Source organism: Actinoplanes sp. NPDC049668 (genome assembly GCF_044465445.1).
Classification (GTDB): domain Bacteria; phylum Actinomycetota; class Actinomycetes; order Mycobacteriales; family Micromonosporaceae; genus Actinoplanes.
Window position 1 is genome coordinate 110,841 of sequence record NZ_JBITLR010000001.1, and the last position, 51,959, is coordinate 162,799.

54 protein-coding genes (1 of these 54 only partly in view) are annotated in these 51,959 nt (G+C 72.5%); 23 read left to right on the plus strand and 31 right to left on the minus strand.

All coding sequences use genetic code 11. The features are described 5' to 3' along the window. Both ACIBSW_RS00550 and ACIBSW_RS00555 read right to left on the minus strand, forming a co-directional pair. Positions 1-203 carry the 5' portion of a DUF397 domain-containing protein gene (locus ACIBSW_RS00550; protein WP_354722204.1) on the minus strand. It extends 10 nt beyond the left edge of the window, so 203 of the gene's 213 nt are visible here — the first part of the coding sequence; it begins with the start codon at positions 201-203; its stop codon lies off the left edge, out of view. 62 nt (positions 204-265) lie between these two features. Next, positions 266-541, minus strand: coding sequence for an isoamylase early set domain-containing protein (locus ACIBSW_RS00555; RefSeq protein ID WP_354722205.1), 276 nt, complete (start codon positions 539-541; stop codon positions 266-268). Between the two features lie 76 nt (positions 542-617). Here ACIBSW_RS00555 and ACIBSW_RS00560 point away from each other — a divergent pair, with 76 nt between their 5' ends. Further along, positions 618-1,088, plus strand: a complete 471-nt coding sequence (locus ACIBSW_RS00560; protein WP_354722206.1) for a GNAT family N-acetyltransferase — start codon at positions 618-620, stop codon at positions 1,086-1,088. Here ACIBSW_RS00560 and ACIBSW_RS00565 read toward each other — a convergent pair. From ACIBSW_RS00565 to hemE, 7 genes are all read right to left on the minus strand, one after another. Continuing rightward, positions 1,058-1,717, minus strand: coding sequence for a response regulator transcription factor (locus ACIBSW_RS00565; RefSeq protein WP_354722207.1), 660 nt, complete (start codon positions 1,715-1,717; stop codon positions 1,058-1,060). The genes ACIBSW_RS00560 and ACIBSW_RS00565 overlap by 31 nt on opposite strands. Next, positions 1,714-2,814: a histidine kinase gene (locus ACIBSW_RS00570; protein WP_354722208.1), complete on the minus strand. Its 1,101-nt coding sequence runs from the start codon at positions 2,812-2,814 to the stop codon at positions 1,714-1,716. Before ACIBSW_RS00570 ends, ACIBSW_RS00565 begins: the two co-directional genes overlap by 4 nt. A 20-nt stretch (positions 2,815-2,834) precedes the next feature. Beyond that, positions 2,835-3,029: a DUF5957 family protein gene (locus ACIBSW_RS00575; RefSeq protein WP_354722209.1), complete on the minus strand. Its 195-nt coding sequence runs from the start codon at positions 3,027-3,029 to the stop codon at positions 2,835-2,837. Beyond that, on the minus strand, positions 3,026-3,421 hold the full coding sequence (locus ACIBSW_RS00580) for a hypothetical protein (RefSeq protein WP_354722210.1): 396 nt from the start codon (positions 3,419-3,421) through the stop codon (positions 3,026-3,028). The genes ACIBSW_RS00575 and ACIBSW_RS00580 overlap by 4 nt, the downstream gene beginning before the upstream one ends. A 93-nt stretch (positions 3,422-3,514) precedes the next feature. Further along, positions 3,515-4,219 (minus strand): hydrogen peroxide-dependent heme synthase, encoded by a 705-nt coding sequence (gene hemQ / locus ACIBSW_RS00585; protein ID WP_354722211.1) that lies wholly within the window; start codon positions 4,217-4,219, stop codon positions 3,515-3,517. Then, on the minus strand, positions 4,216-5,613 hold the full coding sequence (locus ACIBSW_RS00590; protein WP_354722212.1) for an FAD-dependent oxidoreductase: 1,398 nt from the start codon (positions 5,611-5,613) through the stop codon (positions 4,216-4,218). Before ACIBSW_RS00590 ends, hemQ begins: the two co-directional genes overlap by 4 nt. Before the next feature lie 62 nt (positions 5,614-5,675). Next, complete coding sequence (gene hemE / locus ACIBSW_RS00595) at positions 5,676-6,707, minus strand: uroporphyrinogen decarboxylase (RefSeq protein WP_354722213.1); 1,032 nt, start codon at positions 6,705-6,707, stop codon at positions 5,676-5,678. 85 nt (positions 6,708-6,792) lie between these two features. On the opposite strand from hemE, the gene ACIBSW_RS00600 reads away from it, so the two are divergent. Continuing rightward, the gene (locus tag ACIBSW_RS00600) at positions 6,793-7,365 is read left to right on the plus strand and encodes a DUF3000 domain-containing protein (protein WP_354722214.1); all 573 of its coding nucleotides are present in this window, start codon (positions 6,793-6,795) and stop codon (positions 7,363-7,365) included. Here the strand turns inward: ACIBSW_RS00600 and ACIBSW_RS00605 are convergent. After that, complete coding sequence (locus tag ACIBSW_RS00605) at positions 7,362-8,309, minus strand: S1C family serine protease (protein ID WP_354722215.1); 948 nt, start codon at positions 8,307-8,309, stop codon at positions 7,362-7,364. The two genes, ACIBSW_RS00600 and ACIBSW_RS00605, sit on opposite strands and share 4 nt — an antisense overlap. A 216-nt stretch (positions 8,310-8,525) precedes the next feature. On the opposite strand from ACIBSW_RS00605, the gene ACIBSW_RS00610 reads away from it, so the two are divergent. The 6 genes from ACIBSW_RS00610 to ACIBSW_RS00635 all read left to right on the plus strand — a co-directional run bounded on the left by ACIBSW_RS00610 (position 8,526) and on the right by ACIBSW_RS00635 (position 16,707). Continuing rightward, positions 8,526-9,845 (plus strand): ribonuclease D, encoded by a 1,320-nt coding sequence (locus tag ACIBSW_RS00610; protein WP_354722216.1) that lies wholly within the window; start codon positions 8,526-8,528, stop codon positions 9,843-9,845. 148 nt (positions 9,846-9,993) lie between these two features. Continuing rightward, positions 9,994-11,190 carry a thiolase family protein gene (locus tag ACIBSW_RS00615; protein ID WP_354722217.1) on the plus strand — a complete coding sequence of 399 codons (1,197 nt, stop codon included), beginning with the start codon at positions 9,994-9,996 and terminating at the stop codon, positions 11,188-11,190. Positions 11,191-11,195: 5 nt separating this feature from the next. Then, a complete protein-coding gene (locus tag ACIBSW_RS00620; protein ID WP_354722241.1) occupies positions 11,196-13,256 on the plus strand; it encodes a 3-hydroxyacyl-CoA dehydrogenase NAD-binding domain-containing protein in 2,061 nt (686 codons plus the stop codon). A gap of 152 nt (positions 13,257-13,408) precedes the next feature. Beyond that, positions 13,409-14,257 (plus strand): hypothetical protein, encoded by an 849-nt coding sequence (locus tag ACIBSW_RS00625; RefSeq protein ID WP_354722218.1) that lies wholly within the window; start codon positions 13,409-13,411, stop codon positions 14,255-14,257. 268 nt (positions 14,258-14,525) lie between these two features. Beyond that, on the plus strand, positions 14,526-15,674 hold the full coding sequence (locus ACIBSW_RS00630; protein WP_404799182.1) for a hypothetical protein: 1,149 nt from the start codon (positions 14,526-14,528) through the stop codon (positions 15,672-15,674). A gap of 166 nt (positions 15,675-15,840) precedes the next feature. After that, on the plus strand, positions 15,841-16,707 hold the full coding sequence (locus ACIBSW_RS00635) for a DUF2637 domain-containing protein (RefSeq protein ID WP_354722220.1): 867 nt from the start codon (positions 15,841-15,843) through the stop codon (positions 16,705-16,707). Between the two features lie 62 nt (positions 16,708-16,769). Here ACIBSW_RS00635 and ACIBSW_RS00640 read toward each other — a convergent pair whose 3' ends face one another. The 6 genes from ACIBSW_RS00640 to dxs form a co-directional block, all read right to left on the minus strand. After that, entirely contained in the window at positions 16,770-17,999 is a 1,230-nt protein-coding gene (locus tag ACIBSW_RS00640; protein ID WP_354722221.1) for a HAMP domain-containing sensor histidine kinase, read from the minus strand. After that, positions 17,996-18,688 (minus strand): response regulator transcription factor, encoded by a 693-nt coding sequence (locus tag ACIBSW_RS00645; protein WP_184990404.1) that lies wholly within the window; start codon positions 18,686-18,688, stop codon positions 17,996-17,998. The genes ACIBSW_RS00640 and ACIBSW_RS00645 overlap by 4 nt, the downstream gene beginning before the upstream one ends. Before the next feature lie 182 nt (positions 18,689-18,870). Further along, positions 18,871-20,184, minus strand: coding sequence for a hypothetical protein (locus tag ACIBSW_RS00650; protein ID WP_354722222.1), 1,314 nt, complete (start codon positions 20,182-20,184; stop codon positions 18,871-18,873). Positions 20,185-20,221: 37 nt separating this feature from the next. Continuing rightward, a complete protein-coding gene (locus ACIBSW_RS00655; RefSeq protein WP_354722223.1) occupies positions 20,222-21,556 on the minus strand; it encodes a PQQ-binding-like beta-propeller repeat protein in 1,335 nt (444 codons plus the stop codon). Continuing rightward, positions 21,553-22,872, minus strand: a complete 1,320-nt coding sequence (locus ACIBSW_RS00660) for a PQQ-binding-like beta-propeller repeat protein (protein WP_354722224.1) — start codon at positions 22,870-22,872, stop codon at positions 21,553-21,555. The genes ACIBSW_RS00655 and ACIBSW_RS00660 overlap by 4 nt, the downstream gene beginning before the upstream one ends. Positions 22,873-22,915: 43 nt before the next feature. Continuing rightward, positions 22,916-24,841, minus strand: a complete 1,926-nt coding sequence (dxs, locus tag ACIBSW_RS00665) for a 1-deoxy-D-xylulose-5-phosphate synthase (protein WP_354722225.1) — start codon at positions 24,839-24,841, stop codon at positions 22,916-22,918. A 127-nt stretch (positions 24,842-24,968) separates the two neighbouring features. Here dxs and ACIBSW_RS00670 point away from each other — a divergent pair, with 127 nt between their 5' ends. Continuing rightward, positions 24,969-26,336, plus strand: a complete 1,368-nt coding sequence (locus ACIBSW_RS00670) for a cation:dicarboxylate symporter family transporter (RefSeq protein ID WP_354722226.1) — start codon at positions 24,969-24,971, stop codon at positions 26,334-26,336. Here ACIBSW_RS00670 and ACIBSW_RS00675 read toward each other — a convergent pair whose 3' ends face one another. Both ACIBSW_RS00675 and ACIBSW_RS00680 read right to left on the minus strand, forming a co-directional pair. After that, a complete protein-coding gene (locus ACIBSW_RS00675) occupies positions 26,337-27,617 on the minus strand; it encodes a TRAM domain-containing protein (RefSeq protein ID WP_354722227.1) in 1,281 nt (426 codons plus the stop codon). After that, positions 27,614-29,683: an APC family permease gene (locus ACIBSW_RS00680; protein WP_354722228.1), complete on the minus strand. Its 2,070-nt coding sequence runs from the start codon at positions 29,681-29,683 to the stop codon at positions 27,614-27,616. The genes ACIBSW_RS00675 and ACIBSW_RS00680 overlap by 4 nt, the downstream gene beginning before the upstream one ends. A 113-nt stretch (positions 29,684-29,796) precedes the next feature. Between ACIBSW_RS00680 and ACIBSW_RS00685 the strand changes: the two genes are divergently transcribed. Continuing rightward, positions 29,797-30,462, plus strand: a complete 666-nt coding sequence (locus tag ACIBSW_RS00685; protein ID WP_354722229.1) for a TrkA family potassium uptake protein — start codon at positions 29,797-29,799, stop codon at positions 30,460-30,462. Further along, positions 30,459-31,136 carry a TrkA family potassium uptake protein gene (locus ACIBSW_RS00690; RefSeq protein WP_354722242.1) on the plus strand — a complete coding sequence of 226 codons (678 nt, stop codon included), beginning with the start codon at positions 30,459-30,461 and terminating at the stop codon, positions 31,134-31,136. The genes ACIBSW_RS00685 and ACIBSW_RS00690 overlap by 4 nt, the downstream gene beginning before the upstream one ends. Here the strand turns inward: ACIBSW_RS00690 and ACIBSW_RS00695 are convergent. From ACIBSW_RS00695 to dut, 4 genes are all read right to left on the minus strand, one after another. Further along, on the minus strand, positions 31,133-31,900 hold the full coding sequence (locus ACIBSW_RS00695; protein WP_354722230.1) for a DUF3159 domain-containing protein: 768 nt from the start codon (positions 31,898-31,900) through the stop codon (positions 31,133-31,135). The genes ACIBSW_RS00690 and ACIBSW_RS00695 overlap by 4 nt on opposite strands. Beyond that, the gene (locus ACIBSW_RS00700; protein ID WP_354722231.1) at positions 31,897-32,277 is read right to left on the minus strand and encodes an OB-fold nucleic acid binding domain-containing protein; all 381 of its coding nucleotides are present in this window, start codon (positions 32,275-32,277) and stop codon (positions 31,897-31,899) included. Before ACIBSW_RS00700 ends, ACIBSW_RS00695 begins: the two co-directional genes overlap by 4 nt. A 142-nt stretch (positions 32,278-32,419) precedes the next feature. Continuing rightward, entirely contained in the window at positions 32,420-33,193 is a 774-nt protein-coding gene (locus tag ACIBSW_RS00705) for a DUF3710 domain-containing protein (protein WP_354722243.1), read from the minus strand. 21 nt (positions 33,194-33,214) lie between these two features. Next, positions 33,215-33,691: a dUTP diphosphatase gene (dut, locus tag ACIBSW_RS00710; RefSeq protein WP_354722232.1), complete on the minus strand. Its 477-nt coding sequence runs from the start codon at positions 33,689-33,691 to the stop codon at positions 33,215-33,217. A 92-nt stretch (positions 33,692-33,783) separates the two neighbouring features. On the opposite strand from dut, the gene ACIBSW_RS00715 reads away from it, so the two are divergent. Next, positions 33,784-34,269: a DUF3093 domain-containing protein gene (locus ACIBSW_RS00715; protein ID WP_354722233.1), complete on the plus strand. Its 486-nt coding sequence runs from the start codon at positions 33,784-33,786 to the stop codon at positions 34,267-34,269. Here the strand turns inward: ACIBSW_RS00715 and ACIBSW_RS00720 are convergent. Both ACIBSW_RS00720 and ACIBSW_RS00725 read right to left on the minus strand, forming a co-directional pair. Next, a complete protein-coding gene (locus ACIBSW_RS00720) occupies positions 34,259-35,107 on the minus strand; it encodes a hypothetical protein (protein WP_354722234.1) in 849 nt (282 codons plus the stop codon). The genes ACIBSW_RS00715 and ACIBSW_RS00720 overlap by 11 nt on opposite strands. Positions 35,108-35,266: 159 nt before the next feature. Continuing rightward, positions 35,267-35,563: a DUF4193 domain-containing protein gene (locus tag ACIBSW_RS00725; RefSeq protein WP_023561654.1), complete on the minus strand. Its 297-nt coding sequence runs from the start codon at positions 35,561-35,563 to the stop codon at positions 35,267-35,269. Positions 35,564-35,950: 387 nt separating this feature from the next. Between ACIBSW_RS00725 and ACIBSW_RS00730 the strand changes: the two genes are divergently transcribed. Further along, positions 35,951-36,487 (plus strand): LytR C-terminal domain-containing protein, encoded by a 537-nt coding sequence (locus ACIBSW_RS00730; RefSeq protein ID WP_354722235.1) that lies wholly within the window; start codon positions 35,951-35,953, stop codon positions 36,485-36,487. Positions 36,488-36,491: 4 nt separating this feature from the next. Here ACIBSW_RS00730 and ACIBSW_RS00735 read toward each other — a convergent pair whose 3' ends face one another. Then, on the minus strand, positions 36,492-37,310 hold the full coding sequence (locus ACIBSW_RS00735) for an inositol monophosphatase family protein (protein ID WP_354722236.1): 819 nt from the start codon (positions 37,308-37,310) through the stop codon (positions 36,492-36,494). 272 nt (positions 37,311-37,582) lie between these two features. On the opposite strand from ACIBSW_RS00735, the gene ACIBSW_RS00740 reads away from it, so the two are divergent. Next, complete coding sequence (locus ACIBSW_RS00740; RefSeq protein ID WP_404799183.1) at positions 37,583-39,157, plus strand: RNA polymerase sigma factor; 1,575 nt, start codon at positions 37,583-37,585, stop codon at positions 39,155-39,157. Positions 39,158-39,449: 292 nt separating this feature from the next. Beyond that, positions 39,450-39,689 (plus strand): hypothetical protein, encoded by a 240-nt coding sequence (locus ACIBSW_RS00745; protein WP_184998659.1) that lies wholly within the window; start codon positions 39,450-39,452, stop codon positions 39,687-39,689. A gap of 63 nt (positions 39,690-39,752) precedes the next feature. Here ACIBSW_RS00745 and ACIBSW_RS00750 read toward each other — a convergent pair whose 3' ends face one another. The 3 genes from ACIBSW_RS00750 to ACIBSW_RS00760 all read right to left on the minus strand — a co-directional run bounded on the left by ACIBSW_RS00750 (position 39,753) and on the right by ACIBSW_RS00760 (position 42,420). Beyond that, entirely contained in the window at positions 39,753-41,474 is a 1,722-nt protein-coding gene (locus tag ACIBSW_RS00750; protein ID WP_354729991.1) for a DEAD/DEAH box helicase, read from the minus strand. Between the two features lie 96 nt (positions 41,475-41,570). Continuing rightward, complete coding sequence (locus tag ACIBSW_RS00755) at positions 41,571-42,185, minus strand: trimeric intracellular cation channel family protein (RefSeq protein ID WP_354729989.1); 615 nt, start codon at positions 42,183-42,185, stop codon at positions 41,571-41,573. A gap of 16 nt (positions 42,186-42,201) precedes the next feature. After that, positions 42,202-42,420: a DUF3039 domain-containing protein gene (locus tag ACIBSW_RS00760; protein ID WP_184955574.1), complete on the minus strand. Its 219-nt coding sequence runs from the start codon at positions 42,418-42,420 to the stop codon at positions 42,202-42,204. A 165-nt stretch (positions 42,421-42,585) separates the two neighbouring features. Here ACIBSW_RS00760 and ACIBSW_RS00765 point away from each other — a divergent pair, with 165 nt between their 5' ends. Together ACIBSW_RS00765 and ACIBSW_RS00770 are read left to right on the plus strand one after the other, a co-directional pair. Beyond that, a complete protein-coding gene (locus ACIBSW_RS00765) occupies positions 42,586-43,533 on the plus strand; it encodes a pseudouridine-5'-phosphate glycosidase (protein ID WP_354729996.1) in 948 nt (315 codons plus the stop codon). Then, positions 43,530-44,417 carry a PfkB family carbohydrate kinase gene (locus tag ACIBSW_RS00770; protein WP_354729987.1) on the plus strand — a complete coding sequence of 296 codons (888 nt, stop codon included), beginning with the start codon at positions 43,530-43,532 and terminating at the stop codon, positions 44,415-44,417. Before ACIBSW_RS00765 ends, ACIBSW_RS00770 begins: the two co-directional genes overlap by 4 nt. Here the strand turns inward: ACIBSW_RS00770 and ACIBSW_RS00775 are convergent. Continuing rightward, positions 44,414-44,764 (minus strand): DUF3099 domain-containing protein, encoded by a 351-nt coding sequence (locus ACIBSW_RS00775; protein WP_354729985.1) that lies wholly within the window; start codon positions 44,762-44,764, stop codon positions 44,414-44,416. The genes ACIBSW_RS00770 and ACIBSW_RS00775 overlap by 4 nt on opposite strands. A 105-nt stretch (positions 44,765-44,869) precedes the next feature. Here ACIBSW_RS00775 and ACIBSW_RS00780 point away from each other — a divergent pair, with 105 nt between their 5' ends. Next, the gene (locus tag ACIBSW_RS00780) at positions 44,870-47,233 is read left to right on the plus strand and encodes a bifunctional diguanylate cyclase/phosphodiesterase (protein WP_354729983.1); all 2,364 of its coding nucleotides are present in this window, start codon (positions 44,870-44,872) and stop codon (positions 47,231-47,233) included. Positions 47,234-47,243: 10 nt separating this feature from the next. On the opposite strand, the gene ACIBSW_RS00785 is transcribed toward ACIBSW_RS00780, so the two are convergent. Continuing rightward, positions 47,244-47,819, minus strand: a complete 576-nt coding sequence (locus tag ACIBSW_RS00785) for an HhH-GPD-type base excision DNA repair protein (RefSeq protein WP_354729981.1) — start codon at positions 47,817-47,819, stop codon at positions 47,244-47,246. 81 nt (positions 47,820-47,900) lie between these two features. On the opposite strand from ACIBSW_RS00785, the gene ACIBSW_RS00790 reads away from it, so the two are divergent. The 4 genes from ACIBSW_RS00790 to dtd are packed head-to-tail and all read left to right on the plus strand — an operon-like array spanning position 47,901 to position 49,425. Then, on the plus strand, positions 47,901-48,215 hold the full coding sequence (locus tag ACIBSW_RS00790; RefSeq protein ID WP_354729979.1) for an antitoxin VbhA family protein: 315 nt from the start codon (positions 47,901-47,903) through the stop codon (positions 48,213-48,215). 14 nt (positions 48,216-48,229) lie between these two features. Beyond that, on the plus strand, positions 48,230-48,790 hold the full coding sequence (locus ACIBSW_RS00795) for a Fic family protein (RefSeq protein ID WP_354729977.1): 561 nt from the start codon (positions 48,230-48,232) through the stop codon (positions 48,788-48,790). A gap of 27 nt (positions 48,791-48,817) precedes the next feature. Further along, entirely contained in the window at positions 48,818-49,015 is a 198-nt protein-coding gene (locus ACIBSW_RS00800) for a hypothetical protein (RefSeq protein ID WP_354729975.1), read from the plus strand. Next, entirely contained in the window at positions 49,003-49,425 is a 423-nt protein-coding gene (gene dtd, locus ACIBSW_RS00805) for a D-aminoacyl-tRNA deacylase (protein WP_354729973.1), read from the plus strand. The genes ACIBSW_RS00800 and dtd overlap by 13 nt, the downstream gene beginning before the upstream one ends. Positions 49,426-49,472: 47 nt before the next feature. On the opposite strand, the gene ACIBSW_RS00810 is transcribed toward dtd, so the two are convergent. Further along, positions 49,473-50,258 carry a sporulation protein gene (locus ACIBSW_RS00810; protein ID WP_354729971.1) on the minus strand — a complete coding sequence of 262 codons (786 nt, stop codon included), beginning with the start codon at positions 50,256-50,258 and terminating at the stop codon, positions 49,473-49,475. Positions 50,259-50,571: 313 nt separating this feature from the next. Between ACIBSW_RS00810 and sigB the strand changes: the two genes are divergently transcribed. After that, positions 50,572-51,528 (plus strand): RNA polymerase sigma factor SigB, encoded by a 957-nt coding sequence (gene sigB, locus ACIBSW_RS00815; protein ID WP_404799242.1) that lies wholly within the window; start codon positions 50,572-50,574, stop codon positions 51,526-51,528. Positions 51,529-51,959 lie beyond the last annotated feature (431 nt).

The following is a 51,959-nucleotide window of genomic DNA, read 5'->3' on the forward strand; positions in this document are numbered from 1 at the left end:
AACTCGCCGTCCTTGGCGCCGCCGACGAACGCGTCCCATTCGGCCGGGGTGAAGAACAGCACGTCCCCGTCGGGATTGCGGGCGTCGCGCACGGCGACGCCGGCCTCGAGCAGGGCGACCTCGACGGCGGCGGCACCGGCCGCCCCGGACCCGGCGCTGCGGCGCCACACGGCGTTGGACAGGTCAGCCTCGAACTTCTGCACGCGCACAGTCTGCCAACCGGCGGCACCGGACGGAAGGGCCGTAACCGGTACGGGTACCGAGGTCAGAGAACCAGTTCGCTGCCGTTGGGCCCGACGGCGTCGGCGTGCTCGTCGTCCATCCAGATGCCGTCGCTGGCCAGGTAGCGGAAGCTGTAGCGGCCCGGGTCCAGCCGGACCGTGACCGTGCGGGTGCCGTCCCGGCGCACCTTGAGCTCGTGCAGCCCCGGCTCCCAGTCGTTGAACGTGCCGACCACGCTCACCGCGCCGGAGGGCGCGTCCTTGGGCAGGCAGAACGTCACCCGGGTCTTGTTGCCGAAGAGCTTGCTCCGCTTGATCATTTAACCCTCCCGACTCCGCGTCACCTCCTGTCCCAACCGACCGGAGGCGCGATGGGTGACGCATAAAATCCGATTCATGTACCCGGAGCCCCGCGAAGAGATCCGGGTGGCGTCGTTCCCCGATCTCGACACCACCACCCTGTACGCGATCCTCAAGCTGCGCGTCGACGTCTTCGTCGTGGAGCAGAAGTGCCCGTACCCGGAGCTGGACGGGCGCGACGCCGAGCCCGGCACCCGGCACGTGTGGCTGACCCTCGGCGACCGGATCCTCGCCTACCTGCGGATCCTCCACGACGGCGACACCGAGCGGATCGGCCGGGTGGTGACGGCGCCGGACGCCCGCCAGGGCGGCTACGCGAGCCGGCTCATCGAGCACGCGCTCACCGTGATCGGCGCCCGGCCCAGCACGCTGCACGCGCAGGCGCACCTGGCCGGCTTCTACGCCCGCTTCGGCTTCGTCGAGGCGGGCCCGGGCTTCCTGGAGGACGGCATCCCCCACGTACCGATGCGGCGCGGTCAGCCGGGGCGGACCAGTCCGGTGCGGTAGGCGACCACCACCAGCTGCGCGCGGTCGCGGGCGTCCGTCTTGGTCAGCAGGTGACTCACGTACGTGCGCACGGTCGCCGGGCTCAGGTGCAGCGCGGCGGCGATCTCGTCGTTGGAGCGGCCGCGCGCGACCTCGACCAGCACCTCGCGTTCGCGCTCGGTGAGGCCGGCCAGCGGGGCGCTCTGCGCGCCGCTCGGGCCGGCGCCGACCGCGGCGTCCATCACCCGCCGGGTCACCGCGGGCGACAGCAGGGCGTCGCCGGCCGCCACCAGCTTGACCGCCCGGCGCAGTTCGGCCGGGCCGCAGTCCTTGAGCAGGAAGCCCGCCGCGCCCGCCCGAATGGCGGAGAAGACGTGCTCGTCCGTGCCGTACGTGGTCAGCGCGACGACCCGCACCGCGGCGAGCGCCGGATCGGCCACGATCCGGCGGGTCGCCTCAAGGCCGTCGGTGCCCGGCATCCGCAGGTCCATCAGCACGACATCCGGCCGCTCGGCCGTCACCGTGGCGACCGCGCCGGCGCCGTCCGCGGCCTCGCCGACGACGGCCAGCTCGGGGTCGCGCTCCAGCAGCGCGCGCAGCCCGGCCCGGACGAGTTCCTGATCGTCGGCGATCACCACCCGGACGGTCACGCCACCGCCTCCGCGGGCAGGGTCGCGGTGACCTCGAAGGTGCCGTCCGGCGCCGGGCCGGCGCGCAGCGAGCCGCCGAGCAGGCCGACCCGTTCGCGCATGCCGCGCAGGCCGTAACCGTGCGGGCCGGCCGGGGCCGCCACGGTGTCGTTGACTATGCGCAGGCCGACCTCCGCCGGGCGGTAGGAGACGGTCAGCCGGACGGCGCGGCCGGGAGCGTGCCGGCGCGCGTTGGTCAGGGCCTCCTGCACCACCCGGTACGCGGTCGCGTCCACCACCATCGGCAGCGGCCGCTCCCGGCCCTCGACGGTCAGGTCGACCGGCGCGCCGTCGGTGAGGTCGCCGAGCCGGGCCAGCACCCCGAGCGGCGGTGACACGCCGTCGGCCTCGCTGCGCAGCGCCGCGAGCGTGCCACGCAGCTCCTGGGCCGCTCCCCCGCTCGCCTGCCGCACCCGGCCGATCGCCGTACGGGCCGCGGCCGGGTCGCCGTGGTCGAGCGCCTCCGCGGCCACGTCCGCGTGCAGCGTGACCGCCGAGACGGTGTGCGCGAGCACGTCGTGCAGGTCGCGGGCGAGCGCCAGCCGCTCGTGCTGGACCCGCCGCTCGGCCTCCTGCGCCAGCCGCGCACCCACCTCGGCCCGCCAGAGCCGCCGGGTGTGCACCCCGTCGCCGAGCACGATCACGGCGGCGATCACCGCAACGGTCGTGGGCAGTTCGTACGCGTACAGGTAGGCCGGATCCTCCCCGCCGAGGGTGCGCGCCACCGAGGAGATCACCACCAGGGCCGCCGCGGTGCCCACCGCCCAGCGCAGCCGGCCGGCCTCGGCGGCCGAGTAGAGCGCGGCCCCGACCGGCAACGCCAGCCCGATCGGGGGCAGCCCGAGCGCGTAGTAGCCGAGCAGCCCGATGCCGGACGCCACCAGCGCCAGCACCGGCTGCGACCGGCGGACCAACATCAGCGCGCCGAATCCGACCGCGAACAGATAGGCGACCGCCGGTGTCCCGTCGCCGCGCACGTTCGCGGTGACCGCGGCGCCGACCACGGCGACCGTGGCGACGCCGAGCCCGACGTCCGTCCAGCGCGCATGCGGACTCATGCTGGCAGGGTAGGTCGCGCTCACCGGCGGCGCCGGTCGATCAGCAAGCCGGCCACCGCGCCGAGCGCCGCGAGGAGCAGCGGCCCGAGGCCGACCACGAGCGCCGTGGCGGGCGGGACGTCCGGGCCGGCCAGCCGGACGACCGGCTCGGTAAGCACCACGCCGAGCAGCAGCCCGGCGAACATGCCGACGACGGCCACGCCGACCGTTCTCACTCCGGGACGGTCTCGGCCCGGCGGCGGCTCGTCGCCCGCAGGATCGCCCAGGCGACGGCGCCGAGCACGGCGCCCTGCAGCGCGTTGAAGATCAGCATCGCCGGGTAGCCCGGCAGCGGAATCGACTCGGCCGACTCCAGGAAGGGCTGCAGCGACAGGTTCAGCAGCATGGCGAACAGCGCGTAGGCCACCCCGGCGGCGGCCAGCGTGTGAATCGGCTTGGGCTCCCGGCGCACCACCACGACGGCGATCCAGACGATCGAGATGACGGCGGTGAGCAGCAGCGGCCCGAACGGCTTGCCGAGAAACCCGGAGTCATAGGCCCCCACGATGCTGAGCACCGGGCGGGCCAGGCCGATCAGTCCGAGCAGGGCAGCGAGTCGAAGATTCATACCGGAAACGGTAGGGACGCGAGCCGCCCGGCGAACCCGCTCGATGTTGACGATCGGAGTCAACATCGAGCGACCGCCGGCGGCGTTCGACCCCTACGGGAGCGAGGCGGTGATCTCGGTGATCGAGCGGCGGCGGCCGGTGTAGAACGGCACCTCCTCGCGGACGTGCCGGCGCGCCGTCGAGGCACGCAGGTCGCGCATCAGGTCGACGATGCGGTGCAGCTCGTCGGCCTCGAACGCCAGCATCCACTCGTAGTCGCCGAGCGCGAACGACGCGACGGTGTTGGCCCGCACGTCCGGGTAGCCGCGCGCCATCTTGCCGTGCTCGGCCAGCATGGCGCGCCGCTCCTCGTCCGGCAGCAGGTACCACTCGTAGGACCGGACGAACGGATAGACGCAGACGTACGGGCGCGCCTCCTCCCCGGCCAGGAAGGCGGGCAGGTGGCTCTTGTTGAACTCGGCGGGCCGGTGCAGCGCCATCTGCGACCAGACCGGCTCGAGGTGCCGGCCGAGCACGGTGCGGCGCAGCAGCCCGTACGCCTCCTGCAGCGCGTCCGGCGACTCCGAGTGCCACCAGACCAGCAGGTCGGCGTCGGCGCGCAGGCCGGACACGTCGTACGTGCCGCGCACCACGACGTCCTTGCCGAGCAGCTGCTCGAACAGCGCGTCGACCTCGCGCGCCAGGTCCTCGCGCAGCGCGGGAAGCGGCGACGCGGCCCGGAAGACGGACCACATCGTGTAGCGGATCGTCGCGTTCAACTCCTTGACCCGCGCCGCGTTGCTCTGCTGATCGGTCATCGCTCCTCCAGGTGTCTCGATACGTCATCTGCGGCGCTCTCGCCGCTGGCCACGCAGGCCGCGATGCCGACGCCGTCGTAGGCGGCGCCGGCCAGGGCCAGGCCGGGACGGTCGGCGAGCGCGGCCCGGGCCCGGGCGATCCGGTCCAGGTGGCCGGGCGCGTACTGCGGCAGCCCGCCGCCCCAGCGCTGCACCCAGGAGGCCACCGGCGCCGGCAGCCGGCCGCCGATCAGCGCGCCCAGCTCGGCGTGCGCGGTCGCGGTCAGCGCCGCGTCGTCGTGCTGCAGCCGGGCCTCCTCACCGGAGCGCCCGAGCGACGCCCGGACGATCACCGGGCCGCCCTCGCGGCGCAGGTGCGACCACTTGTGCGTGACGAACGTCGCCGCCTTGACCAGCGTGCCCTCGGTCGGCGGGACCAGGAACCCGGACAGGTCGGGCAGCGGCGTGCCGGGCGGCAGCGCGAACGCGACCAGGGCGACGCTCGCGTAGTCGAGCGCCTCGACGCCGGCGGCCGCGGCGAGATCGACGCCGGTGAGCAGCCGGGCGGCCGGGCGGGCGGGCACGGCCAGCACGACGGCGTCGACCTCCTCGATCCGCGGCGCCGGAGTCGGGCCGAGCAGCAGCCGCCAGCCGCGCGAGGTGCGGGTCAGCTCGCGTACCGGCAGGCCGAGGCAGATCCGGGCGCCCGCGGCGTCGGCCGCGGCGGCGACCAGGCGGCTCATGCCGCCGTCCACCGCGGCGAAGATCGGCCGGCCGGGCACGCGTACCGCGGCGTCCTGCGCGGCCCGGACCGCGCCGGCCAGGGTGTGCTCGGTGCGGGCCGCGTGTGCCAGCGCGGGCATGGTGGCGGCGAGTGAGAGCCGGTCGGCGCGGCCCGCGTAGACCCCGCCGAGCATCGGGTCGACGAGTCGGTCGGCGACCTCGTCGCCGTAGCGGGATCGGACCAGCGCGCCGACGGCGACGTCGGCGCCGGGCGCGAGCAGCGGGCCGCCCCGGTCCAGGTCGGCGCCGACCGCCGGCCGCGCGACCGGGCCGAGCGCGTGCACGTCACCGGGTACGCCGACGAGCGTCCCCTTGGGCAGCGGCTCGAGCCGGCCGCCGAGGGCCAGCGCCGCGGGAACGGCGGCCGGATGCACGAGGGCGTCGCCGAGGCCGACGGAGCGCGCGAGGCGAACCGCCGCGGACTCGCCGCCGTCCGCCCCGCCGACCAGGAACGCCTCGGCGCCCCGCTCGACGCGGGTGCCGGCGAGCTCACCGGTGCGCAGCTTGCCGCCGAGGGCGCCCGACTGCTCGTACACGATGATCTCGGTGTCGGCCGGCGCCCGCTCCCGGAGCCGCACGGCGGCGGCCAGCCCGGCGATACCCCCGCCGATCACAGCAACCCGCTTACGCACGGGCCGAGCCTAATCGCCCCGCCGCATGCGGCGGATCCACGGCCCGGAGGCAGTTGTCGATGTCACCCTTGGCCGTGGACGAGTTCAACTAGGCGGGTGAGGACCTCGGGGTCGGTCTCCGGCATCACGCCGTGCCCGAGGTTGAAGACGTGGCCCGGCGCCGCGCGGCCCTCGGCGACCACCCGCCGGGCCTCCCGCTCGACGACCTCCCAGGGCGCGAACAGGATCGCCGGGTCCAGGTTGCCCTGCACCGCCCGGTCGGGCCCGATGATCTTCGTGGCCCGGTCCAGCGGGGTGCGCCAGTCCACCCCGACCACGTCCGCGCCGGCCTCGCCCATCGCGCCGAGCAGGACCGCGGTGCCGACGCCGAAGTGGATCCGCGGAACGCCCGCGTCCTGCAGGCCGCTCAGCACCCGTGCCGAGTGCGGCAGGACGAACCGGCGGTAGTCGGCCTCGGACAGCGCGCCCGCCCACGAGTCGAAGAGCTGGATCGCGCTGACCCCGGCGTTCACCTGGACCCGCAGGAACGCCAGCGTGATGTCGGCCAGCCGCGAGCACAGCGTGTTCCACAGCTCCGGGTCGCCGTACATCATCGCCTTGGTCTTCAGGTAGGTCCGCGACGGCCCGCCCTCGATCAGGTAGCTGGCCAGCGTGAACGGCGCGCCGGCGAAGCCGATCAGCGGCACCGGGCCGAGCTCGGGCAGCAGCATCCGGACGGCCTCGTCGACGTAACCGACGGCGCCGGGCTCCAGGTCGCGGAGGCCGGCGACGTCCGCGGCCGTACGGATCGGCGGGGCGACCACCGGGCCGGTGCCGGCCACGATGTCCAGGTCGACGCCCGCGGCGGCCAGCGGGACCACGATGTCGCTGAACAGGATCGCGGCGTCGACGCCGTGCCGGCGTACCGGTTGCAGGGTGATCTCGGTGACCAGGTCGGGGCGGCGGCAGGATTCCAGCATCCCGACGCCCTCGCGGATCTTGCGGTACTCGGGCAGTGAACGGCCCGCCTGCCGCATGAACCAGACGGGCGGGTGCGGCACCGGCAGGCCGCGGCAGGCCCGGACGAACGCCGAATCGTGGAGAGACTTGGTCACTCGCCACATCGTGCCACGTGAGTGAACGGCGCCGTGCGGCGCGCCGCGTAACACCGGATCGGCGTGATCGGCATAGGCTTCCTCCATGGGGCCCACCTCCGCCGCACCCGAGGCGTTCACCCGCGCCGTCGCCGGGTTACGGGCCGCCGCGCCGCGCGAGGAGATCCTGCTCGAGGAGATCGCCGCGCCGCAGCGGCTGGCGCCGTACGGCTTCGCGCTGAGCGCGACCGTGCTGCGCGAGGGCGACGAGGTGGCGAGCGGCCGGCTGATCCTGCTGCACGACCCGGCCGGGCACGACGCCTGGCAGGGCAACCTGCGGCTGGTCACGCTGATCACGGCCGAGCTGGAGTCCGACATGGCCGGTGACCCGCTGCTGCCCGCGGTGGCCTGGACCTGGCTGACCGACGGGCTGGACCAGCACTCGGCGGTGTACACGGCGATCGGCGGGACCATCACCCAGACCACGTCGACCCGGTTCGGCGAGCTGGCCGGCCCGGCGCCGACCGCCGACCTGGAGATCCGCGCGTCGTGGACGCCGACCTCCGACGACCTGGGCGCGCACCTGCAGGGCTGGTGCGCGATGCTCGCCTCGACGGCGGGCCTGCCGCCCCCGGGCGTGACGGCCCTCAACAACCGCCAGCGCGCCGGGGCGAACTAACAGACCTTGAAGGCGTCGCAGGCCGTCTTGATCGGTACGGCGATGCCGATGCCCTCGGCGTCCCGGGCCTTGGCCGTGGCCAGCCCGATCACCTCGTCCTTGCTGTTGACCACCGGCCCGCCCGAGTTGCCGGGATTGATGGGCGCGTCGAACTGGATCGTCGGCCCGTCCGCGTCTCCGGGCCGGTACGCGCTGACCACGCCCGTGGTCACGGTGTCCTCGAGCCCGAGCGGCGCGCCGACGACCACCACCTGCTGGCCGGGCTTGACCGTCGCCGGCGCGGTGTCCAGTCCGGCGATCTTGCGGTTGGCCCGCAGCAGCGCCAGGTCGGCGCCCTTGTCGACCTTGATGATGGTCGCCGAGAGCTCGTCCTTGCCGCGCTCGAGGAAGACCTTGCGCCCGCCGGACTCCCACACCGACTCGACTACGTGGAAGTTCGTCAGCAGGTTCGCCTGCCCGTCCTTGGCCTTGTCGCCGACCGAGAACGCCGTACCGGTGAAGTTGCCGGCCCGGACCCGGAAGACGCTCGGCAGCACCGTCTGGGAGATGGCCTCGGGGTCGAAGACCCCGGCGAGCTGCTTCTCCAGCTGGTCGGCACGCTGGTTCTGCCGGTCGAGCGCGGTGGCGAGCTGTGCGGAACTGGCCGCCAGCCGGTTGTCGACCCGCTCGAGGCGCCACGTTTGCCAGCCGGCGACCAGCAGCAGGACGACGACCAGCAGAAACGTGGCCAGCCGGCCGCGGCCACGGCCGCCCCGCGCGGCCGGCTCAGAGGCAGGCTCGGCGACCACCGGGTAGGGCGCGGCGCCGACCAGGTGCGGCCCGACCCGCGCTGGGCGCGGGTGGCCGATCCGGGGCTCGGCGCGCGAGGCGGTGGCCCACTCACCCGAGGGGTGGTCGGGCAGGCTCAACAGCGGATCCCGCGGCGCGCGGCGCGGACGAGGCACCCCAAAAGGGTCGTATGCGGTCGTCATGCGGCGCGGGCCTCCCCAGATATCGACGCTCCGGCCGGTAGTACGGACGAAAAGGGGTCAGCGGACGGGCGCCGAACGGCTTTCTTGAAACAACCGGGTGGATTTCTGGAAACGGCCGAGTGGATCGAGCGCCGACGCGCCGGGACCCGGCTGCGCGCCAGGGGGGCGGTACCCCCGTACGGTTACGGAGTGACCGACGAAGCACCCCTGCGCCGTCGGGACGCGCCGGACCATGCAGGGGACGGACCGCACTCCGTGCCGACCGACCTGACGTCTGGCGGTCCCGAGCCCGAGCCTGCCCGCACATCCATCCCCCTCACGGCGCCCCGGGAGGGCACACCGCGGCCGGTGGAGACCGCCGCCGAACTCGCCGAGATCGTCGCCCGCATGGCGGCGGGATCGGGCCCGGTCGCCGTGGACGCCGAGCGCGCCTCCGGCTACCGGTACACCCAGCGGGCCTACCTGGTGCAGCTGCGCCGGGCCGGCAGCGGCACGGTCCTGATCGACCCGATGCCCCTGGACGACCTGCACACCCTGGACGAGGCGCTGGCCGACACCGAGTGGGTGCTGCACGCGGCGAGCCAGGACCTGGCCTGCCTCGCCGAGATCGGCATGAAGCCGAGGAAGCTCTTCGACACCGAACTTGCGGCGCGGCTCGCGGGCTTCGAACGGGTCGGCCTCGCGGCGCTCACCGAGCAGCTGCTGGGCTACTCGCTGGAGAAGCACCACTCGGCGGCGGACTGGTCGACCCGGCCCCTGCCGGAGTCCTGGCTGACCTACGCGGCGCTGGACGTCGAGCTGCTGACCGACCTGCGCGACCTGCTCGCGGCGGAGCTGGACCGGCAGGGCAAGTCGGCCTGGGCGGCCGAGGAGTTCGCGGCCCTGGTGGCGAGCGCGGACCGCCCGCCCCGCGCCCGCACCGACCCGTGGCGCCGCACCTCGGGCATCCACCGGGTCCGCGGCGCCCGCGCACAGTCGCGGGTCCGCGCGCTCTGGCACGCCCGCGACACGGTGGCGGCCCGCCGCGACTCGGCACCGGGCCGCGTCCTGCCGGACTCCGCCATCATCGCGGCGGCCGAGCTGGACCCGAAGGAGGAGCGCACCCTGCTCGGCCTGCCGGGCTTCGGCGGCCGCTCGGTGCGCCGCCTGGCCCGGGTCTGGCTGGACGCCCTGGACGGCGCGCGCGCCCTGTCCGACGACGAGCTGCCGGTGAACGTCCCGGTGGACGGCCCGCCGCCGCCGCACCGCTGGGCGGAGCGCGACCCGATCGCGGCGGCCCGGCTGCAGCGCTGCCGGCAGGTGGTGATCGGTACGGCGGAGGCGCACAACCTGCCGCCGGAGAACCTGATCAGCCCGGACTTCATCCGCCGGCTGGCCTGGTCACCGCCGCAGGAGGCGAACACCAAGACGGTGTCGGAGACGCTGAAGGAGTTCGGCGCCCGCGACTGGCAGGTGGGCCTGATCGCCGAGAAGATCGCCGAGGCGCTCCCGGAGCCCTCCGCCGACTGACGGCCCTCATCCACGGGACGACACCGCTCGGGTGCCGTCCCGTGGAAAAGTGTGAGCACAAGGACTCCGTACCCGACTGGGCAACCAAGTTACCGGCGAGTAGCATCAGAGTTCTCACTCCCTGGGTTCGCCTGCAAGGAGGCTTGTTGTGCCCCGAGTAAGCCGCGAGGTCGTCTTCGTTGACGGCGTACGCACCCCGTTCGGCAAGGCGGGCGGCATGTATGCCGAGACCCGCGCCGACGACCTGGTGATCCGCTGCATCCGAGAGCTGATGCGCCGCAATCCGCAGCTGCCGCCCGAGCGCGTGGACGAGGTCGCCATCGCGGCCACCACGCAGACCGGCGACCAGGGCCTGACCATCGGCCGGACCGCCGCGCTGCTGTCCGGCCTGCCCAAGACCGTGCCCGGCTACGCCATCGACCGGATGTGCGCCGGCGCCATGACCGCGGTGACCAACGTCGCCGGCGGCATCGCCATGGGCGCATACGACGTCGCCATCGCCGGCGGCGTCGAGCACATGGGCCGGCACCCGATGGGCGAGGGCGTCGACCCCAACCCGCGGATCCTGGCCGAGAAGCTGGTCGACCCGTCCGCGCTCGTGATGGGCTCCACCGCCGAGAACCTGCACGACCGCCTGCCGAACATCACCAAGGCGCGCGTCGACGCGTTCGGTCTCGCCTCGCAGGAGAAGACCGCGAAGGCGTACGCGAACGGCAAGCTGCAGCCCGACATGGTGCCCGTCGCCGTCCGCAACGCGGAGGAGGGCTGGGGCCTGGCCACCGTCGACGAGGCGCCGCGCGCCACGTCGCTGGAGAAGCTCGCCACCCTCAAGACGCCGTTCCGTCCGCACGGCCGGGTCACCGCGGGCAACGCGGCCGGCCTCAACGACGGCGCGACCGCCGCCATCCTCGCCGACGAGGACACCGCCCGCGAGCTGGGCCTGCCGGTCGCCATGCGGCTGGTCTCCTACGGCTTCGTCGGCGTCGAGCCGGAGATCATGGGCTACGGCCCGATCCCGTCGACCGAGAAGGCGCTGCGCCTCGCCGGCCTGACCATCGACGACATCGGCCTGTTCGAGCTGAACGAGGCCTTCGCCGTCCAGGTGCTCGCGTTCCTCGACCACTACGGCATCGCCGACGACGACCCGCGGGTCAACCCGTGGGGCGGCGCGATCGCCATCGGGCACCCGCTGGCCAGCTCCGGCGTCCGGCTCATGACCCAGCTGGCCCGGCACTTCGAGGAGCACCCCGAGGTCCGGTACGGCATCAACGCCATGTGCATCGGCATCGGCATGGGCGGCACGGTCATCTGGGAGAACCCCCACTGGGAAGGTGCGGACAAGTGACGGCTCTGCCTGACTACCCCAACGAGGTCGTGACCAAGGCGCTCGTACGCCTGGTCCGGGTGCCTGGGCTGGACAAGCCCGCCGCGATCATCACCCTCGACAACGGCCTGGACTACAAGAAGCCGAACAGCTTCGGCCCGGGCGGACTCCGCTCGCTCGACGAGGCCATCACCAAGGCCACCGAGGCCGACCCGGCGTTCATCGCGCTGACCGGCAAGCCGTACATCTTCTGCGTCGGCGCCGACATCACCGGCATGCCGTTCATCACCGAGCGGGAGCAGGCCGTCGCGCTCGGGGAGCTGGGCCACACGGTCTTCGCCCGCCTGAAGAACTCCGCCATCCCGACGTTCGCGTTCATCAACGGCGCGGCGCTCGGCGGCGGCCTCGAGTCCGCCCTGCACTGCCACTACCGCACCGTCTCCAGCGGCGCGGCGGCCCTCGGCCTGCCCGAGGTCGCGATCGGCCTGGTGCCCGGCTGGGGCGGCAGCCAGCTGCTGCCCAACCTCATCGGCCTGCCGGGCGCGGCGCAGGTCATCCTGCAGAACCCGCTCACCCAGAAGGTGCTCCGGCCGAAGCAGGCCGCCGAGCTGGGCCTCGCCGACGCGCTCTTCGAGGCGGCCGACTTCCTCGAGCACTCGCTCGAGTGGGCCGCCGGCGTCGTCAAGGGCGAGATCACGGTCACCCGCCCCGAGGTCGACAAGGACATGTGGGAGGGCGTGCTCTTCTTCGTCAAGCAGCAGCTCGACGAGAAGCTGCACGGCGCGGTCCCGTCGGCCAACAAGGCCCTCGAGCTGCTCGCCCTGGCCAAGGACGCGTCCTTCGAGGACGGCACGGCCGCCGAGACCGAGGCGCTCGCCGACCTGATCATGGGCGACGAGTCCCGCGCCAGCCTGTACGCGTTCGACCTGGTCCAGCGCCGCGCGAAGCGCCCGGTCGGCGTGCCGGACAAGTCGCTGGCCCGCAAGGTCACCAAGGTCGGCATCATCGGCGCCGGCCTGATGGCCTCCCAGCTCGCCCTCCTCTTCGCCCGCCGCCTGCAGGTGCCGGTCGTGCTGACCGACCTGGACCAGACCCGGGTCGACAAGGGCGTCGGCTACGTGCACGGCCAGATCGACAAGCTGGTCGGCAAGGGCCGGATGGACGAGGGCACCGCGGCCAAGCTGCGCGGCCTGGTCACCGGCTCGGTCGACAAGTCCGTCTTCGCCGACGCCGACTTCGTGATCGAGGCCGTCTTCGAGAACCTCGACCTCAAGAAGCAGATCTGGGCCGAGCTGGAGAAGATCGTCACTCCCGAGGCGATCCTGGCGACCAACACCTCGTCGCTGTCGGTGACCGAGATGGCCGCCGACCTCGAGCACCCCGAGCGGGTCGTCGGCTTCCACTTCTTCAACCCGGTCGCCGTGCTGCCGCTGCTCGAGATCATCAAGGGCGAGCGGACCGACGACGCGGCGCTGGCCACGGCGTTCGCGGTCGGCAAGGAGCTGCGCAAGTCCTCGGTGCTGGTCAAGGACGCCCCGGCGTTCGTGGTCAACCGGCTGCTGACCCGCTTCACCAGCGAGGTCTTCAACGCCATCGACGCCGGCACGCCGCTGTCGGTCGTCGACTCGGCGCTGGACCCGCTCGGCCTGCCGATGCGGCCGATCGCGCTGCTCCAGCTGGTCGGCCCCGCGGTGGCGTACCACGTGGGCGGCACGCTGCACGGCGCGTTCCCGGACCGCTTCGGCGACAGCCCCAACCTCAAGAAGATCGTCGACGCCGGCCTGCCCCTCATGGTCGACGACGAGATCAACCCCGAGGTGGTCAAGCTGGTCGAGGGCGGTTCCGCCCCGCTGACCGCCGAAGAGGTACGCACCAAGGCGCTCGAGGCGCTGGCGCAGGAGATCCGGCTGATGCTGGACGAGGGCGTCGTCGCCGAGGCGCAGGACATCGACCTGTGCATGATCCTCGGCGCCGGCTGGCCGTTCCACCTGGGCGGCGTCACGCCGTACCTGGACCGCAGCGGCACCTCGGAGCGGGTCACCGGCAAGCGGTTCCTGCCGCGAGGCGTGGCCGGCCTACCCGCCTGACGCTTTATCCCCACATCGTCCCCGCGTTGGTCCCGGCGCGGGGACGATGTTGTTTACGGCACTCATTTCGAAGAGTGACAGGTTAGCGACGCCATGAGTTGACCGGGGTCGGTAGGCTCCCGGCGGCCGACGTCCTTAGTTCTGGAGTTCCCATGTCACAGCCGCCGTACCAGCCGCCCGCCCCCGGTGAGCCGGGGCCCGAAGGGGGCTACCCGCCGCCGGCGGCGCCCGGCTACCCGCCGCCGCCCGCGCAGCCGTCGTACCCGCCGCCCGGCCAGGGTTCCTACCCGCCGCCGCCCGGCCAGGGTTCCTACCCGCCGCCTGGCCAGGGTTCCTACCCGCCGCCGCCCGACCAGGGCGCGTACCCGCCGCCCGGCGGCGGAGCTCCGGTCTACGGCACGCCCGTGGCCCCGGCCAAGAAGAAGTCGTCGGCGCTGAAGATCGTGCTCATCTCGATCGGCGTCGTCCTGCTGCTCTGCATCGGCGGCAGCGTCGCCATCTTCTTCGCCACCAAGGACAAGATCACAGAGGTCGTCGACGCCTCCAAGATCACCGTGGTCGAGCCGGAGACGCTCGGCGGCCGCGCCAAGACCACCGACCCCAGCCTGCAGAGCAGCGTCGAGGGCCTGGACGGCCAGATGGCCAAGATCCCTGGCGCCACCGGCTCGGTCGGCGCGGTCTACGGCGACCCGACGGAGCAGGACCTCGTCATGATCGTCGCGGCGTCCTCGCTCAACGGCTCCGCGCAGAGCCGCTTCGACGAGTTCACCTCCGGCCTCGGCCTGGGCGGCATCAACGTCAGCACCATGACCGACACCGACCCGGGCCCGCTCGGCGGCATCGCGAAGTGCGGCGACAGCGACACCGCCGGCGTACCGATGGCCGTCTGCGTCTGGTCCGACAACGGCAGCGTCGGCATGATCACGATGATGTTCAAGAAGAAGGCCGACCTCGAGAAGGAATTCGTCGCGATGCGCGGCGAGATCGAGCAGAAGAAGTGAACCGGGCCGCGAGCCCGCCGCCGTGAAACTCGGCCGCGGGCTCGCGGCACCTGGGATCCGCCTCACCTCGGACCCGCCTCACCTCGGCTCCGTCCGATGCAGACGCTAGGGTCGGTGCTACCGATCGAGTCGTCGTCGGAGACGGGCCAAGGGTTCGTCACACGCGTGACGAGATCGGATAACGGTGTCATGTCCGGCATCTCCGCACCGCCAAGGCGCGGGCCGGGCCCGGCGCAGTCCCTGCCGTTGCCCGATCGATGGAGCGTTGATGTCGCAGCCGCCGAACCAGCCGCACCCGGGCCCGCCCGAGCCCGAACAGCCCGGCGCCGCGGCCCGGCCGGACAATCCGCCGACCCAGCCCTATCCGAGCCAGACCGGCCTCCCCTATCAGGGCCGGCCGAACCCGGACGTGCCGTCCTCGGTCCCGCCGCAGCCCGGCTTCCCGCCTCAGCAACCGGACGCGCAGCCCACGGTGGCCCAGCCCGGCTACAGCCAGCCAGGCCATGCACAGCCGGGTTACCCACATCCCGAGGCGACACAGCTCGGGCAGCCGTATCCGGGCTATCCACAGCCTGAGCAGACACAGCCGGGCTATGCACAACCCGGCTACACACAGCCTGAGCAGACACAACCGGGCTATGCACAACCCGGCTACACACAGCCCGGCTTTGCGCAGCCCGGCCTTGCGCAGCCCGGCTTTGCGCAGCCTGGAAACACACAGGCCGGATACACGCAGCCCGGCTTCGCGCAGCCTGGGCAGGGGCAGCCCGGCTATCCGCCGGCGGCCTACCCTCCCCCGCCGAGGGCGAAGTCGAGGATGGTGCCGATCATCCTGATGTCGATCGCCGTCGTTCTGGTGCTCTGCGTCGGCGGCACCACGGTCCTCTACCTCATCGGCCGCAACGCCGCCAAGGACCCCGATGGCGCGCTGGCCACGCCGACGCCCACGGCGACCGCGACCACGGACCCACCCGCGATCACCGTGGTGGAGCCGAAGACGCTGGGCGGCCGCCCCAAGCTGACCGACCCGAAGTTCCTGGCCGCCGGCGAGCAGCTGCGCCAGGGCCCGGCCAACATCGAGGGCGCCACGCAGCGGGTCGGCGCCGTCTACGGCACCGTGGCCAAGCGGGACATCGTCGTCGTCGCGGCCGCCGCGGCCCCGCTCGAGGACCCGCAGCGGGAGTTCGACACCTCGTTCGACGAGCTGAAGCTGACCGGAGTCACCCTCGCCGACCCAGGCCGGCTCAGCGGCGTGGCCAGGTGCGGCAAGGGCGAGGCCGCCGGCCTCCGCATCGTCATGTGCGGCTGGGCCGACGAGGGCAGCATCGGCTGGGTGATCTGGTATTTCACGTCGCTGAGCAAGGCAAAGGGCGAATTCGCCGAAATCAGGGCAGAGGTCGAGAAGAAGTCAAACTGACACGCCGGAAGGCCGCGTTACACGTTCGCATCGCTCCCGACACGAACGCGACGCGGTCCGTGACGATCGCCTCAACGATGCCGTAACGAAACATCGAGCCGACAGGATGGTTCGCCGGATCCCCTCCGGGTTTCGATTCTCGGTTCGACTGGCAAAGGAGCGTCCGGTGCTACTCCCGCAACTTCGCCGTGTCCGCTGGGCCGTGCGAGCGACCCTCGTCCTGGGCGTCGCGGCCTCCGTGGTCGCGAACATCCTGCACGCACAGGACAACCCGATCAGCCAGGCCATCGCCGCCTGGCCGCCGCTCGCCCTGCTGCTCACGGTCGAGCTGATCTCGAGGGTCCCGGTACACCGCCGCTCACTGGCCTTCGCCCGGCTGCTCGCGACCGCGACGATCGCGGGCATCGCGGCCTGGGTCTCCTACTGGCACATGGCCGGCGTCGCCGCCCGCTACGGCGAGACGGGAGCATCGCCCTACCTGCTGCCGCTGTCGGTCGACGGGCTGATCGTGGTCGCGAGCATCTGCCTGGTCGAGCTGGGCGGCCGCATCTCGTCGCTGGAGAACGCCACGACGAAGGCGGCACCGGCCCTGACCCCGGTGCCGGCGATCGCCGCGACCGGCGGACCCGCGGGCGCCGGCGTCCGGCGCGACCGCGCCACGGCCGCCGCGCTGGCCGAGGTCGCCGCCGCCCTCCCCCGCACCGGCCTGCCCAAGACCCGGGGCGCCGAGGTGTCCGCCTTCGCGCCGACGCTCACCCGTCAGGCCGCCCGCGCCGCCGCTCCCGCGCCGGCGGTGAAGGCGGCAACGGCGGGCGCCAAGGGCCGGGCACCGGCGAAGGGCACCGCCAAGCCCGCCGCCCCGAGGACCCGCCGGACCCCCGCCGACACCGTCAAGACCGCGGTGGAGATCAAGTCCCGCCGCCCGGACATCACCGACGCGGAGCTGGCGGCGGAGCTGGGCATCAGCGTCTCGCGCTGGCGCACGATCCGCCGCGAGGCGGGCCACGGCGACGACCTCCGCCTGGCAGCCTAGCCTCAGGCGGCCTCGCCTCAGGCGGCCTCGCCTCAGGCGGCCTCGCCTCAGGCGGCCTCGCCTCAGCTCGGGGCGATGCCAAGTCCCTTGGCGCGGGGCACGGTAGCGGTGGCCGCCACCACCGGTGTCTTGTCCGCCGCCGGCAGGCTGACCGTGACCTCCAGGCCGCCGCCCTCCTGCGCCACGGCAGACACCGTGCCGCCGTGCGCGTCGCAGACCGCCCGCACGATCGACAGCCCGAGCCCCGACCCGCGCGATCCGGTCCGCTCCCAGCCGCCGCGGCGGAACGGCTCGAACAGCCCCGGCACGTCGCCCGGATCGACCTCGTAGCCGGTGTTGCCCACCACCAGCCGGGCCTGACCGTCCACGTTCTCCGTGCGCAGCCAGAGCCGGCCCATCAGGTGGTTGTAGCGGATCGCGTTCTCGATCAGGTTGCCGGCCAGCCGGTCCAGCAGGCTCGGGTCGCCGACCACCGGCGCCGCCCGCAGGTCCGTGGTCACCTCGAGCTTCATCCGCTCGGCCTCGGCCTTGACCGCCGACAGCGCGTTGTAGACGCTGGTCGCCAGGTCGGCCGGCACCTTGCGGACCAGCCGCCGGCCGGACTGCGCCTCGCTGCGCGCCAGCACCAGCAGCGCGTCGACCAGGCCGTTCGCGCGTTCGGAGGCGTTGCGCACGACCTTGGCCATGCGGCGGTACTCGGCCACGTCGGCCTCGTCGTCGGTCAACGTCACGTCGATCTCGGTGCGCATCACCGCCAGCGGCGTGCGCAGCTCGTGCGACGCGTTCGCCACGAAGCGCTTCTGCGACTCGAACGCACCGGCCAGCCGGTCCAGCATCGCGTCGAACGTGCCGGCCAGCTCCGCGACCTCGTCGTCCGCGCCGGAGTAGCGGATGCGCTGGTCCAGCGTCTCCTCGCCGAGGCGCTGCGCGGTCGCCGTGACGAAGTGCAGCGGGCGCAGCGCCCGGCCGGCCACCGCGTACGCGCCGGCGATGCCGATCAGGCCGATGGCGAAGAGCGCGATCAGGCCCTTGACCAGCAGCTCCTGCGAGGCGCGGTCGACCAGCTGGCTCTGCCAGGTGAGCGCGTCGAGCCGGGTGCCGTCGGTGAGCACCACCTGGGTGCCCGCCTGCAGCTCGTCGGCCGGGTGCAGGGCGTCGCCGACCAGGAGCCAGGCCAGCAGCACCAGGATCGCGCCCGCGCCGACCAGCAGGATGCCGTTGAGCAGGGTGAGCCGCAGCCGCAGCGTCGGCCGCAGCCGCAGCCGCTCGCGCCGGCTCGCGTAGACGGTCACGCCCCGCCGCCGGCGGGCATCACGACGACCGGTTCGGGCACGCGGTAGCCGGCGCCGACCACCGTCTCGATCAGCGGCGGGTCGCCCATCTTCTTGCGCAGCGTCATCACCGTCACCCGGACCGTCGTCGTGAACGGGTCGGTGTTGGCGTCCCAGACCCGCTCGAGCAGCTCCTCGCTGGACACCACGCCGCCGCGGGCCTTGAGCAGCTCCTCGAGGACGCCGAACTCCTTGTTGGTCAGGTCGATCGGCGCGCCGCCGCGGGTCACCACCCGGCGGGCCTGGTCCAGGATCAGGTCGCCGACCGTGAGCACCGGCGGCGCCGCCGGGGTGGCCCGCCGGCCGAGGGCCTGCACCCGGGCCACCAGCTCCTCGAACGCGAACGGCTTCGGCAGGTAGTCGTCGGCGCCGAGCTGCAGTCCCTCGACGCGCTCGGCGACGGTGACGCTGGCCGTCAGCATCAGCACCCGGGTCAGCGCGCCGGAGGCGACCAGCGCCGCGCAGATCTCGTCGCCGTGCATGCCCGGCAGGTCCCGGTCCAGCACGACCACGTCGTAGCGCGTCACGTACGCCATCTCGTGGCCGGTCAGGCCGTCGTACGCGACGTCGACCGCCATCCCCTTGCGGCGCAGCCCCCGCGCGATCGCGTCGCAGAGGTTCCGCTCGTCTTCCACCACCAGCACGCGCACCCGCGGTCCTCCGAAGTCAAAGTCAGTTCGCCGCCAAGCCTCCCCGCCAGTGTGTGAAGAGGCCGTAAGTGCAGGCTACCGGTCGGTCACGACTGAGCCTTTTTCAACGTGGCCCGGGCGGCAACTCCCGGCGGCGGCCACCGGCACGGTTACCTCTGGCCCAAGGCCAGGTTGAAAATTGCTCATTCGGTAAGGGGCCAGACCGCGACGGAGGCGTCGATGCGCCGGCAGACGAGCACGTCGGCGGTGGGCTGGCAGTCGCCGGAGACGAAGGTGGCCGAGCCCAGCACCCGGACGGCCAGCGTCGCCGGGTTCAGCAGCGCGTAGAAGACCACGTCGTCGCCGAGCCGCTGGCGCAGGCCGACGACGGTGCCGTCGGCCCGGACCGCCCCGGCCGAGCGCCACTCGCCGAAGTCGCCGTGCAGCAGGCCGGTGTCCGGCTTGACGACCGCGAGCGGGTACCGCCCCTCCAGCCCACCGTCGCCGTTGACCAGCAGGTATCCGCCGGCCGGCTCGGCCGAGGTCCAGTGGTCCGCCGCCCAGCGCACCCGGCCGGTGACCGGGTCGAGCACCTGCACCCCGCCGCGGTACCCGAACACGCAGACCGCGACGCAGTCCTGCACCCAGCGGCCGGACAGCTCGATGCCGTTGTGCCAGCGCGGGCTCAGGTCGGCCAGCGCGTACGCGGTGATCCCGCCCAGGCCGCCGACCAGCACGAGGTCGCCGGCGGGCCAGACGCTGACGCCGCGCCGCGCCCACCGGGCCGGCGCGGGCACGTCGACCGCGGAGACCAGTGCGCCGGTGACCGTGTCGCGCACCTCGAGGTGCCCGGCCGCGGTGGCGGTGATGAGCCGGTGCGGGAAGCCGGCGAGGTACCCGGCCTCGGTCGTGTAGCCCTGCGCCGGCTGCTCGAACGTCCATCGCGGGCGCCCGGTGACCAGGTCGACGCCGTACCAGTTGAGGTCGCCGGGGTGCGGGCGGTTCTGCCGCAGCAGGGCCAGACCGTTCCGCGGGGAGACGCTGAGCAGCCGGGCCGGCGCCCGCCAGAGCGCCCGGTCGGTCCCGGCCGCCAGCGCGACGGTGGCCTCCGCGCCGACGGTGTCGGCCTGGTACGAGACCAGGACTGTGTCCCCCGTCGACGTGACCTGCACGACGGCGCCGGTGACGGCGACGGTGGTGCGGGAGAGCAACCGGCCGGCGGGCAGCGCGTAGCTGCTGACGATCTTGTGTTGCACGGCGGCGTCGCGAGGGCCGGTGCCGGAGCTGACCACGTACAGGCGGTCCGGCTCGACGAACATGTTGTCGCCGAGCCGGGCGGGCACGATCACCGGCCGGGCGGGTGCCGAGTGCGAGACCGCCCCGGTGAGAGTGATCAACAGCGCGGCGGTGAGTGCGACGAGGAGTGCCCGGTGGCGGTGCGCCGGGCGGCGGCCGGGCTCGGCGACGTCCGGCAGCCGCCCGTGCTGCTCACCCAGGTCGATCAGGACGTCACCCACGCCGTCATTGTGCGCCGGGACACCGTTGATCGGCGGATCAGCCGCGGTACGCCCACACCTCGACGTGATCCAGCGTCGGACAGGCGACCACGCCCGGCACGGACGTGCAGTTCAGGACCGGACCGGGTATCCGGCCGAGCGGCTGTACCGCGGCCCGTCCCGGCCGCAGCAGACCGAAGACGCTGCTCCGGCCCTTGTCGGGGTGCCTCAGCAGATAGCCGCCGCCGCCTCTCACCTCGGAGAACTCGCGCCAGCCGGCCAGCTCGACCTGGGTCCGTCCGGTGTCGAGGCTGACGGCACGCAGCGGGATCATCGAGCCGGCCTCCGCCTGGAGCACCGAGCCGGTACCGAAGGCGAAGACGTCGGCGCCCGCCACCCGCCAGCGGGACGTCCCGGTGCGGGGGTCGAGCACGGTGAGGTCGTCGTGGCCCACCACACACGTCAGCCCGGGGCAGGACGCGGAGTTGCCGGCCGGGTCGGAGCGGTTCTGCCGCCAGCGCTCGTCCAAGGTGTTCAGCTCGTACGCGATGACCGGGCCGCCCTCGCCGAAGGCGCCATAGTGGACCAGGACCATGTCCTCGACCACCTCGCCCATGACCGGATCCCGACCGTCGACCCGTGGCACCGCCCGCTCGCGCAGGACGGCGCCGGTAGCGGGCGAGAGCAGGGTCAGTTTCCGCGCCGAGAGGAGCACCAGGCCGGAAACCGGCGGATCCGGCCACGCGGTGAACACCGAGCCGGGAACGGTGACGGACCAGATCTGCCGGCCGCCGGCGAGCTCGACGCCGCGCAGCTCGGTGCTGAGCGCCGGCTCGGTGTGCAGCGCGCCGCCGTTGGTGCCGTAGAGCCGGCCGGGATCGCCGGACTCCGGGTCATACTCGGTGCCGGGCCGGAAGCGCTGCTGCTGTATCACGCCGATACGGTCGTCGAGCGGCTGTACCGGGGCGGGTGAGACCCACCGGACCGCCCCGGTGCGGGAATCGCGCACGGAGACGCCGTCCACCTCCGCCACCATGACGAGACCGCCGGGTAGTTCCCCGACGTCGAGCCGGTCATCCATCCCGGTGGTCTTGATGCTCCAGAGCCGGCGGACCGGATCGGTCTGCCAGGCCGTGACCACGCGGGGGTCCGCCTCGAGATCCACGGTGTATATCCGGTCGGCGGTCACCCCGAAGTCGCCGCCGGCCGGCAGCGGGACCTCGCCGAGGCGCCACCAGAGCGCCGACGAGGCCGGCGCGGCCCCGCCCAGCACGAGCACGAGCAGTGCGGCGAGCGCGAGACCGAGGCGGCGATAACGGTACGGGGGCGGCGGGGCGGCTGCTGCGAGCGGAACCGGCGTCTCCGGGCTCAGCTCGATCAGCGCCACGCTCATCCCTTCTGTCGATACGACCAGACGATCAGATCGCCGGAGGTGGAGCGGCAGGCCAGCCGGGCGGGGGCGGCCTGACAGTCGCCGGTGCCCGCCGGCAGGTCGGCCAGCAGTTCGGGTCGGGCGTCGCCGGGGCCGACGACCGCGACCATGGTACGGGCACCAGCGTCGACCATCCTGGTCACCAGCAGCCGGTCGCCGCCGCCGGGCGCCGGCACGGGCCGCCAGCCGTGCAGGTCGGCCAGCACCGCGCCGTTCGCCGGGTCGATCACGCCGACCGGATCGCCCTCACCGGCCGGCGTCCCGTACGCGACGATCAGCCCGTTGCGCTGGTCGACGCTGCGCCACCCGGACCGGAACCAGCGCTGCGCCCCGGTGGACGGGTCGATCGCGCGGACGCCGTCGGGACCGGTGAGGCAGGCCAGGTCGCCGCACGGCGTCACGCCGAACGCGAAGCCCGCCGGCCGGGTCCAGCGGTGCGCGAGGGTCACCGGGTCGAAGGCGCTGACCATCCGGCCGCTGGTGGTCGGGTGGCGCAGCAGCAGGGAGCCGCCGGCCATCACCGGGTTGTCCGGGCCGTAGTCGGCGGGCGGCAGCGCGGCGCGGGCGAGCAGGGCGCCGGTGCCGACGTCGTGCACGGCGGCGGTCCGGTCGTCGTGCACGAGCAGCATCCGGGACCGCTGCCCGACCGGGCCCGGCACGCCGAGCAGCACCGCGGTCGAGGGAACGTCCACCTGCCAGCGGGTGGTGCCGCCGGCGGGGTCGACGGCGTCGACGGGCCCCTGCACCCGGCGGCCCGAGCCGGAGATGCTGCGGACGCCGGAGACCGCGAGCAGGGCGGTCGAGCCGGCGATCGTGACGACGTTGCCCGAGCGCCGCCACTGCGCGGCGCCGCTGCGCAGGGACAGCGCCGTGGTGCCGGGGTCGGCGCGGTCGGCGCTCCACGGGCGCAGCAGCACGAGCCCGGCTCCGGTGCGCAGGCGGTAGGTCGGCGACGCCGACCCGGCCTCCCACCTCAGCCGGCCGTCGCTCAGCGAGTACGCGCTGAGCCGCCCGTAGGTCTGCGCGAGCAGGTCGCCGTCGGCGGTCAGCACGTACGGGTCGCCCGGACCGACGCGCAGCGTGAGCACGGGCGACAGCGCCGGTGGTGGCGGTGCGGCCGACGCGGCCGACGACAGCAGCACGACCAGGGCGAGGATCAGCGGGGCGAACCAGTCCGGCACGGTGGAGCGCTGGGGCCGGGCGTATTCGTCGGGTTCACCCCGGGCCAGGCCGAGGTCGATGACTACCGTCGCGCCGCCGAACGTCTCCGCCGCCATCCATCAAAGGTAACGGATGGATAACGAAACGGCCCGTCGACTGTCAGCCTTGCGGCTGATGCTCGGCAGCCTGCTCCTCCAGCTGCGAGACCCACTCCGTCACGTCGCGGGCGATGTCCTGCGCGGTCAGGCCGAGCGCGGTCAGGATCTCGGCCCGGGTGCCGTGCGGGTGGAAGCCGGCCGGGACCCCGAAGTCGCGAAGCGGCACGGCCACGCCGGCGTCGCGCAGGGCGCTCGCCACCGCGTCGCCGACGCCGCCGGCCCGGATGCCGTCCTCGAGGGTCACCACGAGGCGGTGCCCCCGGCTCAGCGCGGCGAGCTCGATCGGGACCGGGCGGACCCAGCGCGGGTCGACGACGGTCACGCCGTAGCCCTGCTCGGCCACCCGGTCGGCGACCTCCATGCCCAGCTTGGCGAAGGCGCCGACGGCGACCAGCAGGATGTCCTTGCGGTCGTCCTCGCGCAGCACGTCGATCGGGCCGACCCGGCGCAGCGCGGGCAGGTCCGCGGCGACCGAGCCGGTCGGGAAGCGCACGATCGTCGGGCCGTCGTCGACGGCTACCGCCTCGCGCAGCTCCTCGCGCAGGGTGGCGGCGTCGCGCGGCGCGGCGATCCGCAGCCCGGGCACCGCGCCGAAGACGCTCATGTCCCAGATGCCGTAGTGGCTCGGGCCGTCGGGCCCGGTGATGCCGGCCCGGTCGAGCACCATCGTCAGCGGCAGCCCGTGCATCGCCACGTCGAGCAGGACCTGGTCGAACGCGCGGTTGAGGAACGTCGCGTACACCGCGACGACCGGGTGCAGGCCGCCCATCGCCAGGCCGGCCGCCGAGGTGATGGCGTGCTGCTCGGCGATGCCGACGTCGTAGGTGCGCTCCGGGTACTTCTTCTGCAGGGCGGCGATGCCGGTCGGCTCGGCCATCGCGGCGGTGATGCCGACGACGTCGGGCCGCTCGTCGGCGATCGCGACGAGCTCCTCCGCGAAGACCTGGGTCCACTTGACGCTCGGCGCGGCCAGCAGCTTGCCGGTCTCGATGCTGAACGCGCCGGGGCCGTGGAAGCAGTCCGCGTCGTCGTCCTCGGCCGGGCGGTAGCCGTAGCCCTTGCGGGTCACCGCGTGCACGATGACCGGCGCGTTGAAGCCCTTGGCCCGGCGCAGCGCGGACTCCATGGCCTGCACGTCGTGCCCGTCGACCGGGCCGATGTACTTGATGCCCAGGTCCTCGAACATCGGCTGCGGGCTGACCGCGTCCTTGATGCCCTTCTTGACCGCGTGCAGCACCTCGTAGACCGGCTTGCCGACCACCGGCGTCGAGCCGAGGGCGTCCTTGACCAGGTCGAGGACGCGCTCGTAGCCGGGGTTGAGGCGCAGCGTGGAGAGGTGGTCGGCCAGGCCGCCGATGGTCGGCGCGTACGACCGGCCGTTGTCGTTGACGACGATGACCAGGCGGTTCTTCGCCGCCGCGATGTTGTTGAGCGCCTCCCAGCACATGCCGCCGGTCAGGGCGCCGTCGCCGACGACCGCGACCACGTGCCGGTCCTCGCCGCGCAGCGCGAAGGCCTTGGAGATGCCGTCCGCATATGACAGGGCGGTGGAGGCGTGCGAGTTCTCGATCAGGTCGTGCTCGCTCTCGGCCTGGCTCGGGTAGCCGGAGAGCCCGCCGCGCTGGCGCAGCCGCTCGAATCCGTCCTGCCGGCCGGTCACGATCTTGTGCACGTATGCCTGGTGGCCGGTGTCGAAGAGGATCCGGTCGCGCGGCGAGTCGAAGACCCGGTGCATCGCGAGGGTCGTCTCCACGACGCCGAGGTTGGGGCCGAGGTGGCCGCCGGTGCGGGACACCTTGGCGACCAGGAAGTCGCGGATCTCCGCGGCGAGCAGGGTCAGCTGATCAGCACCGAGGCCCTTGAGGTCACCGGGAGTCTTGATGCCCGGAAGGATGCCGGCCGTCGTTTGATCACTGCGCTCGCTCATGAGGAGTCAGTCTATCGGCGGAACGCTTCCCTGCATCCGGCACGGACGGATACAGAGACCTCCTCCACAAAATCTCCACACGGGCCCGAAAGGTGTCCTGGGTCACCACCAGGGGTAGGGACAAGCCATGACCGTCGATGCACCGCGGTCGCGGCGGCGCGACCGTAGCCACTACCTCTACATCTCCGTGCTGATCGCCATGGTGCTGGGCATCGCGGTCGGCTTCCTCTTCCCCGACGTCGGCAAGGCACTGCGCCCGCTGGGCACCGGCTTCGTCGCGCTGATCCAGATGATGATCGCGCCGGTGATCTTCTGCACGATCGTGCTGGGCGTCGGCTCCATCCGAAAGGCCGCCCAGGTCGGCCGGGTCGGCGGCCTCGCGCTGATCTACTTCCTGATCATGTCGACCGTCGCGCTCACCATCGGCCTGGTGGTCGGCAACCTGCTGCACCCGGGCGCCGGGCTGCACCTGAACGAGGAGCTCGCCGCCACCGGCGCCGCACAGGTCAGCGCGGAGGCGGAGTCGGGCGTCGACTTCGTGCTCGGCATCATCCCGGAGTCGCTGTTCGGCGCGCTGGCCACCCAGGAGGTGCTGCAGACCCTGCTGGTCGCGCTGTTGGTCGGCTTCGCGGTGCAGTCGCTGGGCGAGCGGGGCGAACCGGTCATCCGGGTGGTCGCGGTCCTGCAGCGCCTGGTCTTCAAGATCCTGTCGATGATCATGTGGCTGGCCCCGATCGGCGCGTTCGGCGCCATGGCCGCGGTGGTCGGCGCGACCGGCTTCGACGCGCTCAAGAGCCTCGCCGGGATCATGGTCGGCTTCTACCTGACCTGCGTGCTCTTCGTCTTCGTCGTGCTGGGCCTGCTGCTGCGCCTGGTGGCGCACATGTCGATCTTCAAGCTGTTCCGCTACCTGGCCCGCGAGTTCCTGCTGATCCTGTCCACCTCGTCGTCGGAGTCGGCGCTGCCGCGGCTGATCGCCAAGATGGGACACCTCGGCGTGAGCCGCCCGGTCGTCGGCATCGTGGTGCCGACCGGCTACTCGTTCAACCTGGACGGCACCGCGATCTACCTGACCATGGCGTCGCTGTTCATCGCCGACGCCATGGACGACCCGCTGTCGGTCGGCGAGCAGGTCTCCCTGCTGCTCTTCATGATCCTCGCGTCGAAGGGCGCGGCGGGCGTGACGGGCGCGGGGCTGGCGACCCTGGCCGGCGGCCTGCAGAGCCACCGCCCCGAGCTGGTGCCCGGCGTCGGCCTGATCGTCGGCATCGACCGGCTGATGTCCGAGGCGCGGGCGCTGACCAACTTCTCCGGCAACGCGGTCGCGACCGTGCTGGTCGGCACCTGGACCCGGGAGATCGACCAGGAGCAGGCCCGGGCGGTGCTGTCCGGCGCGGCGCCGTTCGACGAGAGCACCTACGACGACGACCCGCACGACGCACACGAGCCGAAACCCGAGCCGGAGCCGGAGCCGGAACCCGAGCCGGCGCGCTAGCTAATCGTCCGGCAGGAGGAGGGCGACGCACTCGATGTGCTGGGTCATCGGGAAGCAGTCGTAGGCGCGCAGCTCGGCCAGCCGCCAGCCCTCGGCGGCGAACGTCTGCACGTCCCGGGAGAGTGCCGCCGGGTCGCAGGCCACGTAGGCCACCGCCCGGGGCCGCGCCGCCGCGATCGCCCGCACCACCTTGGCGCCCGCGCCGGCCCGCGGCGGGTCCAGCACGACCAGATCCACCGGTGCGGTGATCCGGCGCCGGCTCAGCGCCACGTCCACCCGGGCCGCCACCACCTCGACGCCGCTCAGGTCGGCCAGGTTGCGGCGGGCCGCGGCCACCCCGTCCGGCGACGACTCGACCACGGTGGTGCGCGCGCCGGTCCGCGCGCCGAGCGCGGCCGCGAACAGGCCCGCGCCGCCGTACAGGTCCCAGGAGATCTCGCCCGGTGCCGGCCGCAGCAGCTCCAGCACGGCCGTGACCAGGGTGTCGGCCGCGGCGGGGTGCACCTGCCAGAAGCCGTCCGGCGGCAGCAGCCACTCCCGGCCCGCCGCCAGCTCACGGATCTCGGCCGGGCCGTCGACCAGCACGCCCGGCCCGCCGCGCTCCTCGTCCGCCTGCGGATCCCCGGCCGCCGCCGGGTCGAGCGCCGGCGCGCCGGCCGGCCGGGCCAGGACGGTGACGTCGCCGCCGGTCGACGCGACCACCTCCACCGCGGCCGCGTCGGGCCAGAGCCGGCCGGTCACCTCCAGCTTCTGCAGCTCCGGGCGGGCGATCAGACAGCGATCCACCGGTACGACCTGATGCGATCGGTGTTGCAGCAGGCCGGGCCGCCCGGCGGCGTCGACCGCGTACCGGACCCGGGACCGCCAGCCGAGCGGGCCGCCGGGCAGCGGGCGTACCCGCACGTCCAGCTCGTCGATCCGCTCGGTGCTCAGGCCGCCCATCCGGCCGAGCAGCTCGCGCACGACGGCGGCCTTCCACCGCAGCTGCGCGTCCGGCGCGACATGCTGCAGGTCGCAGCCGCCGCAGCCGCCGGGGTGCGCGAACGCGCACGGCGCGGCCACCCGGTCGGCGGAGGCCTCGTGCACCTCGACCGCGTCACCGCGCAGGTAGCCCTTGTGCAGCTCGGTCAGCTCGACCGTGACCCGCTCACCCGGCAGCGCGTGCCGGACGAAGACCACCCGGCCGTGCGGCCCGCCGATACGGGCCACGCAGTGGCCGCCGTGCGCCGGCGCGCCGACGGTCACCTCGACGCGGTCGCCCTCGATCGGTTCGTCGCTCACTTCAGGTCATCCTCCGGCTCGGTGGCCTGCTCCGGCCGGTGCTGCGCGGCGACCTCGGCGAACGGCGCGTCCGTCCGGCGGGTACGCGGGCCGCGGGCCGGCACGCGGCTCAGGTCGCGGTCCAGTCGCTCGAGGTCGCGGTCCTGGCTCGACTGCAGCTGCCAGGGCACGCTGGTGACCATCACGCCGGGCTCGAAGAGCAGCCGGCCCTTGATCCGCAGGGCGCTCTGGTTGTGCAGCAGGTTCTCCCACCAGCGGCCGACCACGTACTCGGGCACGAAGACCGTGACCACGTCGCGCGGCGAGCTGCGGCGCACGCTCTTCACGAAGTCGATGATGGGCCGGGTGATCTCCCGGTAGGGCGAGTCGACGACCGTCAGCGACACCGGGATCTGGTGGCGCTCCCACTCCTCCTGGATCCTGCGGGTGTCCTTGTCGTCGACGTTGACCGTGACCGCCGTCAGCGTGTCCGGCCGGGTCGCCCGCGCGTACGCCAGGGCCCGCAGCGTCGGCTTGTGCACCTTGCTGACCAGCACGACGGCGTGGTTTCGCGAGGGCAGGACCGGGCCCTCGTCGCCCGGCTCCAGCTCCGCCGAGACCCGGGTGTAGTGCTTGCGGATGCCCAGCATGACCACGTAGGCCACGAGCATCGCGGCGATCGCGATCCACGCGCCGAGCAGGAACTTGGTGATCAGCACGACGATCAGCACCGCGCCGGTGAGCACCATGCCGAAGCCGTTGATCGCCCGGGACCGGAACATCCGGCGCCGCACGTCCGGATCCCGCTGCGTCCTCAGCAGCCGGTTCCAGTGCCGCAGCATGCCGGCCTGCGACAGCGTGAACGACACGAACACGCCGACGATGTAGAGCTGGATCAGGCGGGTCACCTCGGCCTCGAACGCCACTATCAGCACCATCGCGGTGACGGCCAGGAAGATGATCCCGTTGCTGAAGGCCAGCCGGTCGCCGCGGGTGTGCAGCTGGCGCGGCAGGTAGCGGTCCTGGGCGAGAATCGAGCCCAGCACCGGGAAGCCGTTGAAGGCGGTGTTCGCCGCGAGGAACAGGATCAGGGCGGTGACCGCGCCGACCAGATAGAGCAGGACCGAGCCGCTGCCGAAGACCGTCTCGCCGAGCTGGGCGGTGACCGTCTTCTGCACATAGCCGGCCGGTCCGCCGACGATCTGCGTCAGCGGATCCTCGACGTACTGCAGGTGGGTCGCCTGGGCGAGCATCACCATGCCGACCAGCATCAGGATCGCGGTGCCGCCGAGCAGCAGGAGGGTGGTCGCGGCGTTTTTGCTCTTCGGCGGCTTGAAGGCCGGCACGCCGTTGGAGATGGCCTCGACACCGGTCAGCGCGGCGCAGCCGGACGAGAACGTCCGCAACAGCAGGAAGGCGAAGGCGAAGCTGGTCAGGTGGTGTTCCTCGGCATCGATGACGATGTCCGCGCTGGGCGCGCGCAGGTCCTGGCCGAGGATGAAGACGCGCACCAGACCGGTGAGGAGCATCCCGACGACGACGACGATGAACAGGTACGTCGGCACGGCGAAGGCGGTGCCGGACTCGCGCAGGCCGCGCAGGTTGAGCGCGGCCAGCACGGCGATCGCGCAGAGCGCGATGCCGATCTTGTGCTCGGCCACGAACGGCACGACGGAGCCCAGGTTGGCGACGCCCGCGCTGACCGAGACCGCCACCGTGAGGATGTAGTCGACCAGCAGGGCGCTGGCCACCGCGACGCCGAAGCGCGGGCCGAGGTTGACCGTCGCGACCTCGTAGTCGCCGCCGCCCGAGGGGTACGCGTGCACGTTCTGCCGGTAGCTGGCCACGACGGTGACCATCACGACCGCGACCGCGAGGGTCACCCAGGGCGCGAACACGAACGCACCGGCCCCCGCGATGGAGAGCGTCAGCAGGATCTCGTCGGGCGCGTACGCGACGCTGGACAGCGCGTCCGAGGCGAAGACCGGCAGCGCGATGCGCTTGGGCAGCAGGGTGTGCTGCAGCCGGTCGGAGCGGAAGGGCCGGCCTAGGAGCAACCGCTTCGCGAGGGACGTCGAACTTGCCACAAGCGCCAAGCGTACGGGCGCGGCCGCCACGCCGCCGGGCGCCCCGGCCACCATCACTCGCGACCTCATGGCACGCTCTGCTAGGTAGGCATCCAGCGGGAAGGCGTGAAACCTTGCACGTGGTGATCATGGGCTGCGGCCGGCTCGGCTCGACGCTGGCCCACAAGCTCGACGCCCGCGGCCACTCGGTCGCGGTGATCGACCAGAACGCCGACGCCTTCCGCAGGCTGGGTGCGGAGTACGGCGGCATCACCGTCACCGGGATCGGTTTCGACCGCGACGTGCTGCGCTCGGCCGGCATCGAGCGGGCGGACGCGTTCGCGGCCGTCTCCAGCGGCGACAATTCGAACATCATCTCGGCCCGGCTGGCGCGGGAGACGTTCGGCGTCTCCCGGGTCGTGGCCCGCATCTACGACGCCAAGCGGGCCCTGGTCTACGAGCGGCTCGGCATCCCGACGGTGGCGACGATCCGCTGGGCCGCCGACCGAATGGTGCGCCACCTGGTGCCGGAGGGCACGGTCGAGGTGTTCCGCGACCCGACCAGCTCGGTGTCGATCGTCGAGGCGCCGCTGCACTCCGACTGGGTCGGGCAGACCGTCCGGTCGCTGGAGGACGCCACCGGCGCCCGGGTCGCGTACCTGATGCGCTTCGGCATCGGCTCGCTGGCCACGCCTTCCACCGTGCTGCAGGACGGTGACCAGGTCTTCATGGTGGTCACCGACGACATCGTCAACGACGTGCTCGGTGGCGCGGCGGGCGCCGGGCTTGGGGGGCACTGACCATGCGGATCGCCATCGCGGGCGCCGGCAACGTCGGCCGCTCGATCGCACAGGAGCTGATCGGCAACGGCCACCAGGTGATGCTGATCGAGCGCCAGCCGCGCCAGCTGCGCCCGGAGCGGGTGCCGGAGGCCGAGTGGGTGCTGGCCGACGCCTGCGAGCTGAGCAGCCTCGAGGAGGCCGACGTGGCCGGCTGCGACGTGGTCGTCGCCGCGACCGGAGACGACAAGGCCAACCTGGTCTGCTCGCTGCTGGCCAAGACGGAGTTCGCGGTGAACCGGGTGGTCGCCCGGGTCAACCGCGCCGAGAACGAGTGGCTCTTCACCGAGCAGTGGGGCGTCGACGTGGCGGTCAGCAAGCCGCGCCTGATGGCCGCGCTGGTCGAGGAGGCGGTCACGGTCGGCGACCTGGTCCGGATCATGACGTTCCGGCAGGGCGAGGCGAACCTGGTGGAGATCACCCTGCCGCCGACGGCTCCGTACGTCGGCAAGCCGATCCGCTCGGTGCCGATGCCGCGTGACTCCGCCCTGGTGGCCATCGTGCGCGGCAAGCGGGTGCTGGTGCCGACGCCCGACGACCCGCTGGAGGCCGGCGACGAGCTGATCTTCGTCTGCACCACCGAGGTCGAGGGCGCGGTCCGCGCGGTGGTGCTGGGCGACGCCCGCGAGAGCTAGGCGTCGACGGGCCGGGTGGCCGAGGTCACCCGGTGCACCGCCCAGGCGGTGTACGCGAACGTCGCGGCGTAGATGGGCCAGCTGATCAGGATGCGCACGATGCCGATGGCGTTCGCCTCGTCCGCCAGCCAGAGCCAGCCCTGCACGCCCGCCCGGACGAACAGCGACGCCGCCCAGACCAGGGTCAGCCACTGGAAGGTGCGGAACAGCCGGGCGTTGTCGAACCAGTCGTGCTTGCCGCCGTTGGCCAGCACGCCCCAGACGTACCCGATGATCGGCCGACGGACCGCGACCGACGCGATCAGGACGACCACCTGGCCGAGGGTCAGCAGGATGCCCGGCAGGTAGAAGTTCTTGGCGTCGCCGGTGCGCCAGGCCAGGAACGCGCCGATCGCGACGCCGAGGACGCCGTTGACCGCGTGCCGCACCGACTGCTTGCGGGCCAGCCGGTACACGCCGATGGCCACCGCCGAGCCGAGGCTGCCGCCGATCGCCCAGTACAGCGTGGTCTGCTTGCCCAGGTCGAGGACGTTCTCCCCGAGCAGCACGTTGAGCAGCACGAACGCGAGCACGGGGATGCTCGACTCGATGAGCCCGCGCACCCCGCCGAGCTGCTCGGAGATCTGCTCGCTCATCGACGGGAACGGCTCCTCGTCGGTCTCCTCCTTGACCGGGTGGAGTTCGAGCTCTTCGACGAACTCCTCGGCGACCCTCTCCTCAACGGACTCGTGCGCGACGTGACGGGGCTCGCTGCCGGGTGTCACCGGGGCGCCTCCAGCTCGTAGTACGGGTTGTAGATGACCTTGCGGTCGTCGCGCAGGGCGATGCGGCCGCGGGCGGTGAGCTGACGGCCCGGTTCGATGCCGACGATGGAGCGGCGGCCCAGGAAGACGAGCGTGACCACGTCGCTGCCGTCGTAGAGGTCCGCTTCGAGCGTCGGCAGGTTCGTGCGCGGAGTGTACGCCACCGTGCGCAGTCGTCCGGACACGGAGACGACCTCGCCGCGGTGGCACTGCCCGGCCGGCACGGCGCCGCACTTGGCGCTGTCGCGCTGCAGCTCCTGCGCGCTCAGCTCCTCCTCGGAGGCGGTCAGCCGCTCGAAGAACCGGCGCAGGCCGGTGGTTCGCTCATCGGTCGACATGACCTCGGTGCCACCTTCCTCGGCAAGCCGCGGAAAACGCCGGCGGGGGACCCGGCGGACGGCACACAGTGTGGGCAGGTGCCGTCCGTCCACGGTACGCCGGAACGGCCTCCGGTGATGTATCTCACCGGGGCCGTCTTGATCAATGCGCGTGGCGCCCGTTGGTCTGCGGCGGCTGCGCGTCCGGCACACCGTGATCGTGCCCGGCGTGATCGTGCCCGGCGTGATCGTGCCCGGCGTGATCGTGCCCGGCGTGATCGTGCCCGGCGTGATCGTGCCCGGCGTGCTGCGCCTCCGCCTGCTCGGCCATCTCCCGGGGCAGCCGCAGCGGCAGCGCCTCGCGGACCGGCCGGGCCTCGTCGTCGCGGGCGACCACGAGGCCGCGCAGGCACTCGCCGAGCACCCCCTCAGCGCTCGGCTGGGCGGCCGCCTCGCCCTGGAACAGCGCGCGGACCATCCAGCGCGGCCCGTCGACGCCGACGAACCGGACGTCCGCCGGCCCCTCGGGCGTCTCGACCCGGGCGGCCAGCTCGACGCCGTACGGCCCGTCGAACTCCTGCGGCGCGGCGCCGTCGGACTTCATCGCCGCGGCGATCTCGGCACGCACCTCGTCCCAGATGCCCTCGCTGCGGGGCGCGGCGAAGACGCCGAGCTGCAGCGCGCTGTTGCCGTGCACGAGCACGATCTGCTCGATGCCGCCGTCCGGGTTCGCCTGCACCCGCACCTCGACGCCCTCGACCGCCGGGATCAGCAGGCTGCCCAGGTCGAGCCGCTGCACCCCGGCGGGCGCCTGCGAGCTGTCGTAGGGGCCGAACTCCGGCGGCGGGCCGTCGCCCATGCTCCTGGCGAGCGCCGCCGACTGTGGTGCGTCGTCCGGCCGCACGTGCTTCGGGCCGCCGCGCTTGCGGGAGAACATCTGGGTTGCCACCTTCTTCGACTAGAGCTGCTTCTGCTGCGCCGGCAGGGCGACGTGTCCGCCGGTCGAGCCGTGCCCGCCGGCACCGCGCGCGGTGTCGGAGAGCTCGTCGACCACCTGGAAGACGGCCCGCTCGACCCGCTGCACGACCAATTGGGCGATGCGGTCACCCCGGCAGATCTTCGCGGTGCCCACCGGGTCGTGGTTGACCAGGTTCACCAGAATCTCGCCACGGTAACCGGCGTCGACCGTACCGGGCGCGTTGAGGACGGTGACGCCGAGGCGGACGGCCAGCCCGGAGCGGGGATGCACCAGGCCCACGTAGCCCTCGGGAAGGGCGATGGCGATGCCCGTACGCACCAACCGCCGCGCGCCCGGAGCCAGCTCGACGTCCTCGGCGGCGACCAGGTCGGCGCCCGCGTCGCCCGGGTGGGCGTACGCCGGCAGCGGCAGGTCGGGGTCGAGCCGGCGGAGCTGCACGGCCACGGTCTCGGTCACGATCGTCGTCCTCGGTTTTCTCGTCGGTGAGCGGCACCCACCCTGCCATCCTGCCGTGGCCGGAAGCGGAGGCGCGCCGTACCGTAACCAGGGTGACAGCCGAGCCGTCCGCACGCACCACCACGCCCGCCCGCCCGGTGTACGCCGAGCGCCTGCGCATCCCGTGGTTCGCGTGGCTCGCCGGGCCCGCCGTAGCCGCGCTGCTCGCCGCCGAGATCTGGCTGGGCGGCACCGGGCTGCGCGCCTGGGTGCCGTTCGCGGTCCTGCTGCCGGTCGCCCTGCTGCTGCTGTGGCGCACGGACCGGATCCGGGTCGCGGTGACGGCGACGGAGTTGCGGGTCGACGACGCGCGGCTGCCGCTTGACGTGATCGCCGACGTCGTCCCGCTGGACGCCGACGGCAAGCGCGAGGTGCTCGGCGCCGGCTCGCACCCGCTGGCGTTCGTCGTGCAGCGCCCGTGGATCAAGGGCGCCGTGCAGGTGCTGCTCGACGACCCGGCCGACCCGACGCCGTTCTGGGTGGTCAGCACCCGGCACCCGGTCGAGCTGGCGACCGCCCTGCTGCGCGCTAAGAGCTGAGCTCCGGGCGCTCGGCGTCGATGACCGCCGGGCCCTGGCGGCGCAGGTCCTTGATGATCAGCTCGCCCAGGCGCAGGGTCGCGCGCCGGTTCAGGTAGCTCGCCACGGCCGCGCCCGTGAGCAGCGGTCCCAGCGTGGTCAGATTGCGCCCGAAGCGGCGCAGCAGCGTGCCCTGCAGCTCCCGGCGGGCGGTGGTGCCGAGCACCGTCGCGACGCCGATGCCGGGTATGAACGGGTTGACGCCGCGCTGGCCGGCCCAGGACTGGATGAGCGAGGAGGCGCGCTGCACGGCGCTGCCGGCGACCGGCCGGCCGTACACCTCGTGCAGCTCGCCGACGAGCTTGAGCTCGATGCCGACCACGGCGACGGTCTCCGCGGCCAGCAGGACCGGCACGGAGAGCAGGGTCGGTGCGGCGGCCCACTCCAGGGAGGCCACGCCGCCGCCGGCCGCGCCGACACCGGCCGCGGCGAGGGACGCGTTGCGGACGAGGCGCTCGGCGAGCGCGTCGCCGTCCAGGCCGTCGTGGTGGCGGCGCAGGGTATCCAGGTCGCGGATCGGCACGTGCGGCGCCAGGTCGGCGACCGCCTCGGTCATCCAGCGCATGGCGGATCCGGGCCGGAACAGCTTGCCCAGCCCGCGCCGGCGTACGTCGCCGACGAGCCGCGCGAGCAGGTGCCGGCGCTTGGCCGGCTCGAGGTCGCCGGCGGACAGCGCGGCCACGGTGGCGCCGATGCCGGAGCCGGCCTCGGCGCCGTCGGCCGTCTCGGCGGGATCGACCTTGACGAGCTCACGCCCCGGGTCCGCGGACTGTGCCGAGTCGTCATCTGGGCGGCTCATCGTCGACCTCCCCGCATCCACTGTCGGATCTCTGCGATCCCGGTCAGGGTCCGATACCCAGTCAAGGCGGCCCGCCAAACGGGCGCCGGAGGGTATCGGGGGTCGGTGCGTAACCCGGCCGTCGGCGACGGCCGGGGGTCCTGCTCGCGAGCGCGCCGGTCAGGCGCACTCGCGGCAGATCAGTTCCCCGTTGCGCTCCACCGCGAGCTGGCTGCGGTGATGCACGAGGAAACAGCGAGCGCAGCGGAACTCGTCGGTCTGCATCGGCAGCACCTTGACGGTGAGTTCCTCGTCGGCCAGGTCGGCACCGGGGAGCTCGAAGCTCTCCGCCACCTCGACCTCGTCGACGTCCACTGCGCCCGACTGCGAGTCGGCGCGGCGGGCCTTGAGCTCCTCGAGGCTGTCCTCGCCGAGGTCGACCTCGTCGCGACGCGGGGCGTCGTAGTCGGTGGCCATCGGTTTTCACTCTCCTGTATCGATGTGTCACTTGGCGTAAGTAACGCCCGCGACGACGTTTCGGTTCCCGGTTCCGGCGGACTTTTCTCCCGACCCTGGTCGGCAGGGATCAGTCGTCCGCCGAGGTGCCCCATCCCCCTCGATGAAACTGCCCCGGCAAACGCGGCACCTTACCGCCCCCGTGCGTGGCTTGTACGCGCGCGGGCGGCCAATTGTTCCCGATGTGACTGAGGCGACATCAAAGTAGGGGTATGAGCGCGTGGATCATCGTCGGCGCGCCGTGAGCATTCCCTCTTTCCGCAGGCTTGGCGGGCAGACGCTAACCTCACCGCATACCCCGTCCGGTACTGGACGTGGCCGATCGAGCTGACCCCGGGAGCCGGTTCCATGAGCTTTGCCCGCGTCCGAGCACTCGTCGTGGTCGGCGTGCTCGCCGTGGCCGCGGTGGTCTTCGTCGTCGTGGCCCTGGTCCGCGACACGCAGGGCGACGCCGTCGCCGGCGGCGGCTGCCCCGACGGCTCGGTCATGGCCAACGTGACCCTGCCGGACGACCCCGAACAGGTCACCGTCAAGGTCTTCAACGGGACCGACACCGCGGGTCTGGCCGACAGCGTCACCAACGAGTTCAAGAACCGGCGGTTCAAGGCCCAGAAGCCGGCCGAGAACAAAAAGAAGGTCGACGGCGTCGCGGTCATGCGCTACGGCCCCGAGGCGGTCGGCTCGGCATGGCTGCTGCGGGCGTACTTCCTGAACCAGGCCGACGTCCAGTACGACGCCAAGCGCAAGGGGGCGATCGTCGACATCGTGGTCGGCAGCGACTTCCAGCAGCTCGCCACGACCACCGAGGTCAACCAGTCGCTGGTCGAGCTCGGCGAGCCCGAGCTGCCGGTCGGCGCGTGCGTCGCGCCCAAGAAGAACTCCTGAGGGGTCAGGGGCCACCGGCGGCGTCCAGCTCGACCAGCGCGTCGTGCAGGGCGTCGAAGAGCGCCGGCGGGGCCGCCACGAGCATGTCGCCGCCCGCGGCGGCGCCACTGAGCCCGGACACCCGCAGGCCCGCCTCGGCGGCGACCAGGCCGCCCGCGGCGTGGTCCCACGGGTTCAGCCCCTTCTCGAAGTAGGCGTCGACGCCGCCCTCCGCCGCCAGGCAGAGGTCGATCGCGGCCGCGCCGAGGCGGCGGATGTCACGCACCCGGGTGATCAACCCGGCCAGCACCGCGCCCTGGTGCGCGCGCCGGGCCGGGTCGTAGCCGAACCCGGTGGCGACCAGCGCCTGGTCCAGCCCGGTACGCACCGAGCCGGTCAGCCGCCGGCCGTCGCGCCAGGCGCCGCCGCCGAGGGTCGCCGTCCACTCGTCGCCGGTCGCCGCGTTGCGCACCACGCCGGCCACGACCACGCCGTCCACCTCGGCGGCGAGCGAGACCGCGTACTGCGGCAGCCCGTAGAGGTAGTTCACCGTGCCGTCGATGGGGTCCAGGATCCACCGCACCGCTCCCGCGGAGGCGGAGGCGCCGTACTCCTCGCCCAGCACGCCGTCGCCCGGCCGCTCGGCCGCCAGCGCGTCGACCACCTGCCGCTCGACCGCCCGATCGGCCGCCGTCACCACGTCGGTGTCGGTGCTCTTGGTCCGCACGTCGGTGATCGCCTCGGCGCGCATCCGCCGGGCGGTGCCGGCCGCCTCCCGCGCGATCCGCACGGCGATCTCGAGCAACGCGTCCGGCGTCGATGCCCCGGATTCCACTGCCACCATGAACGTCCTCTCAGCCGATATCATTCTCCCGACAGGTACCTACATCGAGCCCGGCGACCCCCTCGGGAGCACCCGCGGCGTGCCGGTGGCGTGCTGCGGCGGGAGGATCTCACCGGACGGCGCTACAATTCACCCCTGCCCACGCTTCACGGACAGCCGCCAGCGGGCCCGTCCGCGTCCCGAGGGCTCCCACACCACACCGGCCAGCCTCGTTCCGCCGCGCGCTGCGCTGGGCACACGGCCGTGTTTCATCGCCCTCCGGAAGGTCATTCGTGACAGAAGCCCACCAGACCGGTGCCGACGTTCGCTCTCTCACCGAGGCCCTGATCGCCCATGCTCAGGGTGCGGGCGGGCAGATCACGTCAGCCGAGGTCGTGCAGACGGTCGAGTCCGCCGAGGTGACGCCGGCCCAGGCCAAGAAGATCCTCCGCGCCCTCGTGGACGCCGGGGTCACGGTCGTCGTCGACGGATCGGCGAGCACCCGCCGCCGGGTCTCCGCCGCGCGCGCCGCGACGCCCGCCTCCAAGGCAACCACGGCCAAGGCGACCCGGGCTCCGGCGGCGAAGAAGGCCGCACCGGCGCCCAAGCAGGCCGCCGCGGACGGCGACGCGCCCACGGCACCGCCGGCCGCCAAGAAGGCCGCGCCCGCCAAGAAGGCCGCCGCCCCGCGCAAGGCCGCGGCCGGCACCGCCGCCAAGGCCGCACCGGCCAAGGCCGCGAAGCCCGGCGAGGGGCCCGCCGAGGGCGAGGAGATCGACCCCGAGGAGCTCGCCGCCGCGATCGAGGATGTCGTCGTGGAGGAGCCGGCCGCCATGGTCCAGGCCGCCGCCACCGACGCCGCCGCGACCGCGACCGACGGCGACTTCGAGTGGGACGACGAGGAGTCCGAGGCGCTCAAGCAGGCGCGCCGCGACGCCGAGCTGACCGCGTCCGCCGACTCGGTGCGCGCCTACCTGAAGCAGATCGGCAAGGTTCCGCTGCTCAACGCGGAGCAGGAGGTCGAGCTCGCCAAGCGGATCGAGGCGGGGCTCTACGCGGCCGAGCGGCTGCGGGCCTGCGACGACGGCGAGGAGAAGCTCGACCGCACGTTCGAGCGCGACCTGCGCTGGATCGGCCGCGACGGCGAGCGGGCCAAGAACCACCTGCTCGAGGCCAACCTGCGGCTGGTCGTCTCGCTGGCCAAGCGCTACACCGGCCGCGGCATGGCGTTCCTGGACCTGATCCAGGAGGGCAACCTGGGCCTGATCCGCGCCGTCGAGAAGTTCGACTACACCAAGGGCTACAAGTTCTCCACGTACGCCACCTGGTGGATCCGCCAGGCCATCACCCGCGCCATGGCCGACCAGGCCCGCACCATCCGCATCCCGGTGCACATGGTCGAGGTCATCAACAAGCTCGGCCGCATACAGCGTGAGCTGCTCCAGGACCTGGGCCGCGAGCCCACCCCGGAAGAGCTGGCCAAAGAGATGGACATCACCCCGGAGAAGGTCCTCGAGATCCAGCAGTACGCCCGGGAGCCCATCTCGCTGGACCAGACCATCGGCGACGAGGGCGACAGCCAGCTCGGCGACTTCATCGAGGACTCCGAGGCGGTCGTCGCGGTCGACGCGGTCTCGTTCTCGCTGCTGCAGGACCAGCTCCAGCAGGTGCTGCAGACGCTCTCCGAGCGCGAGGCCGGCGTGGTCCGGCTGCGCTTCGGCCTGACCGACGGCCAGCCGCGCACGCTGGACGAGATCGGCCAGGTCTACGGCGTGACGCGCGAGCGCATCCGGCAGATCGAGTCGAAGACGATGTCCAAGCTGCGGCACCCGTCGCGGTCGCAGGTTCTTCGCGATTACCTGGACTGAGGCCCGTTCATTGCGGGCACGGACACCTTGATCAATACTGGATGGCGGGCCTTCCAGTCAACAGTCCGTGCCTGTTTGGTCACCAGCCGTACATCGTTCGGTGGTGAACAGACCGTAGTGCAGAAGTGATCGTTGACGTGGCACCCTTGGAGCACGGCACACTAGCCCAACCACGTGTGACTTGGGTCCCCCCGGGGCACTGTGGGAAGGCTGCAACGGCCAAAGGTGTTGCACGATGGGTGAGCAGTAGCCGAGGAACATGTTCATCGGTGACGACCAGAGGAGGAAGGCGATGACCCCGACTCTCACGCCGCCGGCGGGAACGGTGGCCGGACCAGCAGCCGATGAACGGTGCGACCGCTGCAATGCAGCCGGAAAGCTCCGTTTGACCCTGGCTGGTGGCAGCGAGCTGGTGTTCTGCGGACACCACGCCAACAGGTACGCCGAGGACCTGGTGAAGATCACGGTTCAGTACGTGGCGGACCCTGAGTTCGTTTGGCGCGGCGCGGACATGATGTCTAACTCCAACTAATCCCCTCAGCAACCAAAAGGGGCGTTCCGCGCGGAACGCCCCTTTTTTGTGCCCTCGGCCGGGTCAGAACGTCTGGATGGTGGCGATCCGCTCCTCGAGCTGCTCGATCGTCGCCTGGGCGCTCGGCGGGCCGCCGCAGAGGCGGCGGAGCTCGGCGTGGATCTTTCCGTGCGGCAGGTCGGTGCGGTGGTGATGCGCCGCCACGAGCGTGTTCAGCCGGCGGCGCAGGCTGTTGCGGCGCTCGCCCGCGCTCAGCGCGACCGTCGGCTCGGGATCGGCCGAAACCGGCTCAGCGGCCTTCTGCCGCTTCTGGGCGGCCAACTGCTCACTCTGCCGCCGGTTCAGCAGAACGGCGACCTGGTCGGGCGTCAGGAGGCCCGGAAGGCCCAGGTATTCCTCCTCCTCGGGCGTGCCCGTGCGGGCACCCGTGCCGAACGAGGTGCCGTCGAAGATCACCTGATCCAGCTCGGCGGTGGCCGAGAGGGCCTCGAAGCGCTTCTCGAGCTCGCCCTCGGCGTCCTCGGCGCGCTGCGCGCGCTCGAGCAGGTCGTCGTCCAGGCCGTCCGGGTCCTTCTGCGCGCCGAGGATGTGGTCGCGCTCGGCCTCCATCTCGCTGGCGAGGCCCAGCAGGTGCGGCACGCTGGGCACGAACACCGTCGCCGTCTCGCCGGTACGCCGGGCGCGGACGAACCGGCCGATCGCCTGCGCGAAGTAGAGCGGGGTCGAGGCGCTGGTCGCGTAGACGCCGACGGCCAGGCGGGGGATGTCGACGCCCTCCGACACCATCCGGACCGCGACCATCCAGCGCTGCTCGGACTGCGCGAACGAGGCGATCCGCGACGAGGCGCCCTGGTCGTCGGAGAGGACCACCACGGCCGGCTCGCCGCTGATCTCGCTGATCAGCTTCGCGTACGCCCGGGCGGTCTGCTGGTCGCTCGCGATGACCAGGCCGCCCGCGTCGGGAATGCCGTCCTCGCGCAGCCGGGAGAGCCGCGCGTCGGCCGCCCTGAGCACCTGCGGCATCCAGTCGCCGCGGTGGTCGAGCGCGGTGCGCCAGGCCTGTGCGATCAGGTCCTTGGTCATCGGCTCGCCCAGGCGGGCCGCGAGCTCGTCGCCCGCGCTGGTGCGCCACCGGGTCTCGCCGGAGTACGCCAGGAAGATGACCGGGCGCACGACGCCGTCGCGCAGCGCGTCCGAGTAGCCGTAGACCGAGTCGGAGCGGGAGCGCTGCAGGCCGTCCCGGCCGCGCTCGTACGCGACGAACGGGATCGGGTTGTCGTCGGAGCGGAACGGGGTGCCGGTGAGCATCAGCCGGCGCTCGGCCTCCTCGAAGGCCGACTTCACGCCGTCGCCCCAGGTGCGGGAGTCGCCGGCGTGGTGGATCTCGTCGAGGATGACCATCGTCGGGCGGGTCATGGTGCGCCGCCGGTGCACCGCCGGCGCCATGCCGACCTGCGCGTAGGTCAGGACGGCGCCGTGGAAGTCGCGGGACGAGTGCACGTCGGAGTTGCGGAACGACGGGTCCAGCTGGATGCCGACCCGGGCCGCCGCCTGCGACCACTGCGTCTTCAGGTGCTCGGTCGGGCAGACCACCGTGACCGCCTCGACCGTGCCGTCGGCGAGCAGCTCCGCCGCGATCCGCAACGCGAACGTGGTCTTTCCGGCGCCGGGGGTCGCGACCGCCATGAAGTCGGGGCTGCGCCGGCGCAGGTACTCGACGAGCGCCTTGCGCTGCCAGGCACGCAGCGCCGGGAAGGTCTCCAGGTTCGGCAGAGGCGGACTCAAGCTGCGACGATCCTCTCCACTCCACTCACACAAATGCCCCCGCGCAACAGCCGCAGAGGCGGGACCCAGCATAGCGGCGGGGTGCGACACTCGCGGCTACGGCGCCGCGACCGGAGCCGACCACCGCCGGTACAGCGCGAGCAGGCGTACGCCGGTCATCGCGGCCGCCGCGATCAGCAGCGGAATGCGTCCGGCCAGGTCAAGCCAGGTCAGCCCGGTGACGACGGCGGCGCCGCCGAGGGCGACCACCGCGTAGATGTCGCGCTGCAGCACGACCGGGATCTCACCGGTGAGCAGGTCGCGAGCCAGACCGCCGCCGATCGCTGTGAGCATCCCCACCAGGCAGGAGCCGACCGGCGGAACGCCGGCGTCCAGGGCCTTCAGGGTTCCGGTGACGGTGAACAGGCCCAGCCCGGCCGCATCGAGCACCAGAACGGTGCGCCGCAGCCGGTTGAACTGCGGGTGCAGGTAGAAGACCAGGACCGACACGAGCACGGCGGTGACGGGGTAACGCCAGTCGGAGAAGGCCAGCGGCGGCACCGAGCCGATCACGAGATCGCGCAGGATGCCACCGCCGAGCGCCGCCACGAAGCCGACGAAGCCGACGCCGAAGAGGTCGAGGCGCTTCGCGACGGCGGCGCTGGCGCCGGAGGCCGCGAAGGCCGCCACCCCGATCAGGTCCGCGGCCAGCAGGCTGTAGCTGCCGGTCACCGGGGACCCCCGGGGGTCAGTGCTTCATCGACTCGTAGATCTCCTTGCACTGCGGGCATACCGGAGAGCCCGGCTTCGGCGACTTGGTCACGGGGAACTTCTCCCCACACAGAGCGACCACGAAGGTGCCCATGACGGCACTCTCGGCGATCTTCTCCTTGCGCACGTAGTGGAACATCTCGGGACCGGTGTCTGCGTCCTTGGTCTCCGGACGCTCCAAAATCTGCGTGCTCACGGCATCTGCCCTTCATCTGTCTCAAGACGGTCGACCCGCGTGCCCCCCGGTCAGCGCGGAAGAAGCTCCAACCCACAAGTCTGACACCTCTCGCCTGGTCGGTCCAACGACAACGGATCAGCACGGCACCGTACCGTTGCAATCGTGACCGATTCCACGCGGCAGATGGGCCGCTTCGCCATCCGCTACGGCGACCACGTGACCCGGGCGCGCCGCGACGGCCGTCCGGTGGTGGCGCTGGAGAGCACGATCGTCTCGCACGGCCTGCCCCGGCCCGACAACCTCCGGGTCGCCCGCGAGATCGAACAAACCGTACGCGACAACGGTGCCGTGCCGGCCACCATCGGGATGATCGGCGGCGAGCTGATCGTCGGCCTCGAGGACCCCCAGATCGAACAGCTGGCCGGCGCCGACGGTGTGGCGAAGCTCTCCGTCCGCGATCTCGCCGTGGCGGCGGCGACGGGCGTAGACGGCGCGACCACCGTCGCCGCGACCAGCGCCGTAGCGGCCGCGGCCGGCATCGGCGTCTTCGCCACCGGCGGCCTCGGCGGCGTGCACCGCGACGCCGGCGCGACCTTCGACGAGTCGAACGACCTGACCACGCTGGCCCGTACCCCGATCGTCGTGGTCTGTGCCGGCGTCAAGTCGATCCTCGACGTCGGCGCGACGCTGGAGCGGCTGGAGACGCTCGGCGTCTCCGTCGCCGGCTACGGCACCCACCGCTTCCCGGGCTTCTTCGTCACCGACGGCGGCTTCGACGTCGACTGGCGGCTGGACTCGCCGGAGCAGGTCGCCGACGTGATCGCCGCCCGCGCGGACCAGGGCGCCGGCGCCGGCGCGCTGGTGCTCGGCAACCCGCTGCCCACCGACGAGCAGCTCGACCCCGCGGTGCACGACCGCGCGCTCGCCGAGGGCCTGGAGCTGCTGGCCCGCGACGGCATCACCGGCAAGGCCGTCACGCCGTTCCTGCTGGCGCACTTCCACGGCAGCACGCAGGGCCGGAGCCTGGAGGTCAACGTCCGGATCATCCTGCGCAACGCCGCCCTGGCCGCCAGGATCGCGGCGGCCGCGACCCCGGCGAGCTTCGCCCTCGGCTTCGCCCTGCCCGGATGACCGTCCTGGTCGTCGGCGACCTGGTGACCGACGTGCTCGTCACGCACGCCGGCAGCATCGCCGTTGGCTCGGACACCCCGGCACGGATCACCGTCGGCGGCGGCGGGCAGGCGGCGAACACGGCCGCCTGGCTCGCCCGGGCCGGGGCCGGCGTGACGCTGGTCGCCGCGGTCGGCGGCGACCACGCCGGCCGGGAGCGGATCTCCGAACTGGTGGCAGCCGGGGTCCGGTGTACGGTGCGCGCGCACCCGGGCGCGGTGACCGGCAGCGTCGTCGTGCTGAGCTCGGCGCACGAGCGCACGATGATCACCGACCGGGGCGCGGCCCTGCTGCTGGACCCGGCGGACGTCACGGCGGCGGTCAAGGCCGCGCCGGGCGCGACCCACCTGCACCTCTCCGGCTATCCGCTGCTGCACGCCGGCTCGCGGCCCGCCGGCCGGGCCGCGCTGGCCGCGGCCGCCGAACGCGGCCTGACCACCAGCGTCGACGTGGCCTCCGCCGAACCGCTGCGGCAGCTGGGCGCCCCGGCCTTCCTCGACCTGGTACGCGGTACCGACCTGCTGCTGTGCAACTCCGACGAGGCCGAGGTGCTCGCCGGCGCCGGGACCGCACAGCAGCAGGCGGCGCAGCTGACCGCGTACGCCCGCAACGTGGTGATCAAGCTGGGGTCGGACGGCGCCGTCTGGGGCACCCGGGACGGGGTGATGCGGTCGATCGGGGCTGCCGACGTACCGGTGATCGATCCGACCGGGGCGGGCGACGCCTTCGCGGCCGGCCTGCTCACCTCGTGGTGTTCCGGCGCGGAGCCGGACGACGCGCTCGCCGCCGGCACCGCCCTCGGCGCGGCGGCGGTGCAGACCCTGGGCGCGCGGCCGGTGCTCTAGGGCTCGGCGTCGATGGTGCGGTGCTCGGTCTTCTCGGCGGGCTCCGACGCCAGGACCCGCTGCGGATTGACCGGCTGGGGCACCGCCGGGTTCGCCCTGCTCTTGGGCGGGCGGTCGTTGGCGATCAGCACCGCCGCCCAGGGCAGGAAGACCATGGCGGCCGCGCAGAGGATCAGCCAGAGCGGCAGCAGGGGCGGCTTCACGCTGATCAGGATCGCGCCCAGGATCAGGCAGCCGGCGCGCACGCTCATCATGCTCACGTAGCGGATCTGGCGGCTGCGCAGCTGGTCGCTCTGGCTGCGGGCGGCGTTGGTGATCAACACCGGCCGCTCCGGCTGCTTCTTCACCTAGGCACTCCGATCGACCCGCCCATCCTCGCACTGTGCCCGCGCCGCGACCACCGCCGGGCCGAACACCTTCAGAAACGGGCGGCGCAACCGATGGTGACTCCCGTGCGGGCGACGTTTCTCAGGTCGAACCGGCGACGCTGGTCGAGCGTCGCCCTCGTCATCGTGGTCGCACTACTCGGTGGCGCCGGCTCGTGCTTTGCCACGAACAATGCGCGCGACGCCGAGCGGCGCTACGCGGCACAGCGTATGGACCGCAACACCAGCAACGTCGCGCGGGCGATCACGACCGAGATCCAGCGGTACGACGACACGCTCACCGACCTGTCCATCGCGCTGGGCGCACAGAACGACCTGACCTCCGAGGACATCACCTGGATCACCAACAAGGTCAGTAAGCGCGGCCTGCCCGGTGCCGCCTCGCTCGGATTCGTCGTCGGCACCCACGACAGCGGGGTCGCGGCCCTGGAGTCGTTCTGGCGGTGGCGCGGCGAGAAGGGCCTCACGCTGCGCCCGGCACCGACCGGCGGCCAGCACGCCTTCGCGATCATCACCCGCTCATACGGCGGCATGCCCATCGCTCCCGGCACGGACCTGTCCACCAGGCCCGAGATCGCCGACACCCTGCGCGACGCCAAGCTGTACGGCTTCGCGGTCAGCCGGCCGCACGTGTTGCTCGAGGACCGCGGGCTGCCCGCGGCACAGCAGCAGCTCTCCTTCCTGTTCGCGGTGCCGGTGCACCAGATCGGCGGCGGCATCCGCGGCTGGCTCACCATGGGTGTGCACGGCCGCGACCTGCTCGACGAGGCGCTGCGCAACCACGCACACGGCGCCGTGACCGCCGACCTGGGCGACGCCGCCGACGGCGACGGGCAGGTCATCGCCGGCGACACCGAGGGCGTGGCACACGACTATCCCGCCATGCTCGACCGGGTCGTCCAAGTCTCCGCGGGCCTGCGCACCTGGAATCTCCGGGTGCGGCCCACCGAGTCGCTGCTGCAGGACAGCGACCGCGGATTCGTCAGGAACACCTTCCTGGTGTCGATCACGATCACCGTGCTGCTGACCCTGCTGGTCGGCCTGCTCGCGCACGCCCGCAACCGGGCGATGAGCAAGGTCGACGCCGCGACCGCCGCGCTGCGCGGCGACATCATGCGCCGGCAGGAGGTGGAGACGCGGCTCCGCGAGCGCGAGCTCGAACTCGAACAGCTGGCCCTGCACGACTCGCTGACCGGCCTGGCCAACCGGGCCGGGCTGGACGCCGTGCTCGCCGAGGTCGTCGGGACCCGCACGGACATCGCGCTGCTGCTCATCGACCTGGACGACTTCAAGCTGGTCAACGACGCGTACGGGCACGCGGCCGGCGACACGATGCTGGCCGCGTTCGCGCAGATCCTGCTCGCCGGCGTGCGCGCCGAGGACGTGGCCGCCCGGATCGGCGGGGACGAGTTCGTCGTCCTGGTCACCGACGTGCCCGACGAGCCGAGCGCGGTCGCGGCCGCGCAGCGCATCCTCGCCACCGCCGCGGCGACCCCGGTCCGGCTCGGCGACGACACCGTCGCCGTACGCGCCAGCGTCGGCGTGGCCACCGGCCGGGACATCGACACCCCGAAGGAGCTGCTGCGCCGCGCCGACGTCGCCATGTACCAGGCCAAGCACCTGGGCACGCACGGCGTACAGCTGCACGACCCTTCCATGATCGACCGCCGCGCCGCGGACGCCCAGCTCGCCGACGACCTGGCCGGCGCGCTCGACCGCGGCGAGCTGCACGTGCTCTACCAGCCCCTGGTCGACCTGGCCGGCAGCCGCCCGGTCGGCGTCGAGGCGCTGGTCCGCTGGCAGCACCCCCGGCTCGGCCCGGTGTCGCCCGCGCAGTTCATCCCGATCGCCGAGCGCAGCGGCACGATCACGAGCATCGGCCTCTTCGTGCTCGAGACCGCGTGCCGCCAGGTCGCCGCCTGGGACGGCCTGTACGTCAGCGTCAACCTGTCGCCGCGTCAGCTGCAGGAGCCGACGCTGGTGCAGGACGTGCTGGACGTGCTGGCGCGTACCGGCCTGGCCCCGCACCGGCTGGTCCTGGAGATCACCGAGTCGGCCCTGGTCGACGAGAGCGCCGGCATCGCGATGCTGAGCGAGTTCCGCGCGCACGGCATCCGGGTGGCGATCGACGACTTCGGCACCGGCTACTCGTCGCTGCACTACCTGACCCGGCTGCCGGTGGACATCCTCAAGATCGACCGCAGCTTCGTGGCCGAGCTGAACGGCACGCCCGAGGGCTCGGGCATCACCGAGGCCGTGCTGCGGCTCAGCCAGGTCCTGCACCTGACCACGGTCGCCGAGGGCATCGAGACGACGGCGCAGGCGGCGGAGCTGCAGACGCTGGGCTGCGGCATCGGCCAGGGCTACCTCTTCGCCCGGCCGCTGCCGGCCGCGGAGCTGCGCGAGATGCTGCTCACCGCCGCGTCCTGACCGCCGGCGGTCAGGCCTTCGCGGCCCTGGCCTCGGCCTTCATCTGCTTCTTGTTCGCACGGACCTTGTTCAGCGACTCGTCGTCGACGATGTCCGCGACCGACCGGTACGCGTCCGCCTCGCCGTACCCGCCGGCCGCCTCGCGCCACCCGGGCGGCTGGACGTTGTACTGCTTGCCCAGCAGGGCGACGAAGATCTGGGCCTTCTGCTTGCCGAAGCCGGGCAGCGCGAAGATCCGCTTGTACAGCTCGGCCCCGGTCGGCACGTCCCGCCAGAGCGCGGCCGCGTCACCGTCGTAGCGGTCGACCAGCACCCGGCAGACCTCCTGCACGCGCGCGGCCATCGCCTTCGGGAAGCGGTGCAGCGCCGGCGGCTTCGCGAAGATCGCGATCAGCTCGTCGGGGTCGTGGTCGGCGAGCTCCGCCGCCGTCGGGTCGTGCCCGAGGCGCTGCGCGAGCACGTACGGCGAGGTGAACGCCTTCTCCATGGTGATCTGCTGATCCAGCGTGAGGCCGATCAGCACCGCCAGGGGGTCGCGGTCGAGGAGCGCGTTGGCCTCGGCGTCGATGGGCAGCGAGAACGTCATGACGCCATCTTGGCAGGTACGCCTCGGCTCCCGCGACGCCTCGTCGCGCCAAAGTTGTACATCTTCTTGTACAGTTGATGGATGAAGCATGTGCTGGGCGTCGCGGAGGCCCGCAAGCAGCTGCCGGAGTTGCTCGCGGGATTCAGCCGGGGCTCCGTCGATACCGTATTCGTGGGATCTCACCGCAAGGCCGTCGGCGTCCTCGTACCCGTCCGGGTGTACGACGAGCTCCGCGGCGAACGGGAGCAGGCCGTCGACGACGCGGTCGGCTCCCTGCGCGCCGAAGGGCTGGAGCCGTCGTCGGTGGCGGCCGAGCTGGCCACCCTGTTCGCGCAGGGACGCATCACCGCGGGACAGATGGAAGCGATGCTCCTGGCGTTCCACCGCGCCGTGTGACCGACGACCCGTACGTGGACGCGGCGGGCGTTCTCGTCAACAAGCTCGGGATCACCGCCGCCGGGGCGCTCAGCCAGGCCGAGGCCGACCTCAGCCTGGCCGCCATGCTGCGGCTGTCGGTCCACCCGCTGCCCGGCGCCTATGACCTCGATCATCTGCAGCGATTCCACCGGCAGATCTTCGGCGCGGTCTACCCCTGGGCAGGCCGGCTGCGAACCGTCGACATCGCCCGTACGCCACAGGACAGGTTCTGTAGCTGGACCTTCATCGAGTCCCATTCGGCCGGAGTGTTCGGTGACCTCGCCGCCGAGCACCTGCTCGCGGGACTCACCCGAACCGCCTTCGTGACGCGGCTGGCGCACTACTACGGCGAGATCAACGCCATCCATCCGTTCCGCGAGGGAAACGGGCGAACCCAGCGAGCCTTTCTCGGCCAGCTGGCCACGGACAGAGGTTGGCGGATCGCCTGGAGCGAACTCGAGGGCGCGGTGAACGACCAGGCGTCCGCTGCCGCGCTGCACGGCGACACCACACCCTTGATGATCATGCTGGAGGACATCGTCCGACCGCGATGACGGCCCCGGCGCAAGTATCGTCGTCAGGTGACCGGCCCACCGCCCACCGCCCGCCTGCACGAGCTGCCGCCCGAGGCCGGCGGGGCTTTCATGACGTCCCGCGGCCCCGTGGTGATCGACTGGTGCAACGCCCGGCCCGGCGAGCCCGACCTGGACCCCGGTCTCACCGCGCTGATCCTGGCCCAGGTCGCCGCCGCCGAAAGGGTGCTCGCATGCGCGCACTGATCCAGACCGTCAGCCGGGCGAGCGTGACGGTCGGCGACGAGGTCGTCGGCAAGATCGAGGACGGGCTGCTGGTGCTGCTCGGCGTCACACACGACGACACCGCCGAGACCGCCGCGAACCTGGCCCGCAAGGTCCACGAGCTGCGCATCCTCGACGGGGACGCCTCGGCCGCCGACACCGGCGCGCCGCTGCTCGTGGTCAGCCAGTTCACCCTCTACGGCGACGCCCGCAAGGGCCGCCGGCCGACCTGGTCCGCGGCCGCGCCGGCCGAGGTCGCCGAGCCGCTGGTCACGGCGTTCGCCGAGGCGCTGCGGTCACGCGGCGCCGCGGTGGAGACCGGCCGGTTCCGGGCACACATGCTCGTGGAGAGCGTGAACGTCGGCCCGCGAACCGTCTGGTTGGAGATCTGACGCCTGTTCCGGGCAGCGGCCGGCCCTACCCGGAACAGGCTCTGTGCCTAGAAGAAGCCGCGGCGCTGCGCCGACTGCTGCAGCCAGCCGTTGAGCTGCGCGGTCCAGTCGGTCTGGTCGACGGCGTGGTAGTCGACGTCGAAGCGGCCGAACGCGTCGTGACCCTCGGTGAAGAGGCCACCCCGCTTGTCGATCTCCAGCACCACCTGCAGGTTGTGCGGGGTCGGGATGAACGTGACCTCGAGCTGGTTGATGCCGCTCGCGTACTGCGCCGGCGGATAGAACTCGATCTCCTGGTAGAACGGCAGCGTCTGCTGGACGCCGTACACCCGGCCCCGCTCCACATCGGCACGGCTGAACCGGAAACCGAGGCGCAGGAACGCGTCCAGGATCCGCTCCTGTGCCGGCAGCGGGTGCACGGCCACCGCGTCCAGGTCGCTCTTGTCGACCGCCCGGGCCACCTCGAGTTCGGTACGCAGGCCCATCGTCATGCCGTGCAGGTGCTGCCCGTACACCTCGGTGATCGGGGTCTCCCACGGCACGTCGAAGCGGAACGGCACGTCGTGCCGGGCGCCGGCGTCCAGCTTGAAGGAGCCGGTCAGCCGCTGCCGCTGGAACTCCTGATCGGTGTTGTACTCGCTGTCGCCGCTCTCGACCTCGACCCGGGTCATCAGCCCGAGCGCGACGTACTCGATGTCGACGGAATGGTCGCCGCCCATGATGTGCACCTGGCCCTCCAGGTAGCCCCCGGGGCGGCAGTTGGGGTTGGCGAGAACTGTTTCCACGGACGGGCCCCCCACGCCCATCGCCTGCATCATGCGCTTGAAGACCACGAAGCTTCCTCCTAGATATGTGACTGCCGCAGATTATCGGCCCTCGACAACGCATTCGGAATTACGTCTGCTTCAGTAAATGTCCCACCAATCCGGGCACCCTGTCGGGTTCACGACCTCAGGGTTCTCCCCGATTCATGCCACCTGGACGCTTGCCTCACCTCCGCTTAACGCGCCTGCCGCCAAGCTAGTGATCACCGGCACGAATGCGGCTGGGAATGCACGACTCGGGTGAACGCGGGGAGGGGACTGAAAGGTGGTCCTGCAGATGAAGGCGACGGAGTCCACGGCGGCGGTTGCCGCTGAGCACATCATGACCGACGGTGTCGAGCCCTTGGCGGACCTGGACGCAACCGACGAGCGCGGCGTATCCGCCGACCTCGTACGGGCGTACCTGAACGGCATCGGCCGCACGCGTCTGCTCACCGCGGTCGAGGAGGTCACCCTCTCGAAGCGGATCGAGGCCGGCCTGTACGCCCAGGAGAAGCTCGCCGAGGCGAACGAGGACATGGCGTCGCTGCTGCAGATCCTCATCACCGAGGGCCGCGCCGCGAAGAACCACCTGCTCGAGGCCAACCTGCGACTGGTGGTCAGCATCGCGAAGCGCTACACGGGCCGCGGCATGGCGTTCCTGGACCTGATCCAGGAGGGCAACCTGGGCCTGATCCGCGCCGTCGAGAAGTTCGACTACACCAAGGGCTACAAGTTCTCCACGTACGCCACCTGGTGGATCCGCCAGGCCATCACCCGCGCCATGGCCGACCAGGCCCGCACCATCCGCATCCCGGTGCACATGGTCGAGCAGGTCAACCGCATGGTCCGGGCCCGCCGGGACCTCGCCACCACGCTGGGCCGCGAGCCGAGCGTCGCCGAGATCGCCAAGGCGATGGGCGTGCCGGAGTTCCAGGTCATCGAGCTCATCTCCTACGACCGCGAGCCCGTCAGCCTGGACCAGGCCGTCGGCGAGGACGGCGAGAGCGCCCTCGGCGACTTCGTCGCGGCGGTCGACCCACGCGGCGAGCCCGGCGACAGCGTCGGCCGCGGCGAACTGCGCAGCGAGGTCGAGATCGTCCTCGCCACCCTCTCGGAGCGCGAGTCCGCGGTGATCCGGCTCCGCTTCGGCCTGGACGACGGCCGCCAGCGCACCCTGGACGAGGTCGGCCGCGAGTTCGGCCTGAGCCGCGAGCGGATCCGCCAGATCGAGAAGGTGACGATGTCCAAGCTGCGCGACCCGCAGCGGGCGTCCCGCCTGGAGGCATACGCAAGCTGACATTCACCCCGAACGCAGAGGCCGGTCGCAACGCGACCGGCCTTCGCCATGTCTCACCCCCGCCGCCACCCCCGAACCCCGCTCACCACGCCCAGTCCTGATCGGCATGCCACCACCCCGGCCGCCACCGCACGGCCCGCCCGCCGCGGCATGGCCCGCCAGCACCACATGGCAGCGCCGCCACCGCACAGCCCGACCGCCGCCCCAAGGCCCGGCCACCACCGCACGACCCGGCCACCACCGCACAGCCCGACCGCCACCGCGCGGCCCCGTCGCCGCGGGGCTCAGTCGTCATCTCACAGCCCGACCGCCATCGCACGGCCCCGTCGCCGCGCGGCTCAGTCGTCATCTCACAGCCCGACCGCCATCGCACGGCCCCGTCGCCGCGCGGCTCAGTCGTCATCTCACAGCCCGACCGCCATCGCACGGCC

Coding starts and splice junctions, on each gene's coding strand:
- ACIBSW_RS00600 (WP_354722214.1), top strand. CDS start 6,793: ATGGGGCCCACCTCCGCCGCACCCGAGGCGTTCACCCGCGCCGTCGCC.
- ACIBSW_RS00570 (WP_354722208.1), bottom strand. CDS start 2,814: ATGAGTCCGCATGCGCGCTGGACGGACGTCGGGCTCGGCGTCGCCACG.
- ACIBSW_RS00560 (WP_354722206.1), top strand. CDS start 618: ATGTACCCGGAGCCCCGCGAAGAGATCCGGGTGGCGTCGTTCCCCGAT.
- ACIBSW_RS00725 (WP_023561654.1), bottom strand. CDS start 35,563: ATGGCCACCGACTACGACGCCCCGCGTCGCGACGAGGTCGACCTCGGC.
- ACIBSW_RS00700 (WP_354722231.1), bottom strand. CDS start 32,277: ATGTCGACCGATGAGCGAACCACCGGCCTGCGCCGGTTCTTCGAGCGG.
- ACIBSW_RS00730 (WP_354722235.1), top strand. CDS start 35,951: ATGAGCTTTGCCCGCGTCCGAGCACTCGTCGTGGTCGGCGTGCTCGCC.
- ACIBSW_RS00625 (WP_354722218.1), top strand. CDS start 13,409: ATGTCACAGCCGCCGTACCAGCCGCCCGCCCCCGGTGAGCCGGGGCCC.
- ACIBSW_RS00555 (WP_354722205.1), bottom strand. CDS start 541: ATGATCAAGCGGAGCAAGCTCTTCGGCAACAAGACCCGGGTGACGTTC.
- ACIBSW_RS00770 (WP_354729987.1), top strand. CDS start 43,530: ATGACCGTCCTGGTCGTCGGCGACCTGGTGACCGACGTGCTCGTCACG.
- ACIBSW_RS00765 (WP_354729996.1), top strand. CDS start 42,586: ATGGGCCGCTTCGCCATCCGCTACGGCGACCACGTGACCCGGGCGCGC.
- ACIBSW_RS00745 (WP_184998659.1), top strand. CDS start 39,450: ATGACCCCGACTCTCACGCCGCCGGCGGGAACGGTGGCCGGACCAGCA.
- ACIBSW_RS00720 (WP_354722234.1), bottom strand. CDS start 35,107: ATGAGCCGCCCAGATGACGACTCGGCACAGTCCGCGGACCCGGGGCGT.
- ACIBSW_RS00630 (WP_404799182.1), top strand. CDS start 14,526: ATGTCGCAGCCGCCGAACCAGCCGCACCCGGGCCCGCCCGAGCCCGAA.
- ACIBSW_RS00580 (WP_354722210.1), bottom strand. CDS start 3,421: ATGAATCTTCGACTCGCTGCCCTGCTCGGACTGATCGGCCTGGCCCGC.
- ACIBSW_RS00735 (WP_354722236.1), bottom strand. CDS start 37,310: ATGGTGGCAGTGGAATCCGGGGCATCGACGCCGGACGCGTTGCTCGAG.
- dxs (WP_354722225.1), bottom strand. CDS start 24,841: ATGAGCGAGCGCAGTGATCAAACGACGGCCGGCATCCTTCCGGGCATC.
- ACIBSW_RS00655 (WP_354722223.1), bottom strand. CDS start 21,556: ATGAGCGTGGCGCTGATCGAGCTGAGCCCGGAGACGCCGGTTCCGCTC.
- ACIBSW_RS00785 (WP_354729981.1), bottom strand. CDS start 47,819: ATGACGTTCTCGCTGCCCATCGACGCCGAGGCCAACGCGCTCCTCGAC.
- ACIBSW_RS00790 (WP_354729979.1), top strand. CDS start 47,901: ATGAAGCATGTGCTGGGCGTCGCGGAGGCCCGCAAGCAGCTGCCGGAG.
- hemQ (WP_354722211.1), bottom strand. CDS start 4,219: ATGACCGATCAGCAGAGCAACGCGGCGCGGGTCAAGGAGTTGAACGCG.
- dtd (WP_354729973.1), top strand. CDS start 49,003: ATGCGCGCACTGATCCAGACCGTCAGCCGGGCGAGCGTGACGGTCGGC.
- ACIBSW_RS00660 (WP_354722224.1), bottom strand. CDS start 22,872: ATGGCGGCGGAGACGTTCGGCGGCGCGACGGTAGTCATCGACCTCGGC.
- ACIBSW_RS00705 (WP_354722243.1), bottom strand. CDS start 33,193: ATGTTCTCCCGCAAGCGCGGCGGCCCGAAGCACGTGCGGCCGGACGAC.
- ACIBSW_RS00670 (WP_354722226.1), top strand. CDS start 24,969: ATGACCGTCGATGCACCGCGGTCGCGGCGGCGCGACCGTAGCCACTAC.
- sigB (WP_404799242.1), top strand. CDS start 50,572: ATGACCGACGGTGTCGAGCCCTTGGCGGACCTGGACGCAACCGACGAG.